Source organism: Pseudomonas japonica (assembly GCF_013522925.1).
GTDB lineage: Bacteria > Pseudomonadota > Gammaproteobacteria > Pseudomonadales > Pseudomonadaceae > Aquipseudomonas > Aquipseudomonas japonica_A.
Genome location: NZ_JAAMQU010000013.1, coordinates 57,121 through 112,136 on the forward strand (window position 1 = coordinate 57,121; position 55,016 = coordinate 112,136).

Genomic DNA, 55,016 nt, shown 5'->3' on the forward strand with positions numbered 1-55,016 from the left:
GATTGCCACGGTGCTTCGCCGTACCTGCCATTGCCCTGCGTTTCTGCGCAACCTGACCGACGAGGCACTGATGCATATCATCCAAGCCACACTGGACCACCTGGACCTGATCGCCCCGTTGTTCGTGAAATATCGGGAGTTTTACGGGGAGCTGTCGTTCCCAGAGGCTTCCCGAACGTTTCTGGAGAAGCGACTGCGGCGCAAGGAGTCGGTGATTTTCCTCGCATTCCCAGACGCTGACAGTCAACGTTTGCTGGGCTTTTGCCAGCTTTATCCCAGCTTTTCCTCGCTTGCGTTGAAGCGCGTGTGGATACTCAACGACATCTACGTGGCAGAAGATGCGCGACGTATGTTGGTGGCGGATAACCTCATGCGCACGGCCAGGAAGCTGGCCCGCGACAGCAATTCGGTCCGTATGCGCGTGTCCAGCAGTGTGAACAATGAAGTGGCGCACCGGGTGTACGAATCCATCGGGTTTGTCGAAGACCACGAGTTCAAGAACTATGTGTTGCCGATCACCGACTGAACATCGGTGGTAATCGCCCGTATAATGGCCGCTTTTGCCCTGCCGGGCCGCACACAGGTGGCGTATATGGACTTCAACCCGCTGGACCTCATTCTTCACCTGGACGTGTACCTGAACCAGCTGGTGACCCAGTACGGAAGCTGGATCTACCTTATTCTGTTCGCCGTGATTTTCTGCGAAACCGGGCTGGTAGTGCTGCCGTTCCTGCCGGGCGACTCGTTGCTGTTCATTGCGGGTGCCGTAGCGGCCGGTGGCGGCATGGACCCTGTAATGCTCGCCGGGCTATTGATGGCGGCGGCGATCCTGGGTGACAGCACCAACTATGTGGTAGGCCGTACGATTGGCGAAAGGCTGTTCGCCAATCCGCATTCTCGTGTATTCCGCCGGGATTACCTGCTGCGCACTCAAGCGTTCTACGACCGCCACGGCGGCAAAACCGTCACCCTGGCGCGCTTCCTGCCCATCATCCGCACCTTCGCCCCGTTCGTGGCAGGCGTGGCTCATATGCCCTACCTGCGCTTCGTGGCCTTCAGCGTGGCCGGTACCGTGGCCTGGGTGGGCGGGCTGATCACCTTGGGTTACTTCTTCGGCAACGTTCCGTTCATCAAGCAGAACCTCACCCTGATGGTGCTGTTCATTGTGGGGCTGTCGTTGCTGCCGATGATCATCGGCTTGGTGCGTGCCCGCACAGGCGGCGCGGCGAAGGCTGCCAGCCGCTGATGTGGAGCTGGCAGGCCTGGAAACGCCAACGCACCTTGCATCGGTATGCGATCAGCGAGGCTCAGTGGGCCGCTGTACGCGAGGCCCTGCCAATACTCGATGGCATCAGCCCGGAAGACGACCACACGCTGCGCGAGCGTAGCCTGCTGTTCCTCGCCGACAAAACCCTGACCACCCTCCCCGGCCTTGAGCTGACCGACCACGACTGCCTGCTGCTTGCCGCCCAGGCGCAGCTGCCGCTGCTTGGGCTGGACGAGCTGGGCTGGTACAACGGCTTTCACGAAATCGTGCTGTACCCGGACGACTTTCGCAGCCCACAGCGCCATCGCGACGCCAGCGGGATCGAACATGAATGGGACGCCGAGCACAGTGGCGAGGCGTGGCAGCAAGGCCCGGTCATTCTTGCCTGGCCCGGCGTGAGCTCCAGCGGTGGGTGGGACGGCTACAACCTGGTGATTCACGAGCTGGCACACAAGCTGGACATGCTCAACGGCGACGCCAACGGCCTGCCTCCACTGCACCGGGGCATGCAGGTGAAGGACTGGGCCGAGGCCATGCAGCACGCTTTCGATGACCTCAATGCCCAGCTGGATGCGGACGACAACGCCGAAACCGCCATTGACCCGTACGCAGCGGAAAACCCGGCGGAATTCTTTGCCGTTGCCAGCGAATATTTCTTCAGCGCGCCCGACCTGCTGGTAGCCGCTTACCCTGAGGTTTACCAGCAACTCCAGGCGTTCTACCGGCAAGATCCCCTGCATCGCCTGCACGCGTCGCAAGCATTGCCGACCGCTGCCGAACCGCTTGCCTGAGGGCCGTGCAACCGACCGCTCGCATGGCGGTCCTACCGTGGCGCCGTATTCGCGATATGCCTATAATCCCGCCACTTTTGCCAAAAACTGGCCTCAACGATCCGACTGTTAACGGGAGCACTATTGATGAGCTACAGCAAGATCCCAGCCGGCAAGGACCTGCCGAACGACATTCATGTCGTTATCGAGATCCCGGCCAACCATGCGCCGATCAAATACGAAGTGGACAAGGACAGCGACGCGCTCTTCGTTGACCGCTTTGTCGCTACCCCGATGTTCTACCCGGCCAACTACGGCTACATCCCCAACACCCTGGCGGACGATGGTGATCCCCTGGACGTGCTGGTAGTGACCCCGTACCCGGTTGTGCCTGGCTCGGTCATTCGTGCCCGCCCGGTTGGCGTGCTGATGATGGACGACGAAGGTGGCGGCGATGCCAAGGTCCTGGCCGTGCCTCACGACAAGCTGAGCGCGCTGTACAAGGACGTGAAGGAATACACCGATCTGCCGCCGCTGCTGCTGCAACAGATCCAGCACTTCTTCGAGAACTACAAGGCTCTGGAGCCTGGCAAGTGGGTAAAACTCAAGGAGTGGGGCAACGCTGACGCTGCCCGCGCCGAAATCACCAAATCCGTAGCTGCTTACAAAGAGTAAGTACGTGGTTGAGTGAAACGAAGCCCTGGCCTTGCGCCGGGGCTTTTTCATTCGGGGTGTCCGAATCCGCCGCCCTGTTGGGCGGGTCGCCGCCAAGGCGTGCTGCTACAGTGTTCGACGTGTTCTTGTGGCAGGCCATGGCCGCGGCAGCTTTTTTGCAACCGCTGGCCCGATTACCCCTACCCAACCCCCGCCTGCGCCGCTACCATGGCGCCACTTCGGTACCAGCCTTCGGGCCAATACCCGGCGAGCCAGCTACCCGCCAGCCCGCCTGCTATTGCTTGATGCAACAGCACCCTACCTTTTGCAGATAGGTACGGCCTACCAAAAATAGGCCAGACTTATCGACGAGAAGCCGGCCACAAGCCGGCTTTTTAATGTTCGCAATTCGGCCTCTGGAACGCTTCCTACAGCATTGGCGTTGCCCAGCCCCGGGGATTCACTTCACTAGCTTCAGCTCCCCATTAAGCAACCGCTCAGAACCTTCCCGCTCGCAGGCGCCTCCAACCCTCACGCCTTTGACCGGAGCCGTCTGCCATGCGCATCCACGCCGCCCCTCCTCCGCGCATTACTGCTGCGTTATTTATCCTGTTTGGTTTGTTGATGCTCGGGGCGGGGGGCTGGTTGGCGGCGCTGGGGGGCTCCTGGTATTACGCGCTTGCCGGAACCGGCCTCGCGGCCAGTGGCGGGCTGCTGTGGCGTGGCCGGCGGCTGGGTGTGCGGTTGTATGGCGCGCTATGGCTGCTTACGGTTATCTGGGCCTTCTGGGAGGTAGGGCTGGATGTCTGGGGGTTGCTCCCCAGGGTACTGGTACCGACCTTGTTGGGCTTATACCTGTTGCTGCCTTTCGTTCAGCGCGGGCTCGACCGCAGCGGGCCGGTGAGCAACCGTCGTTACGTTTGGGTACCGCTATGTGGCGTGGCGCTGGTGGCGGCGCTTGTGGCCTACAAACCTTCAGAGCCGGCCGCCAGAGGCTTGCCTGAGGTAATGGCGGGCTTCACCGGCACGAGCCAGGAGGGCCAGGACTGGCGCTACTACGGCGGCACGCCGACGGGGGATCGCTGGTCACCGCTGGGGCAGATCACCCCCGCCAATGTAGATAACTTGCAGCTGGCCTGGAGCTTCCGGACAGGCGACCTGCCCAGGCAAGGCGAGAACAGCCATGGGTATGAATTCAATTTCGAAGTCACGCCGCTCAAGGTGGGGGATAGCCTCTACCTCTGCACGCCGCATCGGGAAGTCATCGCGCTCGATGCCGTGACAGGGGCGCAGCGCTGGCGTTTCACGCCGCAGAACGACACCTCCAACAATGCCTACCTGGCCTGCCGCGGCGTTGCCTATTACCAGGCGCCGGCCGGCACCCCTTGCCCGCAACGGATCATTTCTACGACCGCGGATGCCCGGCTGTTCGCGCTGGATGCCACCACTGGTGCGCTGTGCGAAGGCTTTGGTGATCACGGCTTCGTGAACCTTCGAGCGCATCTCGGGGACGTCCCCAAGGGCTTCCACTTCATCACCTCGCCGCCGCTGGTGGCGAAGGGCAAATTGCTACTTGGCGGCTGGATCTACGACGGCCAGAAAACCAACGAACCGTCTGGCGCGGTGAGAGCGTTCGACCCTGTCACCGGCGAGCTGCTTTGGGCCTGGGATGTGGGCCGGCCGGACGAAGCGGTGCAGCACCCGTCGGCGGACGAACAGTTCACGCTCGGCACGCCCAACGCCTGGGGCGTATATACCGCAGACGTGGAACATGGGCTGGTGTACCTGCCCACGGGTAACGCCGTGCCGGATTACTATGGGGCCAAGCGGCGGCCTTTCGATGAGCGCTACTCCAGTTCCGTAGTGGCTGTGGACATCGATACCGGCGCACCGCGCTGGCACTTCCAGACGCTGCACCATGACTTGTGGGATATGGACGTGCCTATCGGCCCTTCCCTGCTGGACATTCCCGGTGCTGGAGGTGAACCCATTCCCGCGTTGGTGCAAACCACGAAACGTGGCGAGCTGTTTGTACTCAACCGCCTCACTGGCGAGCCGATCGTTCCGGTTGAGGAGCGCCCAGCGCCTCAGGGTGGACTACCGGATGATCCAACCGCACCCACACAACCCTACTCGGCAGGCTTGCCGAGCTTTGCGCCGCCCCCGGTGCATGAGCAGGATGCGTGGGGTATCACCCCAGTGGACCAACTGCTGTGCCGGCTGGACTTCAAGCGGCTGAACTACCAAGGCGCGTTCACGCCCTTCTCCCTAGAGCGTAAAACCCTGGTGTACCCGGCGTTCGACGGGGTGATCGACTGGCACGGCGCGAGTGTGGACCCACAGCGGCAGCGCCTGTACGCGAACCTGAGCTACATCCCGTTCACGGCCAAGGTAGTACCCCGCGAACAGGCGGAAGCCGATGGCACCGTTGACCCGTGGAACGGCGTGGGCCAACCGCCTCGCCCCAAAGAGTTCGCGGTGAACCCGCAATACGGCACACCTTATGTAGTCACTGTGGAACCCTGGCTGGGCGTATTGGGCGCGCCATGCAAAGCGCCGCCATGGGGGCAACTGGCTTCGATCGATCTGAAAACCCGCCAGTTGTTGTGGCGGCGCGACGTGGGCACTACCCGGGACATGGGCCTGTTCAAGACCCATTTCAACCTGCCGCTGTCCACGGGCATCTTCAACATCGGCGGCAACCTGAACACCGCCAGCGGCCTGGTGTTCATGGGTGCCACCGCCGATGACTACCTGCGGGCATTCGAAGCGGGCAGCGGCCGTGAGCTGTGGCGCCAGCGCCTGCCTGCGGGTGGCCAGGCCACGCCCATGACCTATCAAGGCGCCGATGGCCGGCAATACGTGGTGATTGCGGCCGGTGGGCACGGTGGGCTGGGTACGCGGGCCGGGGATTACATCATGGCCTACGCGCTGCCGAAGACATCGCAATGATGCCTTCGGCAGATGCTCAAGCCACAGGGCCGCCCTCGCTGGCCAGCTCCCGCTCGATTTGCTCGATGCTGGGCAGGCTGGCCTGCAGCTCGGCAGGCAACGCCCCTACCAGTTGATATTCAGCCACTCCCATGGGGCGGGCGCTGTCTCGCAGGGCGTATTCCGCCACCACCTTGTTCTTGCTCTTGCACAACAGCAAGCCGATGGTGGGGCCGTCCTGGGGATGCTTGAGCTGTGCGTCCACTGCGGTGAGGTAGAAGCTCAGCTGGCCAAGGTGCTCGGGCTTGAACTTGCCGGCCTTGAGCTCGATCACCACATAGCAGCGCAGCTTCAAATGGTAGAACAGCAGGTCGATGAAGAACTCGTCCCCGCCGACATCCAGCAATACCTGCTTGCCAACGAAGGCGAAACCCGCGCCCAGCTCCAGCAGAAAGTCAGTGACATGCCGAACGAGCGCGCTTTCGATATCGCGCTCCTGGGCCTCGACGGTCAAGCCGAGGAAGTCGAAACGGTATGGATCTTTCAGAGACTCCCGGGCCAGGTCGGATTGCGCCCTGGGCAGGTGGCTGTCGAAGTTACTTACGGCCTGGCCTGTGCGCTCCAGCAGGCGAGCCTCGATCTGCATCACCAGTACGTTGCGCGACCAGTTGTGTTCGATGGCCTTGGCGGCATACCAGCGTCGGGTTTCAGGGCCAGGGAGTTTGTCCAGCAACGCCAACTGGTGATACCACGGCAATTGTGCAAGCACCTCTTGCACAAACTCCGCGTCGGGCCAGGCTTCGGCAAACGCGCGCATGTATTTGAGGTTGCGGGGCGAAAACCCTTTCATGTCCGGGAACGCCGCACGCAGGTCGCGTGCCAGCCGGTCGATTACCTTGGTACCCCAGCCCTGCTCGGCCTGACGGCCAAGAATATCGCGGCCGATCTGCCAATAAAGCAGTACCAGCTCGCGATTTACCGCGAGGGTTGCCCGCTGCTGGGCGCCATGAATGCGGTTTTTGAGGTCGGCAAGCCAGGCGCTGTAGCCTTCAGGAGGCAGGCCGGGGCCAACAGAAGTGTCGCTCATGCCTTTGCTCGCGCAGGTAGAAGGTGCCTACCTTAAATCAACACCGAAACGAGCCCAAGAACCCGCGGGCTGACTATGTGAGCAGAGGTTACCAACAGGGCTTTCTACGAGAGAGGGAGCAAAAGCAGCGATGGGCCGGCGTCCTGCCGGCCCGGGGATTGCCTTCAATGCCATAACCCTGCCAGGTACTCATGACCGGCAGCGGTTAACGTAAGCCTGAACACGATGGCCCGATCCGGGTTGTACACGCGTTCACTGCGAAGAAAGCCCGCAAGCACCAAGGCTTGCAAGGTCTGCGTCAACTGCCCGCGATGGGTAGATTGACCGGAGGCTACGTCAGCAAGAAGGCAGCGATGGGTTTTCTTATAGTCAAGCATGGCAAACTTCCTTCTACAGTTTTCTTATTGTTAATGAGCACTGTAGCCCACCCTTGAGCGCTCTACCATGCGGGTCAGGCGAATAGTCCGGATCGGGCGGGACCGGCAAATCCGGAAACAGGAACCGAAGCCCCGGTTTCCGTGGCTTCGGGTAATTGTGACAGGCGTCACAGCGGGGGAAAAAATTTTCGCATGAGGGTTCAAAGCGCAATCAGCCCGCGAACTGACCGTTCGCGGGCCGTTTTGACCTGTAGCGGGGCTTACTTGTTCAGGAACGCCAGCAGGTCTTCGTTCAGCTGTTCCTGATGGGTGACGGCGAAACCATGGGGTGCGCCTTCGTACACTTTCAGTTCGGCGCCGGGCACCGCTTGGGCCGCCAGCTTGCCCGTGGTCTCGAAGGGCACGATCTGGTCCGCGTCGCCGTGGATCACCAGCGTGGGTACGTCGACCTTGGCCAGGTCCGCGCGGAAGTCAGTCCCGGAGAACGCGGTAACGCAATCCACGGTGCCTTTGAGCGAGGCCAGCAGCGCGATATTCAACGTTTGCGTGAGCACGCCTTCTGAGACGGTCTGGTTTTTGTTGGTGCCATAGAACGGCGCGGCGAAGTCGCTGATGAACTGCGCGCGGTCCTTCAGCAGGCCGGCCTTGATACCGTCGAACACGTCCTTGGGCACGCCCTCGGGGAAGCTCTCGGTCTTGCCGAAGATGGGCGTTACCGCGCCCAGCAGCACCAGCCCAGCCACTTTGGCCGTGCCGTGGCGGCCGATGTATCGGCTGATGTCGCCGCCGCCCATGGAGAACCCGACCAGCGTTACGCTCTCCAGGCCCAGGTGCTCGATCAGCTGGTGAATGTCTTCGGCGAAGGTGTCGTAGTCATAACCGGTCCACGGCTGGCTGGAGCGGCCGAACCCACGGCGGTCGAAGGCGATGGTGCGGTAGCCACGGGAAGCCAGGTAATGCATTTGCGAGTCCCACATGTCCGCGTCCAGCGGCCAACCGTGGCTGAACAGTACGGCCTTGCCCTGGCCCCAGTCCTTGAAGTAGATCTCGGTGCCATCAGCGGTGGTAAAGGTGCTCATACGTCTTGCCTCCAGTGCGTGGTTTACGGTTTAAACGGGAGCCAGCGCCGAATGTATGTCTACCGTGCCACTGAGCAGCCGGTGGATCGGGCAGGCATTGGCCACCTGCAGCAGACGCTGGCGCTGAGTATCGTCGAGGTCACCCTGCAGCGAGATCTGGCGTTCGATCCGAGTAAGGCCGGCGGCGGGGTCTTCGACTGTGATTTCCAGCGCAACGTGAATGCCTTCAAGTGGTAGCTGCTTTCGCCGGGCGTACAAGCCCAGCGTAATCGCCGTGCAGGCACCCAGAGAGGACAGCAGCAATTCATGAGGCCCTGGGCCTGCGTCTTCAGTGCCTTCCTGTGCGATGTCAGCAAGCCATTGGTGGGCGCCGTCCGACAGGGTTACCTGATAAGGCACGGAGGCGGAAGTGGCGGTGACCTTGGAGGACATGACGGGCTCCGGCAGAGGGAAAACTGCAATGGCGCTGACTATGGCCGACGCTGCCCTGAGACTTCTTGCACGGCTGTGCTCATTTGCCTGCTGATAAGCCTGCCGTCATCCCTGAGTATGATTGCCGCCGCGAAGTTCATGCACTACCGTTCACGGGATTGAACGAACTTCTCCCGAATGAATCGCATAACGCGGAAAACCCATGATCCAGCTCGGTAATGCGTCGATTTCGCTCGAGCGCCGCGAGGCTTTCCTCGATGGCCAGGCCCTGCGCCTGGGAGGCCGCGCCTTCGACATCCTTGCACTGCTGCTTCAGGCGCCTGGGCGGCTGGTGACCAAGGACGAACTGCTGGAGCAGGTGTGGCCCGGCATGGTGGTGGAAGAAAACAACGTTCAGGTGCACATCTGCACGCTGCGAAAGGTTCTGCAGGTAGGTACCCAGGTCATCGAAACGGTCCCTCGACGCGGTTATCGCTTGAACCTGTCGCAAGTACCGGTAACGACCCCGATCCCTGCAAAGGCCCCGGCTCTGACGGCCACGACCGATGACGATCATGGCCTGATCCCATTGGTACATATCGTCGACGATGATCCTTCCGTGTGTGCTGCCATTACACGCTTGCTCCGGTCCGAAGGGCTTGAAGCGGCGAGCTATACGGATGCCGCCGCTTTTTTGCGGCAAGGGGCTGGCGAGCGCCCAGGTTGCTTGCTGCTGGACGTGAACCTCACGCAAGGCACGGGCTTTGACGTGCAGGATGCGCTGCTGAAGCGCGGCGCCTGCCTGCCGATCATTTTCATGACCGGCTACGGCACCATCGCAATGTCAGTAAAAGCCATGAAAGCGGGCGCCGAAGAGTTTCTGACCAAACCTTTCAATGATGACCGCCTGCTCGATGTGGTACGTAGCGCCATTGAACAGGCCCGACAGGCATTGACGCGACGCCGCCGCCATTCCCAGGTCGCACAGAGGCTGACGTCGCTGACCTCACGCGAGCGGGAAGTGCTCGAATGGCTCATCAAGGGCCGGCAAAGCAAGCAGATCGCAGCGCTCCTCGGCACCCGGGAAGTGACGGTCAAGGTTCACAAAAAGCACGTAATGGCCAAAATGCGCGCTCGTACGTTGGTCGAGTTGGTGAACCTATGCACAATGCTCGGCATGGTGCCTGACGTCGCCGAGCTTGAGTTGATCTGAACGCTCGCGACGCACACACCGAGTGGCCCACGCCGCTGCCCCCTCTTGCCGCAAAGAGCCCTGCCCATGCATGTGGTGTGCGTCGTCGACGACGATTTTTCCGTGCGAAAAAGCCTCGCCAACCTGCTCAAGTCCGCAGGTTACCAGGCACTGTGTTACGACAGTGGCGAGGCTTTTCTCGCCTCGCCTTCCGTGGATACCGCGGCGTGCCTGGTACTTGACCTGTGCATGCCCGGGCTCTCCGGCCATCAGGTACAACAGGCGCTGCGCGCACGAGGCAACACGCTGCCGGTGGTATGCATCTCGGCCAATGGCAACGACGCCGATGCTCGCTCGCTCGCTGAAGGCGCCGTGTGCTTTCTCGCCAAGCCCTTCACCGGCGAGGCACTGTTGAACGCCATCGAAGCCGCCGTTCAGGGCCGGCCTTAAGCTTCAAGCTGTAAGCTACAAGCTACAAGCCCCGCACGGCTGGCTGCATCACCCGTCTTGCCGCTTGACGCTTAAAGCTTGCCGCTCATTTAAGGTTCTCTAAAGTACTTCCTTCCCCCCTCCCGCCACACTGGCTTCGTACCCCTAGCCAGGAGCCCCGGGCATGAATGCATTTACGCAGCCGTCGACCGTCACCCTTGACGCGGTGTCCTACCGCCTCATCGAGTCTCTCCGCGAAGCCTTGTGCACACCGGACGGCGGCGCGCCACATGCCGTGTACCAGAAGGGCTTGAAGCTGTGCGCACACTTGCTCGCCCAATACGCGGCACCTGCCGTCGAGGCTCCGGCCAAGGTTGCCCTGGCTCCGTGGCAAGAGCGCAAGGCAAAGGAGCTGATGACCCAGGGTATGGCCACGCCGCTGTCCATCGCCGAGGTAGCCCAGGCCTGTGCCCTCTCGCGCAGCCATTTTTCCCGGGCCTTCAAAAAGAATACCGGCGTGTCCCCACGGGATTGGCTGTTAGGCGCCCGGGTAGACCGCGCCAAGCAACTACTGGCCAGCAGCCCCCTGCCGATTGCCCAGATCGGTGAAGAGTGTGGTTTCGCCGATCAATCCCACTTCACCCGTACGTTCAGCCGCCTGGCGGGCTGTACCCCGCTGAACTGGCGTCAGGCCCAGGCCGGCTCGATATCTGCGGCGCCGCGCCAGCGCACCGGGAGTGTTACCCCTGGGGATAATACCTTCAGGGATACGGTCGGCCCCTGGTCCCTGCCGAAACAAAGCACACCGATGCAAGCCACCCGCTGAACGCTCACGGAACATGACCTTATCCTCCCCGGCGGCCTGCGCGTGCTCTGGCCCGGGGCCTGCCGCCAACCGTTCAACCGCTCTACAGGAACGCCCATGTCCGCAGAACTGATTCTCCTCAACGGCAGTTTCCATACCGTCGACCGCCAACAGCCAACCGCAAGCGCGGTCGCGATCAGCGGCGGCAAGTTCGTTGCCGTAGGCAGCGAAGCCGAAGTGCTGGCCCTACGTACCGATGCCACCCAGATCATCGACCTCAAGGGCCGCACGGCCATCCCAGGCCTGAACGACTCCCACCTGCACTTGATCCGGGGCGGCCTGAACTACAACCTGGAACTGCGCTGGGAAGGGGTGCCATCGGTGGCCGATGCCTTGCGCATGCTCAAGACCCAGGCAGACCGCACGCCGTCGCCTCAATGGGTTCGTGTGGTGGGCGGATGGAACGAGTTCCAGTTCGCCGAGAAGCGCATGCCCACGCTCGAAGAGCTGAACCAGGCCGCGCCAGACACCCCTGTGTTTGTGCTGCACCTCTACGACCGCGCGCTGCTCAACCGCGCCGCGCTGCGTGTGGTCGGGTATACCAAGGACACGCCAAACCCGCCCGGGGGTGAAATCGTTCGCGACAGCCGAGGTGAGCCCACTGGCATGCTGATCGCGCGGCCGAACGCGATGATCCTCTACGCCACCCTGGCCAAAGGGCCCAAGCTGCCGCTGGAGTACCAGGTGAACTCCACCCGCCAGTTCATGCGGGAGCTGAATCGGCTGGGGCTGACGAGCTGCATCGACGCGGGTGGTGGCTTCCAGAACTACCCGGACGATTACGAAGTTATCCAGACCCTCGCACGCGAGCAGCAGCTGACCGTACGTATCGCCTACAACCTGTTTACCCAAAAGCCCAAGGAAGAGCTGGCTGACTTCAAGCACTGGACCGGCAGCGTGAAGCTGCACCAGGGCGACGACTTCCTGCGCCACAACGGCGCCGGTGAAATGCTGGTGTTTTCCGCGGCCGATTTCGAGGACTTCCTCGAACCACGCCCGGACTTGCCGCAGAGCATGGAAGACGAACTGGAGCCGGTGGTGCGCCACCTGGTGGAGCACCGCTGGCCCTTCCGCCTTCACGCCACCTACAACGAATCCATTTCGCGCATGCTCGATGTTTTCGAGAAGGTGAACCGGGACATCCCATTCAATGGCTTGCCGTGGTTCTTCGATCACGCCGAAACCATTACCCCTCAGAACATCGAGCGCGTACGGGCGCTGGGCGGTGGCATCGCCATCCAGGACCGCATGGCGTTCCAGGGCGAGTACTTCGTGGAACGCTACGGTGCGTCTGCAGCCGAGGCCACGCCGCCGATCAAACGTATGCTCGCCGAGGGTGTACCGGTTGGCGCCGGGACCGATGCCACACGCGTTTCCAGCTATAACCCCTGGACATCTATGTACTGGATGGTCAGCGGCCGCACCGTTGGCGGGCTCGAGCTGTATCCCGAAGGGCTGCCACGGTCCACCGCGCTGGAGCTGTTTACCCACGGCAGCGCGTGGTTCTCGTCCGAACAAGGCAAGAAGGGCCAGATCAAGGTCGGGCAACTGGCCGACCTGGCGGTGCTCTCGGCGGACTTCTTCAGCGTGGACCCTGAAGCCATCAAGTGGATCGAGTCGGTGCTTACCGTGGTTGGCGGCAAGGTGGTGTATGCCGACGGTGACTTCCGCGAGTTGTCGCCGCCAACGATCCCGGTAGTGCCAGAGTGGTCCCCGGTCACGCTCGTACCGGGCCATTATCGCCCCGCATCGGCACCGATGGCGGCTGTTCACCAATGCCAGGGGGCTTGCGCCGTGCACGCTCATAGCCACGACCGCGCCAGGCTTTCCAATGTACCTGTCAGCCGCTTCCAGGAGTTCTGGGGGGCGTTCGGCTGCTCGTGTTTCGCGTTCTAGGGCGTGCCTTTGCGCCCCTTTTTAACTACTCCGAGGAGCAACACCATGACGACCCCCTACAAGCGCCTTAACAAGGATGATGCCGTAGTATTGCTGGTGGACCACCAGACCGGCCTTATCTCGCTCGTGCAAGACTTCTCCCCGAACGAGTTCAAGAACAACGTGCTGGCCCTGGCGGACCTGGCCAAGTTCTTCAACCTGCCGACCATCCTCACCACTAGCTTCGAACAGGGCCCCAACGGCCCCCTGGTACCGGAACTGAAAGCTGCCTTCCCGGATGCGCCCTACATCCCTCGCCCTGGCCAGATCAATGCCTGGGACAACGAAGATTTCGTCAAGGCGATCAAGGCCACCGGCCGCAAACAGTTGATCATCGCAGGCGTTGTAACCGACGTGTGCGTGGCCTTCCCGACGCTGTCGGCCATCGCCGAAGGCTTTGATGTGTTCGTGGTCACTGACGCCTCGGGCACCTTCAACGAAACCGTGCAGCAGGCGGCCTGGGCTCGCATGACCGCTGCCGGGGCACAGTTGATGAACTGGTTCTCGGTTGCCTGCGAGCTGCATCGCGACTGGCGCAACGATATCGAAGGGCTGGGCAACCTGCTTTCCGAGCGCCTGCCGAACTACCGTAACCTGATGAACAGCTACACCGTCCTCACCTCTCGCTGAGGGCCCGAGCGTCGCCGTCTGCGATGACGGCGGCGCCTGCTGCAGTTTTGCAGCACTGGCGTGAGAAATCGCTGCGCGAAACCCTGCGTTTCGAGGCCTAGGATGGAGCCATTACGGTCGCCTGGGCCGTTCCTCCGACAGGGTTCGAATATGCACGCCTCCTCCCCACACCCAGCCCCGGCTACGCCATGGCTGGCCATTTTCGCCGGCCTCTGCGCGAGCCTGGTCAGCATCGGCCTGGCGCGCTTCGCGTATACCCCACTGATTCCATCGCTGATCGAGGCGCACTGGTTCGCCGAAGCCCAAGTGGTGTACCTGGGCGCGGCCAACCTGGCGGGCTACCTGATCGGTGCGCTGGTGGGCCATCCGCTGGCGAGGCGCTGGTCCAACACTACCGTGCTGCGCTGGATGCTCATGGGCGTGACCTTGTCGTTCTTCGCCTGCGCCTGGCCGATTTCCACCCCATGGTTTTTTGCCTGGCGGCTGCTGTCCGGGATTGCCGGTGGCGCGATCATGGTGCTGGTAGCCGCTACCGTGCTGCCACATGTGCCGGCCGCACGCAGGGGGCTGGCCAGTGGTGCGATTTTCATGGGAGTAGGCGTAGGCATCGCCGCCTCCGGCACGCTGGTGCCTGCCTTGCTTCGATTCGGGTTGCAGGCGACCTGGCTGGGCCTGGGAGGGTTGGCATTGCTGCTGACTGCCTTAAGCTGGTTCGGCTGGCCAGCACCGCACCGCGAGGCGGCCGCCAGCCATATACGTATGCCCGGCAACCCGGCGCTGCGCCTGCTGTTCGGGCAATACGCACTGATGGCCGCAGGGCTGGTACCGGCCATGGTGTTTCTGGTGGATTACATCGCTCGGGGGCTGGGTGCCGGTACTCACGAAGCGGCGCTTGTGTGGGTGTTCTATGGCCTTGGGGCCATTGTTGGGCCGATGGTGTATGGCGCGCTCGCCGATCACATGGGCGCTCGCCCGGCGATCCGGCTGGTGCTGATTGCCCAGGCGGCCGCCGTAGCCGTGTTACCCTTGGCGCAGGCGTTCTGGCTATTGGCCATCGTGGCCGTCGTCATCGGCTCCTTCCCACCGGGCATCGTGCCGCTGGCGCTGGCTCGAGTGCACGAGCTGTGCCCCAACCATGCTCAGCAACAAGTGGCATGGAGCCGCGCGACGGTAAGCTTCGCCAGCTTCCAGGCGCTGTCGGGTATCACCTACTCGGCGATATTCAACGCAACGGGCGGCCAGTACCGCCTGCTGTTTGGCATCGCCAGTGCCGTATTGGTACTTGCCTGGCTGGCTCAGGAAGTGGCAACGCGCTGGCCGGTACGGGCCAGCGATGTGCCGCCAGGCACGGCCAGCCCCGTGCGTGGCCAGTGAGCGCTACTTGAGCAACGGCACCTTGGCGGCGGGCTGGTAAGGCCCATAGAGCACTGGTGCCCAATGGAACACCTTGCCCGCCCGGGTGATGTGGCCTGTACCCGGGAACGGCAAGTGCGCCGCGGCAACCCACACGTGCTCGTCGGCCAATTGGCCAAACACCGCATTGCGCGCCTTGATCGCCTCCGGGCCGCTCACGTCGAAACGAATCCCCGCCTCAGGGTGTTCGAACTGCACGGCCAGGCTATGCACCAGGTCTCCAATGAACACGATGGATTGCCCGCCCGAGGTAAACCGGTAGGTAGTACTGCCGGGTGTATGCCCTGCTTCGAGACGGGCCTGTACTTCGGGCACGGGGTTCGCAGGCGGAGTGAAGGTTTGCAAGCGGCCGGCGGCCTTGTAGGGCGCTACCGAGCGCTGCGCCACCTTGAAGTATTCCTGCGCAGCGGCAGGCGCCTTGGCCATCACCGCAGGGTTTAGCCAATAGTCAGCTTCGGCCTGCTCCACATGCACAGTCGCCTGCGGAAACACCGCAGCACCCTCTTTGTCCACCAGCCCGCACACATGGTCCAGGTGCAAGTGGGTCAGGAGAATGGTGTCTACCTGGGCAGGCTCATACCCGGCGGCCTTGAGGTTGCTCACCAGGCTACCCGCCGTTTCACCGATACATTGGCCGGCGCCGGTATCCACCAGTACCAGATGCGTGCCGGTGTTCACCAGAAACGCATTGAAGTGGGTGCGCATGCCCTGCCCGCCCATGCTCTGGCGAGCCAGCAGTTCACGGATGCGCGCCTTGTCCAGCCCCTGCAACAGGTCAGGGGACAAATCGTTATAGCCGTCGAACAGCGCGGTCACCTCGTAATCGCCCACTGCCAGCCGGAAATACCCTGGCACCTGAGTTTTTACCGGCGGTACCGGTTGGGCTTGAACCAACCCTGCAACGGCCAACGCCAGCAGGCCAATGGCCGGATAGGGGAAGGGATGCGCGCGCATTGAAATTGCCTCACTAAAGGTCACTATCGAAATAGTGATCAGCATCGCGGCTCGGCGAGCCTGCGGCTTGAACAGGTGTGCCTGCATGGAATGCCCGTGCCGGGATCTTCACGCCTATGTGGCGTTCGCACGGTGCACGCCGTAGGCTCACGGCTTGCCCACCACACAAGCCTTCACCATGCACAGCGGTTTCATCGGCGCTCTCACCTCATGAACTGGGACGACACTCGGGTGTTATTGGCGCTCAGCCGTCACGGCACGCTGCGGGCAGCGGCCCGGGCACTGAAGGTGGACCAGGCCACGATTGGTCGGCGCTTGGCCGCTCTCGAGCAGGCTTTGAACACCACGCTGTTCCTGCGCACCTCTCAGGGCTACGTATTGACCCCCTCTGGCGAAGTTGCCTTGGAAGCTGCACGCAGCATGGAGAACGCCGCCCTTGCACTGCAACGGCAGGTGGAAGGGCTGGATGAGCGGTTACAGGGCGTGATACGGGTAGCCTGTACCGAAACCATGGCCATGGACGTGTTGATCCCGGCCATGGCGCGCCTGGCAAGGCGGCATCCCGCGCTACGGGTACAGCTGGATGCTTCGACGCGGATCGTGAGCCTGAGCCGACGGGAAACGGATGTCGCCATCCGCAACGTCAAGCCTGACAACCCCGACCTCATCGCCAGGCGGCTGACCACCTGGCCGGTTGGCTTGTTTGCCTCGGCGGAGTATCTGGAGCGGGAGGGTGAGCCGGTGTCTGGTAGCCGTTTCGCCGGCCATCAACTGGTGATGTATCAGCCTTACCTGGAGCGAGCCGGTGGCGCCACCCTGGTAGGTGAGCCTATTGATCACGGCCAGCTTGTAGCCACCGTAAACTCCAGCCTGCTGGTACGTCGGTGTGTTGCGCTGGGTATGGGCCTTGGCGAGCTGCCCGCGATACCCGCGGAGCAGGCTGGCCTGGTACGTGTATGGCCCGACCGGAGCGCGGAGCCCGGCTACGACTTGTGGCTGGTGACCCATGCGGACCTGCGCCACAGCGCTCGGGTGCGCGCCGTTATCGATGAAGTGGCCGGCGCCTTTGCAGCGTGTGCGGCGCTGGCCTGAACTTCAGCATTCAGCCCTTGCTATGCGTGGGGGAGGACGGCCCGGGGTTCAGCGCGCGTGGCCCCATGATGCCCCAGATCACCAGGCCTACCACCGGCAGGATAAAGATCAGCACAGTCCAGCCCACCTTGGTGCCGGAAGCTTTGTCACTGCGCCATACGCTGACAATCGCCCAGATGTCGGCCAGCAGAATCACGAGGCCTATCAGCCCGGAAAGTAATGAGTCCATGGTTGTATCCCTCATTGCTGAAAGCGCGGGCGACCCCTGTCGTCCGTTACTACTGTCGGTACTCAAGACGGGCGATGGTTCCGAAACCAGGCGGCGACATCTGACGAGTGGCCTGCGTGTTCGCGGATGCGGAACGGTTTGCCCTCCGCGTGGCTCAAAGGGCAAACCCGAGGACGCCGGCGACCATGGACAACGACGACGACTTTGCCAACCGTACCTACCCCATTGTCGAGGACATGGGCAGGCAACGCCGCGCCTGGGCCATCGAGCATATCGGCTGGTACCTGCTGATGCTGGTTGTGCTGTTGACCTTGCTGGGGCTGTTCTCCAAGGGCCCGTTGTCCTCGATGGATGTTGCCAGTGCTGACGGTACGTTGCGGGTAGAGTACGAGCGCTTCAGCCGCAACGGCGCACAGGACAACATGGTGATCACGGCCAAGGGCCAACCCGGTCAATCACTTGAAGTAACGCTGGGCGCAAGGCTGCTGGAAGGGGTAAGCATCGAAGCGCTGTACCCTGAAAGCGGCCCGGCCCACAGCCGCGGCAGGGACCTGGTGGTTCCGCTGCGCACCGATGGAAACGGCACAGCCACGCTTTACCTCACCCTGCGCAGCGATGGCGCCTGGCTTTACCGTGCGGACATCGCCCTTTCCACCGGCGCCCATGTGGCGGTACCCAAGTTCATCTATCCCTGACCCCGGAGCTGCCATGGACGCTGCCTTGCGCGCAGGCGCGATGTATATCGCGCTGATCATCCTGTTCAAGATTGCCGGCCGCCGCTCGCTGGTCGATCTCACCACCTTCGATTTCGTGCTGCTGTTGATCATTGGCGAAGCCACTCAACAAGCGCTGCTGGGTGACGACTTCTCCTTCACCAATGCCGTGCTGGTGATCGCGACGCTTATCGCCATGGACGTAGGCTTTTCCCTGGCCAAACAGCGGTTCAACAGCCTGGCCAAACTATTGGACGACGGCGCCATGATCCTGGTCGAGAACGGGCGGCCGCTCGGCAAGCGGCTGGCGAAGGCGCGGCTTACCGAAGCCGACATCATGGAAACCGCGCGGTCGAACCAGGGCGTCGAGCGCATGGAGGACATCCGCTACGCCATCCTCGAACGCAACGGCAGCATTTCGATCATCAAGAACTGACGCGCTGCCTCGCCCCGGTTTGCCCACCTTGCCCCGCTCTGCTAACGTCGCGCGGTTGATCAAGACTGCCGAGAATGCCGCCATGGCCCGAAAGAAAACCGCTCTGGACTTCGAGCAATCGCTCACAGACCTTCAAACGCTGGTAGAGCGTCTGGAGAACGGCCAGCTGTCCCTGGAAGATTCGCTGACCGCCTTCGAGCAGGGGATTCGCCTGACCCGCGATTGCCAGGATGCCCTCGCAGCGGCAGAGGTAAAGGTGCAGCAGCTGCTTGAACGTGATGGCCAGCTTGTCGAAGCGCCGCTGGACGTGGACGAAACGGAATGATCGCGAGCTACCAAGCGCAATGCCAGGCACGCGTGGATGCGGCCCTGGAGCACCTGTTCCGCCCTCACCTGGCCGAAGCGGCGAGGCTGTACGAAGCCATGCGCTACAGCGTGATGAACGGCGGCAAGCGGGTGCGGCCATTGCTGGTGTATGCCGCTTGCGAAGCCCTGGGAGGCCAGGCGGCGAACGCCGACGGCGCCGCCTGCGCAGTGGAGCTTATCCACGCGTATTCACTGGTGCATGACGACCTGCCTGCCATGGATGACGATGACCTGCGCCGTGGCCAGCCCACGACGCACAAGGCCTTCGATGAAGCCTGCGCGATCCTGGCCGGTGATGGCCTGCAAGCGATGGCGTTCAGCGCATTGAGCGATGCCAGCGCAGACACGCTGAGCGACAGCACACGGCTGCACATGGTGCGCGCGCTCGCTGCCGGGGCGGGCCCGGCCGGTATGGTCGGTGGCCAGGCCATTGACCTCGGCTCGGTGGGGCTCAAGCTCGACCAGGCCGCGCTGGAGCAAATGCACCGGCACAAGACCGGCGCGTTGATCGAAGCCAGTGTGGTGCTCGGCGCGCTGGCCAGCGAACGGGCCGGCCCCGACGATCTCAAGGCGCTGAGGGTTTATGCCCGCGCCGTGGGGCTTGCCTTTCAGGTGCAGGACGACATTCTGGACGTGGAAAGCGACACCGCTACCCTCGGCAAGCGCCAGGGCGCCGACATCGCCCGGGACAAGCCGACCTACCCGGCGCTGCTGGGCATGGACGCGGCCAAAGCCTATGCACAGGAATTGTGTGACCAGGCACTTCACGCCTTGCGCCCCTTCAACGCCAGCGCCGAGCCGCTGCGCGAGCTGGCCCGCTATATCGTTGAACGCCGCAACTGACGCCTGGCTTGCCGCCGATATGCCATCAGCGGCAAGCCAGGCTCCTACAGCTCGGCGCCATAGGGTAAACTCTTGTCCTTTATGGCTTCCAAAACGATTTGCCTGATGCCTACGACGTTCCAAGAGATCCCCCGCGAGCGCCCGCTGACCCCGCTGCTGGACCGTGCCGACACGCCGGCCGGGCTGCGCCGGCTGGGCGAGGCCGAGCTGGAAAGCCTTGCCGATGAACTGCGCCTGGAACTGCTCTACAGCGTTGGGCAGACCGGGGGGCATTTCGGCGCCGGCCTGGGGGTGATCGAGCTTACGATCGCGCTCCACTATGTATTCGATACCCCCGAGGATCGCCTTGTGTGGGACGTGGGCCATCAGGCCTACCCACACAAGATCCTCACCGGGCGCCGCGAGCGGATGCACAGCCTGCGCCAGAAAGACGGCCTGGCCGCCTTCCCGCGCCGCAGCGAAAGCCCCTACGATACCTTCGGTGTAGGGCATTCCAGCACGTCCATCAGCGCGGCGCTCGGCATGGCCATCGCCGCCCGCCTGCAAGGCAGTGATCGCAAGGCAATCGCGGTAATCGGTGACGGCGCGCTGACCGCAGGCATGGCATTCGAGGCGCTCAACCACGCGCCGGAAGTAAACGCCGACATGCTGGTTATCCTCAACGACAACGACATGTCCATTTCGAGGAACGTGGGCGGGCTGTCCAACTACCTGGCCAAGATCCTTTCCAGCCGCACCTACGCAAGCATGCGCGAAGGTAGCAAAAAGGTGTTGTCGCGCCTGCCGGGCGCGTGGGAAATCGCCCGCCGCACCGAAGAGTACGCCAAGGGCATGCTGGTGCCCGGCACCCTGTTCGAAGAGCTGGGCTGGAACTATATCGGCCCCATCGACGGCCATGACCTGCCTACGCTGATTGCCACCTTGCGCAACATGCGTGACCTCAAGGGCCCGCAGTTCCTGCACGTGGTCACCAAAAAGGGCAAGGGCTTCGCGCCCGCCGAAGTCGACCCTATTGGCTACCATGCCATTACCAAGCTGGAACCCGCCGCGCCTGCAGCGGTGCCGGTGAAAAAGCCCAGCGGGCCGAAATACTCCAGCGTGTTTGGCCAGTGGTTGTGTGACATGGCCGCCGCGGACGAGCGCCTGGTGGGCATTACGCCTGCCATGAAGGAAGGCTCGGACCTGGTCGCCTTCAGCGAGCGTTTCCCGAACCGCTACTTCGATGTGGCCATTGCAGAACAGCATGCGGTCACCCTGGCTGCTGGCCTGGCGTGTGACGGTATCAAGCCGGTGGTTGCGATCTACTCCACCTTCCTGCAGCGCGGCTACGATCAGCTGATCCACGATGTGGCCGTGCAGGGTCTGGATGTGCTGTTCGCGATCGACCGCGCGGGCCTTGTGGGTGAGGATGGCCCGACGCACGCGGGCAGCTTCGATCTCTCCTACCTTCGCTGCGTGCCAGGGCTGGTGATCATGGCGCCCAGCGACGAGAACGAACTGCGCCTGCTGCTCAGCACCGGGTTCCACTATCCAGGGCCGGCGGCCGTGCGCTATCCCCGTGGCACCGGGCCCAACGCGCCCCTGGCCCCGGGCCTGGGTACCGTGGAAGTGGGCAAGGGCGTGATCCGCCGCCGAGGCGAAAGCGTGGCCATCCTGGTATTCGGCGTGCAACTGACCGAAGCGCTGGCCGTGGCCGAGCGGTTGAACGCCACCGTAGTGGACATGCGCTTCGTGAAGCCGCTGGATGAAAGCCTGGTGCGTGAGATGGCGAGCAACCATGGGTTGCTGGTCACGCTCGAAGAAAACGCCATCATGGGCGGCGCCGGGTCGGCCGTGGGCGAGTTCCTGGCCAGCGAAGGCACCGCCGTGCCGCTGTTGCACCTGGGCCTGCCGGATACCTATGTGGAACACGCCAAACCAGCGCAGATGCTTGCCGAATGCGGGTTGGACGAAGCAGGGATCGAAGCGGCGATCAGGGCGCGGCTGGCGTAGCCGCGCACCGTTCATGATACGGCTGTAAGCGGCGAGCGAAGGATTTGCGCTTCGCTCCCGCCCTTCAGCTGCCCATCATATGCCCAAGCTTGCCGGCCTTGGTTGCCAGGTAATACTTGTTGTGAGGGTTGTGCCCGGTGTGCAGTGGCACTCGCTCAGCCACGGCGATGCCCATTTCGGTCATGGCCTTCACCTTGCGCGGGTTGTTGGTCATCAGCCGCAGCGATTTCACACCCAAGTGTTCGAGCATCGGCTGGCAAATGGAGTAATCCCGCTGGTCGGCGGCAAAGCCTAGCCGCTCGTTGGCTTCCACGGTATCTGCGCCCTCATCCTGAAGCTCGTACGCGCGGATCTTGTTCAACAGGCCAATGCCTCGCCCTTCCTGGCGCAGATACAACAGCACGCCCCGCCCTTCGCGCGCGATCGCCTGGAGCGCAGCCTCCAGTTGCGAACCGCAGTCGCAGCGCTGGCTGAACAAGGCATCACCCGTGAGGCATTCGGAATGAACCCGCCCCAACACGGGTTGCCCGTCGGCAACATCGCCCAGGCTGAGGATTACATGTTCGCGCCCGGTCGCCTTCTCGAGAAAGCCGTGCATGGTGAAGGTGGCGAATGGCGTGGGCAGCTTGCAAGCGGCGACAAAAGCGACGGGCACCTTGTGCTCCTATCTGTGTTAAAGCCGAAAACGTGCGCTGTGGCCTGGCAATAAGCGCAGGCCGCGGCGCCGGAGATGTCACATTGTAACATCTGTGCTTTGCGCTGACTCAGCTCGAATTTTCGACCGTACCTATCGAGCGGTTCTATCAAGGCGCCTTCGAAGCGGGCTCATGATCGAACGGATAGGGCATTTTCCACCGCCTGTAGAGGGGCCGTAATTCCCCGCTGGCCACCAACTGATCCATGCGCTTGTCGAACACATCGCGCAGCTCCTGCCCACGCGCATTGTTGGCAAAGCCCAGGTACAGCGGCAGGTCGATCAGGTGCGTCAGCCGAAATGCGGAGAAGTCCGTAGCGTGCTCCCGGATATAGTCCATTTCCTGCTCGGCATCGATGTAGTAGTCGGCATGCCCACGCTTGAGCATTTCCAGGATACCGTCGCGTCGGCGCACTTCTTCATATTGCCTGGCGGCCGGCAGGTAACGCTGGAATTCGTATCCACGCACCCATGCCAGGCGATAGTCACCCAGGTTCGCCTGGGTAGGTACCGGAAGGCGCGCCAGGCTGAGCGCGTAGATATGGTCGGTATCGTAATGCCAACGCGGATAGAGCGAGGTTTGCTCATCCTTGTAGGAACCGACCCAGGCGTCGGCTTCGCCGCGCTGCACCAGCCCCACCGAGCGCAGATAGGGCTCTATCCGCCATACCAGCTTGTAACCGGCCGGCTCGAAAATGATCCGCATCAGGTCCCAGCCAAGCCCGGTACCGTCGGCGCCGGTATAGTCATTCCAGGCTTCGCTGACAATGGCGACGGTGCCCGGTTCGGGCTCGGCAGCCTGGGCAGTACTCAGCCAGCCAGCCAGCAAGCCACACAACAATGGCGATACCCACTTGAACATTGCCCCCTCCGTTTGGCGCAATTCATGTTTGCCGATGGTTCAGGTGAACAGCACCACCAGCCCTTGCATCGCCAGCCAGGCGAATACGCCCGCCAGTACATCGTCCAGCATGATCCCGATACCCCCGTGTACATGCCGGTCGATCCAGCGAATCGGCCAGGGCTTGAGGATGTCGAAGAAGCGGAATACCAGGAACCCCGCAAGCAGCCAGTACCAGCCTTCAGGTACCAGCCACAGGGTAATCCACATGCCCACCATTTCGTCCCACACGATACCTTCATGGTCGTGTACCCGAAGGTCATCGGCCACCTTGCCGCACAGCCAGAAGCCGAACAGCATGGTGACGCCCAGCATAAGCCAGTAACCCCAGTCGGGCAGCATCTGCCACAACGGAATGAACGGCACGGCCACGATCGAACCCCACGTGCCCGGGGCCTTCGGGAGTGTGCCTGAGCCAAACCCGAACGCGATGAAGTGCCACGGGTTACGCCACACCGATGGCGGTACGAACTCTGCGGGCACCTGGTTCGGATGGTCTGTCACGGTTGCTCCTGAAAATGTTGATAGCCGCGCTGCCTGGGCGTGATGTCCTGGCCCTGGTCATCCAGCACGTACACGCCTTGACCCTCTGCCACATGGCCAATCACCACAGGTTCATGGCCACGCTGGCGCAGCGGCGACAGGTGATGAGGCGCCAGGGTGAAGGCGAGCACATAATCGTCGCCTCCGCTCAAGGCGGCCTCCATCGCGGCCTGACCGCCCGCGAAACCTTGCAAGGCATCTGACAGCGGCACGCTCGATTGTTCGATATGCAATGCCACCCCTGAAGCGCGCGCGATATGCCCGCAGTCAGCCAGCAGGCCGTCAGAAATATCCAGGGCGGCGGAGGCCAGGCCGCGCAGCGCCAACCCCAGGCTGAATTGGGGGCGTGGCGCCCAGTAATGGTCGAGCAATGGCTCGCTGTGCTCGGGGCTGGCGGTGCGCTGGCCAAGTACCAGCGGCAGCGCCCCGGCGGCGTTACCCAGGTTGCCGCCTACGCACAGTAGGTCGCCCGGCCGGGCGCCAGCCCGGGTCAACGCCTGCCCTGCGGGCACCGTTCCGAACACCGTGACCGTGAGGCTAAGGGGCCCGCGGGTAGTGTCACCGCCCACCAGCCGCAACCCACAGGTAGCAGCCATGGCGTCCAGGCCATCGGCGAAATCGCGCAGCCATGCGGGGGACACTTCGGGCAGGGTAAGGGCCAGGGTAAAGCCGAGCGGCAATGCGCCCATGGCGGCAAGGTCGCTGGCGGCGACGGCCAGAGAGCGCTGCCCCAGCAGGCGAGGCGGCGCGGCATGCGGGAAGTGCACGCCTTCTACCAGCGTGTCGGTGGAGACCGCCATCTGCTCGCCCGGCGCAAGGGCAAGCAGGGCGCAATCGTCCCCGATACCCAACGCCACCCCGTCGCTGGCGCGCGCGCATACCGCCGCCGCGAAATAGCGACGGATCAGCTCGAACTCACCGAGCGCCACGGCCACTCAGCGCTTGTTTGCGTTGACTTCCGGCGCGCGCAGGCGCGGCGCCAGTTTATCCAGCACACCGTTCACGAACTTGTGCCCGTCGGTTGCGCCGTAGATTTTCGCCAGCTCGATGCCCTCGTTGATGACCACCTTGTAAGGCACATCCACCCGCTTGAGCAGCTCGAACGTGGACAGGCGCAACACGGACAACTCGACCGGGTCCAGCTCGTCGAGGGTCAGTTCCATGCAGGGCTTGAGCTGATCGTCGATCTCGGTCTTGTTCGCGGCTACGCCGTGTAACAGTTCGCGGAAGTAGGCACCGTCCACGTCGCTGAAGTCGTTGTCCACACGGAACTGCGCTTCGATCTCGTTGAGCGAGTGCTTCGCGATATGCCACTGGTAAAGGGCCTGGGTAGCCATTTTCCGAGCTTCACGCCGCTTGGCGCTCTTGCTCTTGGCGGTGGCTGGGTCCTTGGGCTCGCGAGGGTTGAAACGCTCGTTTTCGTCGTTGATCACTTGGCCTCCAACTGCGACAGCAGGCTGACCATCTCGAGCGCGCTCAGGGCGGCTTCGGCACCCTTGTTACCGGCCTTGGTACCGGAACGCTCGATGGCCTGTTCGATGGTGTCGACGGTCAGTACGCCGAAGGCGACTGGCACGCCAAACTCCATGGACACCTGGGACAGGCCCTTGGTGCATTCGCCTGCAACATATTCGAAGTGAGGGGTGCCGCCGCGGATGACCGCGCCCAGCGCGATGATTGCGTCGAACTCACTGCGCTGAGCGACTTTCTGGGCAACCAGCGGGATTTCGAACGCACCCGGCGCGCGAATCACGGTGATGTCGCTTTCGTTGATACCGTGGCGAACCAGGGCATCGACGGCGCCGCTGACCAGGCTTTCCACGACGAAGCTGTTGAAGCGGCCAACCACCAGCGCATAGCGCCCTTTGGGGGCAATGAAGGTACCTTCGATGGTCTTCAGGGTCATTCGGTGTTCTCGTATTTAAAGAGCCAGGCCGCACACGGCGGCCTGTAGGTAAGTTAAGTCGAAAAGCAGGCGCCGCGGCCTGTTTATTCGGAGGGCACGTATTCTACAACTTCCAGGTCGAATCCGGATATCGCGTTGAACTTCATCGGCGAACTCATGAGGCGCATCTTGCGCACGCCCAGGTCCCGGAGGATCTGCGAGCCCGCCCCTACGATGCTGTAGGTATTGGGCTTTTTCGGCGGCACGTGCTCGGCCACTTCGCGGATGTGCGCCAGCAACTGGTCGCCGTCCAGCGGGTGACCCAGCAGCAGCACCACACCGGCGCCCGCTTCGGCCACGTGTGTCATGGCGGCGCGAAGGCTCCAGCGGCCAGGCTGGCGCACCATCAACAGGTCGCGCAGCGGGTCCATGTTGTGCACCCTTACCAGGGTAGGCTCGTCGGGCTGAACCTTGCCCAGGGTAAGCGCCATGTGCACGTCGCCTTCGACCGAATCCCGGTAGGTCACCAGGTTGAACTGGCCCAGGTCGGTATCGAGCGGCTGCTCGGAAACGCGGGCCACGGTGCGCTCGTGGATCATGCGGTAGTGGATCAGGTCAGCGATGGTGCCGATCTTGATCCCATGTTCGGCGGCGAACGCTTCCAGTTCGGTACGGCGCGACATGGTGCCGTCGTCGTTCATCACTTCACAGATCACGCCGGCAGGCTCGAAGCCGGCCATGCGCGCCAGGTCGCAGGCGGCCTCGGTGTGCCCGGCGCGGGCCAAGGTACCGCCCGGCTGAGCCATCAGCGGGAAGATATGCCCGGGGCTGACGATGTCTTCGGCCACGGCCTCCTTCGCCGCTGCGGCCTGGACGGTACGCGCGCGATCCGCGGCGGAGATACCGGTGGTCACGCCTTCGGCCGCTTCGATGGACACCGTGAACTTGGTGCCGAAGCCTGAACCGTTGCGCGGCGCCATCAATGGCAGCTTCAACGCCTCGCAGCGTTCGCGGGTCATCGGCATGCAGATCAGGCCACGGGCGAAGCGCGCCATGAAGTTGATGTGCTCGGCCTGGCAGCATTCGGCGGCCATGATCAGGTCGCCTTCGTTCTCTCGGTCTTCGTCATCCATGAGGATGACCATCTTGCCCTGGCGGATGTCTTCAACCAGCTCTTCGATCGTGTTGAGCGCCACGCGGCACCCCCTTGCGTATTATTTGAGGTAGCCGTTGGCGGCCAGGAAGCTTTCGGTGATGCCGCCCTGCCCCGGGTTGGCGGCCTTGTCGCCGAGCAGCAGGCGCTCCAGGTAGCGGGCCAGGAGGTCGACTTCAAGGTTTACCCGCCGGCCGGGCTGGTAGCTGGCCATGATGGTTTCGGCAAGGGTGTGGGGCACGATGGTGAGTTCGAACTCCGCGCCGTTTACCGCGTTTACCGTGAGGCTGGTGCCGTCTACGGTAATCGAGCCCTTGTGAGCGATGTAGCGTGCCAGTTCAGCCGGCGCCCGCAGGGTGAACTGCACGGCGCGGGCATTCTCGCTGCGGGCTACCACTTCACCCACACCATCCACGTGGCCGCTGACCAGGTGGCCACCCAGGCGGCTGCTGGGCGTGAGTGCCTTTTCGAGGTTCACCGGGCTGCCGGTTTTCAGGTCGTTGAAAGCGGTGCAGTCCAGGGTTTCGCGGCTAACGTCCGCCCAAAACCCATCGCCCGGCAATTCCACGGCAGTGAGGCACACACCGTTCACCGCAATGCTGTCGCCAAGTTTCACGTCGGTGAGGTCCAGCTTCCCGGTGCTCACATACACACGCACGTCACCGCCCTTGGGCGTGAGCGCGCGGATACTGCCAATGGATTCGATGATGCCGGTGAACATGGAGGACCTCCGGAAAACGGGGAATTATACGGGGCGAGCAGGCGCTGGCACGGCAATGACCTGCCAGTCGTCGCCCACCGCACGCATTTGAACGATTTTCAGCGCTGGCGCCTCGGCCATTGTGGTCAGGGGCCAGTCCAGCAAGGGCCGAGCACTGGAGCCCATGAACAAACCAGCCACGAACAAGCGGTACTCATCCACCAGCCCTGCCTGGGCGAAGGCACCCGCCAGCCGCGGGCCAGCTTCTACAAGCACCTCGTTCGCGCCACGACGGGCGAGCTCGCGCAGCAGCCCCGGCAGATCGACCTGGCCGTTAGCACCTGGAAGCAACAACGTATCGGCAGCCACCGCCTCGTAGCCTTCCGGGCTGGAGGGCGACAGAGCGCATACCACCAGCGACGGGCCAGCAGTGAAGAAGGCAGCATTCGTGGGCACACGCAAACGGCCGTCAATGAGTACGCGCAACGGCGGCCGGCCGGCGGCCAGCGTGGCCATGGGTTCCGGCAGGCCTAGCTCGCCCGGGCGCACAGTGAGCCGCGCCGCATCGGTGAGTACCGTATCGGCCCCGCTGAGCACCACGCTGGAGCGGGCCCGCAACCGCTGCACCGCACGGCGAGCGTCGGGGCCGGTGATCCACTGGCTTTCGCCACTGGCCATGGCGGTACGGCCATCCAGGCTCATCGCCAGTTTTACCCGCACAAACGGCAAACCGTGCTCCATGCGCTTGATGAACCCTGGGTTGAGTGCCCGCGCCTGCGCTTCAAGCACACCCGCGCGCACCGCAATACCCGCTGCCGCCAGGCGGGCCAGGCCTTGGCCGGCCACCTGAGGGTTAGGGTCCTGCATGGCCGCGACCACGCGCCCTACCCCGGCGGCCAGCAAGGCGTCGGCACAGGGCGGGGTGCGCCCATGATGGCTGCAGGGCTCCAGCGTCACGTACGCCGTGGCGCCACGAGCAGCTTCGCCGGCCTGGCGCAAGGCATGAACCTCGGCATGGGGCTCGCCGACGCGCATGTGCCAACCTTCGCCGACGACCTGCTCGCCCTGGACGATGACACAGCCCACACGCGGGTTGGGATCGGTGGAGTACAGCCCCTGCTCGGCCAATTCCAGCGCGCGGGCCATGAAGCGGTGGTCGAGGGCGTCCTGCGCGGCGTTGCTCATTTGATGGCGGGTTCCCGTGCGAGGCGATCGAGCTCTTCGCGGAATTCGTCCAGTGCCTGAAAGCGCCGGTATACCGAGGCAAAGCGGATGTAGGCGACTTCGTCGAGCTTGCGCAGCTCGGCCATCACCAGCTCCCCGACTACCAAAGACTTGACCTCACGCTCGCCGGTGGCGCGCAGCTGGCCCTTGATATGGCCCAGCGCCGCCTCCAGCCGCTCGATGCTGACCGGGCGCTTTTCCAGCGCGCGCTGCATGCCGGCGCGCAGTTTCTCTTCATCGAAAGGCTGGCGGCTGCCGTCTTGCTTGATCAGCCGAGGCAGTACCAGCTCGGCGGTTTCGAAGGTGGTGAACCGTTCGCCACAGGCAAGGCATTCGCGACGGCGCCGCACTTGTTCGCCTTCGGCGACCAGGCGGGAATCGATGACTTTGGTGTCGTTGGCACCGCAGAAGGGACAGTGCATGGTGGCCGGCATGTTCTGAAATGGACACCAATGTTAGCGCATCGCCCGCCCAAGACACAGCCTTGGCCGCAAGACAGCGACAGGCCTTTGCGGTATACAGGCCATGCGCGATGATGCGATTGCCCCATGCCTACAGGAACAGGCTTCCCATGACAGTACGTTCACTTGCCTTGCTCTGCTGCCTCGGCCTGCTTGCCGCCTGCGCCGGCGAGCCGCCCAAGCCACAACCCGCGCCAGCACCCGTGGCCAAGGCCGCGGCGCCGGACATTCGCGATCCCGAACCCCTCGGCCCCTTGCCTGCCTACCAGCGTGAACTCAGCGGCAACCTCACCGCGATCCCCGGCGGCGCCGAAGTGGAGCTCGCATTGCTGGTAGTCGACGAACGCGGCCGCCCACAACAGTTGCTGGCCAATACCACGCTGGCCGGTACCGGCCGACCGTTGCCATTCCGCCTGCGCTTCAACCCCGACGCCTTTCCCCAGGACGCGCGCGTAGAGCTGCGCGGCCGGGCAAGCCAGTCCGGGCAGTTGATCCTGCACCTCACGCCCCGGCAGATCGGTGGGCCCACCACTCAGGCGCTCGGCACGCTGGAAATGACCAAGGCGCCCTGACCCATGCCGTTGGAACACCTGCATGCCGCGCTGGGCGAACTGCTGGGCGACGCGCGGTTGGCGCCGACGGCGTTGCCCGAAAGCAACTTGAGCCTATGGCTGCTGGACCCCGCCCACATGGCGCGCCCCTTCAGCAGCGACGAAACCCGGCGCATTCTCGAGGCGCCGCCGTACTGGAGTTTTTGCTGGGCCAGTGGCCTTGCGATGGCGCGCTTTCTGGCGGGGCAGCCGCAGTGGGTGCAAGGCAAGCGCGTGCTGGATTTCGGCGCCGGCTCGGGCGTTGTAGCGATTGCCGCAGCCCGCGCGGGCGCGGCTGAGGTGATGGCCTGCGACCTGGACCCGCTGGCGCTAAGCGCCTGTCGCGCCAACGCGGCGCTGAACAACGTCACGCTAAGTTACTGTGACGACTTCTTCGGCGCTCCCGGCGATTTCGACCTGGTGCTGGTGGCGGATGTTTTGTACGACCGGGAAAACCTGCCGCTGCTCGACGCCTTCTTCGAGCGCGCCGGCGAGGCGCTGGTGGCAGATTCGCGCGTGAGGGACTTCCAGCACCCGCGGTACACCCGACTGGCGCAACTCCAGGGCCTCACCCTGCCAGACCTGGCCGAACCGGACGAGTTTCGCCACGTGAGCCTGTACCATGGGCAGCGCCAGTGACTTTCGGCTCGGCAGCGCAGCCTTTATAGTGTTGCCAACCTTGTCTTCTTTCGAGATTCACCATGAGTCAGGACACCCCGTACATTTTCGACGCCACCGATGCCAATTTTCAGCAAGTGGTCATCGAGAACTCGTTCCACAAGCCGGTACTGGTGGACTTCTGGGCCGACTGGTGCGCGCCCTGCAAAGCGTTGATGCCGATCTTGCAGAAGATTACCGAGGGCTATCAGGGCGAGCTGCTACTGGCCAAGGTGAACTGCGACGTGGAGCAGCAAGTGGTCGCCATGTTCGGCGTACGCAGCCTGCCGACCATGGTGCTGTTCAAGGATGGCCAACCCGTGGATGGCTTCGTTGGCGCCCAACCGGAATCGGCCATTCGCGCCCTGCTCGCCCCGCATGTCGCAGAACCTGCGCCCGCCGCAGCGGACCCGTATGAACAGGCGCAAGCCTTGTTTGCCGAAGGCCGCTACGGTGAAGCGGAGGGGGTGCTGCAAGCGCTGCTCAGCGTGGACAACAGCAACGCCGGGGCGCTGATCCTTTACGCCCGTTGCCTGGCCGAACGCAACGCGTTGACCGAAGCCGAAACCGTGCTCAATGCCGTTACCGGTGACGAACACAAGGCTGCCCTCGCAGGTGCCAAGGCGCAGCTGACCTTCCTGCGCCAAGCTGGCGACCTGCCCGATGCCGCAGACCTGAAAACCCGCCTGGCGCAAAACCCCGGCGACGACGAAGCCGCCTATCAGTTGGCGGTGCGTCAACTGGCACGCCAGCAATACGACGCCGCACTCGATGGCCTGCTGAAGCTGTTCCAGCGCAACCGTGGCTACAACGAGGGCTTGCCCCACAAAACCCTGCTGCAGGTGTTCGACTTGCTGGGCAATGATCACCCACTGGTGACCACGTACCGTCGCAAGCTGTTCGCCGCGCTTTACTGACCTGCCCAGGTGTAGAGCGGTGCATCGCCGCCGCTCACCACGCGCACCTGATCACAGTGGCGCAAGCGCACCAACAAGCGCTTGCCCGCCGCCGGGCTGCCCGCCAGGCCTTCCAATTGATCGAACAATGCCGGCCCGCTGATCTGCCCGCTGGTGCGTACCAGCGCCAGGGCGTTTTGCCATAGCGCATCGTTAGGCGCTGGCTTTGAAGCAGACGCTGCCGCTGGGGCCGAGGGCTCAATGGCTGCGGTGATCGAGGAGTGCTCGACGCTCGCTCGCAGGCGGGCCCAGTCGCTGTCGTCCAATTCGATGTTGAGGTCTACCGGCCATTGGCCGATGGTGCCCGTGATTCTGATCATCCCTTCACCTCGTCAGGTAGGCCGTGACCTTATCATGGGCGCACCGGCCCGGTTGATTCAGCGGGCTTCAATCAGGACTGGTTGGCCGGAAAAATTCGTTATAACATAACGAAAAATTTCCCTGGACGTTGATGCCATGCGCCACGCACTGCTTGCCCTTTCGTTCTCGCTCCTGCCTTTTGCCGTGCTTGCTCAAGCGGCCGTAGAGCCTGCCCATGCACACGGCAGCCTGGGCGCTCACGAACATGGTACGGCCCGGCTTGATGTGGCCTTGGACGGTAAAACCCTCGCACTGGACCTGGACAGCCCCGGCATGAACCTGGTGGGCTTCGAGCATGCGCCTGGAAGCGATGCGGACCGCGCGGCTATCGCCCGGGCGCGCGAGCAACTGGCCGCCCCGCTGCAACTGTTCAGCCTGCCCGCCGCTGCCCACTGCAGCGTGACCCATCAGGAACTGATCAGCCCATTGTTCGGCAATGCTGCCGCCGAACCCGCCGAACCCGCCGGGCACGACGAACACGACGACGGCGATGAGCCCCATCATGAGCACAGCGATGTGGACGGCCATTTCCAGTTCACCTGTGAAAACCCCGGCGCGCTCGATGGGCTGGACCTGAGCACGTTCTTCGCAACCTTCCCGGCGACCCACAAGCTCATGGTGCAGGCCATCACACCCAATGGGCAGGCAGGGCTGGACGCCACGCCGGACAACAGCAAGCTGGCGTTCTGAACATGGCGGCGCCACTGATCGAACTGCAGGGCCTGGGCTTTGCCTGGCCAGGCCAGCCCGAGTTGCTCGACCTCCCTGCCCTGCACCTTGATGCTGGCGAAAGCCTGTTCCTGCGCGGGCCGAGCGGTAGCGGCAAAACCACGCTGCTTGGCCTGCTGGGCGGGGTACAGCTGCCCGGCCGCGGGCAGGTTCGGTTGTTGGGGCAAGACCTGGCGCAACTGCGCCAAGGGGCACGGGACCGGTTTCGGGTAGATCACACGGGTTACATCTTCCAGCAGTTCAACCTGCTGCCGTTTCTGTCGGTGAGGGACAACGTGCGGTTGCCGTGCCGGTTCTCTCCCTTGCGCCTGGCCCGGGCCCAACAGCGCCACGGAAGCCTGGACCAGGCTGCCGATACCCTGCTCGGCCATCTGGGCCTGCCCGCAGCGCTGTACGACCGCCGCGCCGATGCCTTGTCCATCGGCCAGCAGCAGCGGGTGGCCGCCGCCCGCGCCCTGATCGGCCAACCTGAACTGGTGATCGCGGACGAGCCCACTTCGGCTCTGGACAGTGACGCCCGCGAGGCATTTTTACGGTTGCTGTTCGAGGAATGCCAGGCCGCGGGTTCTGGGCTGCTGTTTGTGAGCCATGACCAAAGCCTGGCGCCCTTGTTCGACCGCGCCGAATCACTCCTTGACCTCAACCGCGCCGCGCGCCCTTCGGAGGCTTGATGCCCTTGTTACGCCTTGCGTTGGCCAGCCTCGCCAACCGCCGCTTCACTGCCGCGCTCACGGCCTTTGCCATTGCGGTTTCGGTATGCCTGCTGCTGGCCGTGGAGCGCGTGCGAACCGAGGCACGCGCCAGCTTCGCCAGCACTATCAGCGGCACCGACTTGGTCATCGGCGCCCGCTCGGGCTCGATCAACCTGCTGCTGTATTCGGTATTCAGGATTGGCAACGCCACCAACAACATCCGCTGGAGCAGTTACGAGCATTACGCCCAAGACCCCCGTGTGAAATGGGCCATTCCCATCTCGCTTGGGGATTCCCACCGCGGCTACCGCGTGATGGGCACGGACCACAATTACTTCGAGCATTACCACTACGGCCATGGCCAGGCGCTGCAGCTGGCGCAAGGCCGCCCCTTCGCAAGCGACCCCTTCGAAGTGGTGCTGGGCGCAGAAGTGGCGCAAGCACTGCACTACAAGCTGGGCGATCAACTGGTGCTGGCCCATGGAGTTGCCACCATCAGCCTGGTGAAGCACGACGACAAGCCTTTTACCGTGGTGGGGATTCTCAAGCGCACAGGCACACCTGTGGACCGCACGCTGCACATCAGCCTGGCGGGCATGGAAGCGATTCATGTGGACTGGCACAACGGCATGCCGGCCCGCGGCGCCGAGCGCGTCAGTGCCGACCAGGCACGGGCGATGGACCTCACGCCCAAGGCGATTACCGCCATGTTGGTGGGCCTGAATAACCGTGTGACCACCTTCGCCTTGCAGCGGGAAATCAACGAGTACCTGGACGAGCCGCTGTTGGCGATCCTGCCCGGCGTGGCCTTGCAGGAACTGTGGAGCTTGATGGGCACGGCGGAGCAGGCACTGTTCGTGGTCTCGCTGTTCGTGGTGCTTACCGGGTTGATCGGCATGCTGACCGCTATCCTCACCAGCCTCAACGAGCGGCGGCGGGAAATGGCGATCCTGCGCTCGGTCGGGGCTCGGCCCTGGCAGATTGCGCTGCTGTTGATTGCCGAAGCAGGCGCGCTCGCGTTGGCGGGCATCGTGGCCGGGGTGGCACTGTTGTATGTGGGCATCGCCAGCGCGCAAGGCTTCGTGCAAGCCAGTTACGGTTTGTATCTGCCCCTGGCGCTGCCCAGCGCTTATGAATGGTCCCTGCTGGGGCTGGTATTCGCAGCGGCAGTGTTGATCGGTGCGATTCCCGCCTGGCGCGCCTATCGGCAGTCCCTGGCCGACGGCCTTACTGTCCACCTGTAGTTTTTGATTGTTCAGGAGCGCTCATGCGCCTGTTGTTAGCCTTGATGCTGGCGGTTGCGAGTACCGCCCATGCCGAAGCCACCCGTGTACTTACGTGGGAAGCACTGGTGCCGCCCGATGCGCCGAAGATCGCCCCGGTAATGACACCGATGCACGACCTGTCGACCCTCGGCACCGGCCTGGCCGAAGCCGCCCCGGCCGCGCACCAGTTGGCGACCCATACGCCGGTGGTGAAGGCGCTGGACGGCCAGCATGTGCGGCTGCCCGGTTATATCGTGCCGCTGGAGGTGAACGAGGACGGCCGCACCACGGACTTTCTGCTGGTGCCGTATTACGGCGCCTGCATCCATGTGCCGCCGCCGCCCTCCAACCAGATCGTGCACGTGGTGTCCGAGCTGGGGGTGAAGGTGGAAGAGCTGTATCAGCCCTATTGGGTGGAAGGTGCAATGCAGGTAAAAACCACCAGCAGCGAGCTGGCCGAAGCGGGGTACCAGATGGAGGCGCAGAAGATTTTCGCCTACGAACTGCCGGACTGAACCGCCCGGTGCGGCACCCCGTCGCAGGGGCGTGGCGGGCGTTTATTGAGCTGGGTCAATGGTTGCTCCGCGGCGGGCGTTCAGGATTGAACGCATTCGTCTGCCAATGGAGCCTTCATGAAAACGTTTGTATTCGGTGCCGCTACCCTTGCCCTGGCACTGGCTGCCCCCGCCGCGTTCGCCCACCAGGCTGGGGACTTCATCCTCCGCGCCGGTGCCGCGAAAGTATCGCCCAACGAGGACAGCGGCGAGCTGAAGCTCGATGGCGCGCGAATCGGTGGCACCCGCGCCACACTGGATGGCGACACTCAGCTGGGCCTGGCCTTCGCCTATATGCTCACGGACCATATCGGCGTGGAGCTGTTGGCGGCCACGCCGTTCCAGCACCGTGTAGGCGTGAAAGGCATCAGCGCGGCCACCGGCATCGACGGGCTGGATGGCAAGCTGGGGGATATCCGCCAATTGCCGCCGACCCTCTCGCTGCAGTATTACCCGATGGCGCCCACCTCACGCTTCCAGCCCTATGCCGGTATCGGTGTGAACTACACGCTGTTCTTCGACGAAGACTTGAGCAGCGAACGAAAAGCCCAGGGCTTCAGCCACTTCAAGCTGCAGGATTCCATCGGCCTGGCCGGCCAGGTGGGCGTGGATTACATGCTGACCGACCATGTGATGTTCAACGCCGCCGTGTGGTACGCCGATATCAATACCAAGGCCAGCGTAGACGGCCCAACAGCCCTAGGGGTGGGCCGTACCAAGGTCAACGTGGACGTTGACCCTTGGGTGTACATGGTGGGGCTGGGCTACAAATTCTGATCGCCCAACAGGCGCCGCAGGCCGATTTCCAGTGGGGTAACGCTGCCCAGCTGGAAATGCGCCAGCAGCCGCGTGTTGTCCGCCCGGGAGTGCTTGATATCGCCAGCCCGCGGGGCGAGGTGGCTCACGGGAGGCAAACTGCCCAGCACTGAGCCAAGGGCTTCGAGCAGGCGGTTGAGCGACGTGGCCTGGTTCAGCCCCACATTGAACGGCCCGCTTTCCACGTATTCGCCTTCAAGGGCCTGCACCAACAGGCCAACCAAGTCTTCTACATAGAAGAAATCCCGAGTTTGCTCGCCATCGCCGAACAAGGTGATCGGCAAGCCGGCCCGTGCCCGTTCCGCGAAGATGCTGATCACGCCTGAATAAGGCGAGGAAGGGTCTTGCCGCGGGCCGTAGATATTGAAGAAGCGAAACACCACCGGCTCCAGCCCATGCTCGCGCCGGTAGAAGTCCAGGTAATGCTCGCTTGCCAGTTTGTCTGCGGCGTAGGGGGTGAGCGGCGCCTTGGGCACTGCTTCGCTGATGGCCTGGCCTTCACCGTTATTGCCGTACACCGCCGCGCTGGACGCGAAAAGCACCCGGCGCACGCCATTGGCGCGCAGGGCTTCGCACAGGTTGAGCGTGGCCATGAAGTTGCTTCGGTGGGTGCCGACCGGGTCCTCTACCGAGGCCTGGACCGACGCTACTGCGGCCAGATGCACGGCGGCGCTGCAACCCTTGGCGGCCTCGGCGAGCAAGGCGGGATCGGCCGCGTCACCAACGCACAGTTGCAGGCCGGGATGGTCCATGGGCAGGTTTTCGCGCTTGCCAGTGGACAGGTTATCGAGCACTCGCACGGCGTGCCCACGTGCAAGCAGTGCGTCTACCAGGTGCGAGCCGATGAAACCGGCACCGCCAGTGATCAGTATGGGGCGTTCAGCCATGGCGGTAATACCGGTCCAGCAAGGTGTGCAAACCGGCGCGCCAGGCGCGGGGCTTGATACCAAAGGTATGGAGGATTTTCTTGCAGGCCAGCACAGCATGCTGCGGCTCGTCCGCGGCGTCGGCCCGGGCGGCATGCGCTTGCGGGGTGGGTGCCTGAACGCTCAACTGCCGCATACCAGCGGCTTCCGCCAGAATGGCCTGGCCCAGCGCCACTGCAGTGGTAGCCTCGTTACCGGCGTAGTGATAGGTACCCCATAGCGGCGCGGCGCAATCGAGTTGCTTGAGCACCGACAGAATGACGCGGGCGGCGTCGTCCACCGGCGTCGGGTTACCGCGGCGGTCATCGGCCAGCAACACCTGCGAAGCGGTTTCGGCGCGGCTGAGGAAGCGGCCGAGCAAGCCGTCGGGGCTGTCATCGAGCAACCAGCCGAAGCGCAACAACACATGCTGGGGGCAAATGGCGCGTACGCTTTGCTCGATACGCCACAAGGCCTGCCCACGGGTACCCAGCGGCAAGGGCTCGTCTTTTTCGCTGTAGGCTGTGGCGCGCGAGCCGTCGAACACGCGGTAGCTCGACGGCTGCACCAGTACGATACCGTGGTGCTGGCAGAGTTCGGCCAGCCGCTCCACGGCCCGTTCCTGGCCAGCCAACCGGGCTTCGCTTACTTCGCCCGCCTGAAACCAGTCGAAATAATAGGCAAGGTTAACCAGTGCATCCGGGCGGGTGTCGTCGAGCAGTTGGGTCAGGCTCGGGGCGTCCCAGCCGGTGTCCGGTGGGCGCGGGGCAAGGAAGCCGATGTCTTCCTCCGCCCCTTGGCGAATCAGCGCTTGACCAAGGGCGCTACCGCCGCCCAACAGCATTAGGCGCATTCGCATAGAGTCAACAGGTCCAATCCGAAGGGTTCAGCATGGCCGGGGCCACGAAAAGACTGACCATTTTGCGGGTTTATCGCACGTTAGTCACCCTTGCGGCGCAAGTTTCCCCTTCCCTTCTTCACTCGAACAAGGGGTAGCGCTGCGCGGCAAGGCCCGACCATGCCCGATCCAGCTCTGGCAGCCCCCAGGCTTCCGCGGTTTCGATCCGCACGATACGGTCCTCGCCGGTGGTGAGGTCGAGGCTTTGCGGCGCCAGCAATTGCCGCCGTTTGCAGTCCAGCAGCAGTACCACACGGGGCGCCAGCAGGGCGCCGTCGTTCTGCTCCGCCACTACCGCCAGGCGATCACTGGCCAGCCGCACCAGGGCGCCCACCGGGTATATCCCAACAGTGCGCACAAAGGCCTGGAAAAGGTGGGTATCGAAGTGCCCCTTCCAGGAGGCCATCTCTTTGAGCGAATGCGCCGGCCCCCAGGGTTTTTTGTACGGCCGAGCGGAGGTTACCGCGTCGTACACGTCACAAATGGCCGCCATCCGCGCCATCGGGCTGATGGCCTCCCCTTGCAGCCCATGGGGGTAGCCGGTGCCGTCGTATTTCTCGTGGTGATGCAGGCAAACGTCGATCGCTGCCACGCTCAAAAAGCCACTACGGCGCAGAATGTCCAGCCCACCCAAGGGGTGTGCGCGAATGACCTGAAACTCGTCGTCCGTGAGGCGGCCGGGCTTGTTCAGAATGTCCAGCGGGATCGCCATCTTGCCAATGTCATGCAACAGGCCAGCGGTGCCAGCTTCGAGCACATCAGCATCGGCCTGGCCAAGCTGGCGGGCCAGGGCCACCATCAGGCCGCACACAGCCACCGAGTGCATGTAGGTGTATTCGTCCGCCGTCTTCAGGCGGGCGAGGCTGATCAACGCATGAGGGTGGCGCATGACCGACGCGGCAATTTCTTCGACCACCGCAACGGCAGCCTCATTACTGATGGCCTGGCCCAGGCGAGCGTCGTTGAACATGCTGGCCACTGCCCGCTTGGCCCGGGCACACACGGCGAGGGCCTGGTCCACTTCAGCCTGCAAGCCAATCGAGGGCGCAGGCGGCGGCTGCACGGCTGCCACGCGCGGTTCCACATCCAGGCCCTTGGACGTGTCGATGTACACTTCAGCAATACCGCTGGCCAGAATACGCTCAAGGTCCACAGGGTGTTGGACCTTGAAACCTACCTTCCACAGCGACTGGGTAATGCCACTGCCTACGGCCTCATGTAAAAACATGCCGACGGTCAGCTCGGTGACTGAAATTTTTCGAATCATAGCGGGCACCACGTGGTCTCTTCGCTGTATCGGCGACTCAAGGCGTTTTAATAGCATTTGCCGCCACGGTCCGACGAGCCGCAGGCCTTTGGGCGGGCCGCCCCGATACGCGACCTCCCGGCTGTGAAACAATCCCGGGCCAAGCGCCGTGGAGGCTTTGATTCCAGGGTTCACTTCACCGCCATGCACACCACAGTTGTGCCGAGGTTCATGATGTCCGCAATGCTGGGTGCTGAAATTCAGCACGCTGAACAGGCCAGGCTCGCCGCGCTTCGTGGCTTCGGTATTCTGGATACGCCGCGCGAAGCCGATTTCGACGACCTGGTGGCCCTCGCATCCCGCATTTGCGCCGCGCCTATTTCGGTAGTGAACCTGATCGAAGAGCACCGGCAGTGGTTCAAGGCCGAAGTGGGCCTTGGCATTCGCGAAACCCCGCTGGATGTTTCCATCTGCCGTCATGTGCTGCTGCAACCAGGCGTTACGGTAATCCGCGACCTGCGCGAAGACCCACGCATGCGTGAAAATCCACTGGTAACCGCCGAAGCCGGGCTGCGTTTTTACGCGGGCTGCCTGCTGGAAACCTCGGACGGGTATGGCATCGGTACCCTGTGCATCCTCGATACCGTTCCGCGCGAGCTCACGGACGACCAACGCTTTGCCTTGAAAACCTTGGCCAACCAGGTGATGACCCAGCTGGAGCTACGCCGCACGCTGCGGGTACAGGCAGACGTGCTGCGGCGTAACGAAACCTTGCTGGCCGAGGTGAACCACCGCACCAAGAACAACCTGCAATTGATCAGCAGCCTGATCCAGCTTCAACAGCGCCGCGCGACCCACGCGGAAACCCGTTCGGCGCTGCTGGACATGTCCGCGCGGATCGCCAGTATCGCCAGCGTGCATGAAAAGCTGTACCGCGCAGACGAAGCCGAGGCCGTAGATGCCGCCGCCTACATTGAAGGCGTGATCGACAGCGCCAGGGCGACGGCCCCTCAGGTGGCGTTCAACCTTCAGGCGCAACCCCTGCCGCTGTCGCTGGACAACGCCACGCCCTTGGCGCTGATCGCCAACGAGATGATCACCAATGCGTTGAAGTACGCGTACCCCGATGCACTTGCGGGGGTGGTGGATGTTTCACTGTTGGCCGCCGAAGGGGGTTTCTGCTTGCAGGTGCGCGATTACGGGCCAGGCCTGCCCCAGGGCCTCGACCCTCGCAAGGGGCGCTCGCTGGGCATGACCATCATGCGTTCGCTGAGCCGACAACTGAACGGTACGCTGCGTTTCGAGGCAGCGAACCCTGGTGTAGCGGCGTGCCTGGATTTTCCAGCGCCTGCCCCGGCGGCGAGCGTTTACCAATCGCCCGCACTACCGAACTGACCCTCAAGCCACGCCTTCAGGGCAAGCGTAGCGGCAGAGGCGAACTTGGCCGATGGCCGCACAAGGTAGATCCCGCCCCTGGCGCCCAGCTCCCACTCCGGTAACACCCTGACCAGCGCCTTGCTGGCCAGGCCCCGGCTGAACAGCCAGGCGCCCGCGCCAAGGATGCCCGTACCGGCCAATGCCGCGCTGAGCAGCGACTCGCTGTCGTTGGACACCAACGAGCCTTGCGGCCGCACTACACAGCGCTCGGTGCCTTTGAACAATTGCCAGTCGGGGTAGGCTGCAAGTCCGCTGAACGCCAGGCAGTTATGTTCCGCCAGCGCGGCCGGCGTGTGCGGCCAGCCGTGGCGCTCGATATAGGAAGGGGCTGCGCAGAGAATGCGACGGTGCTCGCCAACCCGGCGGGCCACCAGGCGGTTATCGTCCAGGTCGCCGATACGAATGGCCAGGTCAAAGCCTTCGCCGATCACATCCACAAAGCGCTCGCTGTAATCCACCGTGACCGTCACCCCGGGGTGCACGGCAAGAAAGGCTGGCAAACGAGGCGCCAGCCAAAGCCGCCCCATGGCCGCAGGCACGGCCAGGCGCAAATGGCCACCCACCTGCGCGGCGCCACTGGCGGCTTCCTGCTGCGCTTCGACCATCAGCTCGGTGGCCAGCCGCAAGCGTGCCACCAGCCGTGCGCCGGCATCGGTGAGGTGAACCTGGCGAGTGCTGCGTTCTACCAACCGAACGCCCAGCCGCGCCTCCATGGAGGCCACGCGCTTGGACACAATGGTTGCGTGCCGCTGCAAGTGCCGGCCGGCCGCCACGAACGAGCCCTGCGCCGCCACCGCGAGCAACGCGGCGATTTCATCCGTATGGCGGCTGTCGGGCGTGAGCACAGGCGGTTCCTTACCAAGGGGGCTGGCGGACTATACCCCAGCCCCACTCACGGGATCAGCAACAGCGTCCCCGACGTGCGCCCGCTTTCCAGATCGGCATGGGCTTGTGCTGCCTCATGCAGTGGGTAGGTGCGGCAGACGCGGGGCTGGATGATCCTCGCCTCCAAGGCCGCGAGCACGTCCTGGGCGCGGGCCTGATATTCGCCCGGGGTTGCCGTATGGGCCACGATGGAGGGCCGGGTGAGGAATAGCGAGCCCTTGGCGTTCAAGGTGCTGACTTCCACCGCCGCCGGCGCGCCGGAAGACGCCCCGAACGACACCATCAGGCCGCGTGGCTTGAGGCAATCCAGCGAGGCTGCAAAGGTGTCGCGGCCGATCGGGTCGTACACCACATCAGCCTTTTGGCCCTGAGTGAACGCCGCCACCTGCTCGGCGAGCGACGCGGCATTGAATACCAGCACCTCGTCGCAACCCAGCGCCTTGGCCTTGGCCACGCTCGCTTCGCGCGAAACCACCCCGATCACCGTCGCGCCCAGATGCTTGGCCCATGAGGCCATGATTGCCCCAAGGCCACCGGCCACGCCGTACAGCACCATGACGGTACCGGGCCCAACGGGATACGTGCTTTTGAGCAGGTACTGCGCGGTAATGCCCTTGAACAGCACGGCGGCGGCGTCTTCACAGCTGACCGAAGCCGGTAGCGGAACCAGCTTTTCTGCCGGCAGTACCCGGCAGCTGGCGTAGGCGCCCAACGGGCCGGTGGCATAAGCCACTCGATCACCTACCTTGGCCGAGGTAACGCCCTCGCCCACCGCGGCGACCACGCCCGCGCCCTCCAGCCCCAGGCCCGAAGGCAGGGGTACCGGCACGGCGCCGTTGCGCTGGGTGACGTCCAGGTAATTGATACCGATGGCCTGTTGGTCGATCAGCACCTGGCCCGGGCCCGGTGTGGGGCGGTCCTGCTCGTGGGCTTCGAGTACTTCAGGCCCGCCCGGAGCGGAGAACATAATGACGCTGACCATGAGTCGGCTCCTGTTAAGTGAGACCGACAGCATGATTGCTACGCACCAAGCACACTATTCCCTCCAAGTGCAGTTCATTGCTGCATGAAATGCACGGGTTCACCGGTGCCGCTAGATGAGCTCCTTACAGCGGTACCACAACATCCCCAGCGCCAACAGTGGCGAGCGCAGCCGTTTACCCCCAGGGAACGTCCGGTGCGGCACGCGCCCGAACAGGTCGACCGCGCGGCTCTCCTGCTCGGCGATGGCCTGGGCAATGATCCGCGCGGCAAAGTGCGTCACGTTAAGGCCGTGCCCCGAATAGCCCTGCGCGTAATAAACGTTCGGCGCGCTGGGCAACCGGCCGATCTGCGGGAAGCGGTTGGCGCTGATGCCGATCATGCCGCCCCAGTCGAATTCGATGCCCACACCCTTGAGCTGCGGGAATACCCGTTCCATTTTCGGCCGCATGTAATCGGCGATGTTCGCCGGATCGCGCCCCGAGTAATGGCACGCCCCGCCAAACAGAAGCCGATGATCCGCGGTAAGCCGGTAGTAATCGAGCGCAACACGCTGGTCGCACAGCGCCATGTTCTGCGGGATCAACGCCCTTGCACGCTCCTCACCCAAAGGCTCGGTCGCGATCACGTAGCTACCGGCCGGCAGCAGCTTGCCTTCGAGGGCCGGCTCAAGGTTTTCAAGAAATGCGTCACAGCCCAGTACCAAGTGGCTGGCCGTAACCTGGCCGTGGTCGGTGAACACCTGAACCTTCGGGCCTTTTTCGATACGGCGCACGAAGCTGCCTTCGTAGATGCGCACACCCTGCTTCTCGGCCAGCGCCGCCTCGGCCTGAATCAGCTTGAGCGGGTGCAAGTGGCCCGAGCCCATGTCGATCAGCCCGCCTTCGTAAACGTCGGAGGCCACCACTTCATGCAGGTTGCGCTTTTCCACCAGCCGCAGGGCATGTGGATAACCCTGCGCCTGAAGGTCATTCAGTTCCTCTTGCAGCCCCTGCCAATGGCGCGCGGTGTTCGCAAGGTCGCAATAGCCCCAGCGCAAGTCGCAGTCCAGGCCATTGCGCTCCACGCGCTGGCGCACGATGTCCACCGACACCGCGCCAGCATCGTGCAGGAAGCGTATGCCGTCCTGGCCGAGCAAATCGGAGAAGCGGCTCACATCGTGGCCCAGGCCGCGAATCAGTTGCCCGCCGTTGCGGCCACTGGCGCCCCAGCCGATTCGCTGAGCCTCCAGCAGCACTACAGACAAGCCACGCTCGGCAAGCTCCAGCGCGGTGTTCACGCCGGTAAAGCCGCCGCCGATTACGCAGACATCGGCGGTAACGTGGTTTTGCAAAGCCGCGCGCGGCGCTGCTGGCGGCACGGAGGCCGCGTAGTAAGAGCCGGTGTGCGGCAATGCGGTAGACATGAGCAATTCCTTCAACGGCCCGTGCGTTTAACGTCGATCCACTCACGGGTCATCAAGCGCATGACGTCCTTGGGGAGTTCTTTCGAGATATACAACTTGGCCATCACTTCAGGCGGCGGGTAAATGCCCGGGTTGCCGGTAATCTCTTCGCCCATCAGGGGATTTGAGGCCAGGTTGGGGTTGGCATAGCCCACAGTTTCGCTGATGTTGGCGATCACTTTCGGGTCTAGCACGTAGTTGATGAACGCCATGGCCTGGTCCGGGTGCTCGGCGTCCTTGGGCACGGCCAGCATGTCGAACCACACGTTGCCGCCTTCCTTGGGCACGGCGTAGGCCACGTTCACCCCGTTGTTCGCTTCCTTGGCGCGGTTCGCGGCCTGGATCACGTCGCCGGAATAACCGAACGCTACGCAGATGTCGCCGGTGGCCAGGTCGCTCACGTATTTGGACGAGTGGAAGTAGGTCACATAAGGTGCAACGGTCTTGAGCTTCTCCGCCGCGCGTTTGTAATCGGCGGGCGATTCGCTGCGCGGGTCCAGGCCCATGTAATTGAGCATGGCCGGGAACAGCTCATCCGGAGAGTCCATGAAGGACACGCCACACTGCTTCAGCTTCTTGATGTTCTCGGGCTCGAACAGCACGGCCCAGGAGTCGATCTTGTCGACGCCCAGTACCTTCTTCACCTTGTCCACGTTGTAGCCGATGCCGTTGGTGCCCCACAGGTAAGGCACGGCGTACTGGTTGCCCGGGTCGTTGGCTTCCAGTTGCTTCATCAACTGCGGGTCGAGGTTTTTCCAGTTGGGCAGTTTGCTGCGGTCCAGCTTCTGGAAGGCACCGGCCTTGATCTGCCGCCCCAGGAAGTGGTTGGACGGCACCACCACGTCATAGCCGGTGTGCCCGGTCACCAACTTGCCCTCGAGGGTTTCGTTGGAGTCGAACACGTCGTAGGTCGGCTTGATGCCGGTGGCTTTTTCGAAGTCTTCGAGGGTGGTCGGGCCAATGTAGTCCGTCCAGTTGTAAATCTTCACGGTGCCGCCCTCGGCATGGGCCTGGGCAATGGCGCCGATCAATACCGCCGGCAAACAAAACGCAGCAACAACTGACTTCATGGTGCCTCCAACAAGGGTAGGAAGGTGGGCCCGGTCAAACACTCATCATCAGGAACTCACGCTCCCACGAACTGATGACCCGCTTGTAGTTTTCGTGCTCCGCGCGCTTTACCGCGGCGTAGCCCTGAACGAATTTAGCCCCTAATACGCGGCTTAGCGCGGCGCTGCCTTCCATGCGCTCCAGGGCGTCTTCGATGGTCAGCGGCAGGCGCAGGTTGCGGCGCTCATAGCCTCGGCCCTGCACGGGCGCGCTCGGCTCGCAGCCTTCCATCATGCCCAGGTAGCCACACAGCAAGCTGGCTGCAATCGCCAGGTAGGGGTTGGCATCGGCGCCCGGCAAACGGTTTTCCACCCGGCGCGCTTGCGGCGTAGAGCCCGGCACGCGCAGGCCCACGGTGCGGTTTTCCTCACCCCACTCCACGTTCACTGGGGCAGACGTATCCGGCAGGAAGCGGCGGAACGAGTTGGCGTTCGGCGCGAACAGCGGCAGCACTTCGGGGATGTAGCGCTGCAGGCCACCGATGTGGTGAAGGAACAGGGCGCTGGCCTCGCCTTCAGCGGTGCTGAACACGCTTTCACCGGTGTTGATGTCTACCACGCTCTGGTGGATGTGCATGGCGCTGCCTGGCTCGTCGGTGATCGGCTTGGCCATGAAGGTAGCGGCGACGTTGTGCTTGAGCGCGGCCTCACGCATGGTGCGCTTGAACACGGTGATCTGGTCCGCAAGGTCGAGGGCATCGCCGTGACGGAAGTTGATTTCCATCTGCGCTGGGCCGTCTTCGTGGATCAGCGTGTCCAGGTCCAGGCCCTGGGCTTCGCACCAGTCGTAGACATCTTCGAACAACGGGTCGAACTCGTTGGCCGCCTCGATCGAGAAGGATTGCCGCCCGCTTTCCGGCCGGCCGGAACGGCCCAAGGGCACTTGCAGCGGCAAGTCCGGGTCATCGCAACGCTGTGTAAGGTAGAACTCCATCTCCGGGGCCACCACTGGGCGCCAGCCTTGCTCGGCGTAAAGCGCCAATACCTTTTTCAACACGTTGCGCGGCGACAGCTCAATGGGGTTGCCATAACGGTCGAAGGTGTCGTGGATCACCATCGCAGTCGGCTCGATGGCCCAAGGCAGCACATACGCGGCTTGGGGATCGGGACGGCAGGTCATGTCGATGTCGGCGGGGTCCAGCAGGCTGTAATAGATGTCGTCGTCGACATAGTCGCCGGTCACCGTTTGCAGCAGCACGCTTTCAGGCAAGCGCATGCCGTGCTCATCGAGAAACTTGTTGGTGGGCAGGATCTTGCCGCGGGCAATGCCGGTCAGGTCGCTGACCACGCATTCCACTTCGGTGATGCCGTAAGTTCTTAACCACTCGGTGAGGGGGGCTTTGACGCTGCTGTTCATGTGGCCTCTGCCATCTTCTAGGCGATTGTGCGGGTGCGCCGGCGCGCTGCCGGTTCGCTGAGGCCATGCTGGGGGATGGGCGCGCGAGCGGTCTATCCACTTTCGCCGTTTGTGTTCGCCCTTTTTTGGTGCGGTGGGTAACACCTTGTCGCGGGCAAGCCCGGCTGCTACGGTGACGGCCTCCCCTTCAATACAAAATGTGTCTCCATGTCGGTCAAGGTCGTAGATACCGTTGCCGCGGACCAACAAGGCGCCTCCAACACCGGCTGGCACCTGCACTACGCGCAGATGTCGGCGGGGCAGTTCAAGGGCCGCCTGATCGAAGCCGAACTCGGCGGCGTTCAGGTATACGAAGAGCACATGAACACCCGCATCGAGCAGTACTACAAGGCACCCGGCGATGCCTTGGTGTTCAGCTTCGACATGGCCGATGCCGCGCTATACCTGCTCGATGCCAGCACCCAGAACTTGTGGATTACGCCAGAGAATTACCGGGAAATCGCGGTGGTAGTGCCCACGGGCCAACTACGGGCGCTGAACCTGCATCGCACCTTCGAAGACCTGCTGCTCACCCCGCTCAAATCCAGCCATGGCGCCGTGTTCATGGGTTGGCTCAGCGCCATGCTCGGGCGTATCGCCGCCACCGCCGACGAAAACGCCGAGACCAGCGCGCTCCTCGCCGAGCAGTTGGCGGACGACTGCCTGTTCGTACTGGAACAATCCGCCCAGGCGCAGCAGTCCTCGACCATCCACCGGGTGCGAAAGCACAGGCGCATCGTGCAGCAGGTGTTCGACCGTGTAAGCGCTTACCCCACCGAACAGTTCAGCGCGGTGGAATTGGCCGAAATCGCCGGCGCCTCTTTCCAGCAACTACGTCTGGCCTTCGCCGAATGCGTAGGCATGCCGCCTACGGTGTGGTTGCGGATGCGCAGGCTCAACCTGGCGCGCCAAGCGCTGTTGGCAGCGGGGCCGGGGGATACCACCGTGGCCGAGGTTGCGATGAGCTATTCGTTCTGGCACTTGGGTAGGTTTGCGCAGGCGTATCGAGAGTTGTTTCTGGAGTGCCCGGGGGAGACGTTGGGGCGGGTTAGGTGAGGGGGGTTGGAGACTAGGCCGCTTGGTGAGGTTTTTATTTCAGGGTTGTTCCCTGGCGCGGGAGGCGCAGGGCTTCGATAGAAAGCGGTGTGGGCGGTGCTGCCGCTGCGGTCGCACTACCTGGCCAGCGCTCAAGGAGCGGGAAGATCATACCCGCCCCTTTCAATACTCTTATAGACCGAAGGCCCAGTCACGCTTACGTCCAGGCAAGTGAGAGTAAGATTAAATTTATCACTCGTTATAAATACACGAACTCCTCCATCGCCCATCTCAAAATTTATCTTTGCTACTATATTAGCCGCCAAACCGGATATCGAAAGCTCAGTGACGCCAAAGCAATATATTCCCATTCTGCACCGATTGAAATCCTTTCCCCATTTCTCCGGGGCATTGTCTGGCAACAGATCTACAAGATCGAACCCCACATTTACCGTCGGCCCCTCTCTATCTACATGAACGTCAAATATATCTATCTTACCAACTTCTGGTGGACTAGAAAAATGCGCCGCAAAAGCTCATTGCATGGAATATCCGTCCAGTTCATTTTCTTTCCTAATAACTGTAATGGTCCTCTTAAACACTTACCTATTATTCCAACACAGACTGACCTTAATCAATCCCCAGGCTTACTCCAATAACTTAAATTCTCGAGAAAACTTTCCATATCGTCCACGCCACCCTCTCCCAGCTCGCTATCGAATTTTTCGCAAATCAGTTTGCGCACTTGGGACAAGCGGTCTGCAACAGAGTTCTTATCTAGAAAATTAGTTGTTTTTTTTCATAGGCGCTCCTGTCGAGCACCTCATTTGTATCGCCATGATAGTAATATCTAGCGATGTTACACAACGAAATAAGAATGTACTCAACCTGTGAAATAATTTCTAAAGCCTGCTCCCCGGTAAACTGAATAACTTTATTTTCCTTTAACATTCTATTTCCTTTCACTATTTTAAGATTCAGCAAATCGACGCCTCCTCGCACTGTCAATTCTTTAGTGTGATAACGTGGATTTGTTTTCCACTCCAATCTATTCGCGGCACATCCGTTGCTACGTGGTCTCTACCCCTTCCTTTTTTCATATCACACTTAACTTCAGCCCCCAACTGACTGAGAGACTTATTCTTAGCGGGCGCTACATATACACTCGATCATTATGCCGATTTTAACTGTTAATTAAGATTTTTTTCATTTCAATCGCGGCATATTTCTTGGGCCGCACTCTCAAAAATCTTCAGCTCCGTCCAAGTAAACCACACAACGGTGGAACATTAGACTCTCGAATACCAACTCAATGCTCCAAGAGCCGTTAGATTGACTCAATAGATAGCCATCAGCACACTCAGCTATAGAGAAATCGGCGTAAGCAGCCTTCTGGATATTGATCACAGTCAGACTTTTCACCGTTACACCAATCGCTTTTATTACAATAGTATTGTAGTCCTCACCCCACTCCCCCCACTTAGGGATATTAATAGCAGGTTTTTTCCTGACATGAATACCAAGCTCTGTACTTCCAAATGAATCTACTGAGACTTGCGCAACAACTATCTTCTCAGAAATCCCATCGGGGAAAATCCGGTCGAGAAACTCTTTGTGGTGCACAACATCCAATAAGTTCATTTATGTCTCCACGGAAAGTTGTAGTGTCCATGCGTACCAGAAACATCCCCGGTTTTTGTGTTATTCCAGGGACGAACATTGAAATGTGGTTCCGCACCATGTGAAGGCGTGGCCTTGCTATGGCCGAGGCTATGTTCCTGAATAATTACCTTCTCACCTTTTCGATTGACATAATGATACTGGCGCGTCTCTATAGGCAACCCATATTTACCCAGGATTGGTTTCCCATAGCCATCCTCTAAATAAGGCTTACTTATACTCGGACTCTGGCCATTAGGTATCCCCGCATCCCTTTTCGCTTGTCTAAACGCATCCCGGCGGCTTACACCTTCATAACTCGTCTTCTTGTTCGGCCCACACGCTGACCACCCCCAAGGATCCACCCACCCCACCGGGCTCGGCACGTACTGGTAGAGGTTGTCCCCGCCCAGCAGCCCGATCGGGTCCTGGGTGGTGAAGCGGCCGACCTCGGGGTCGTAGTACCGGAAGGTATTGTAGTGCAGCCCGGTTTCGGCATCGAAGTACTGGCCCTGGAAGCGCAGGTGCTGTTCCACCGTGTTCACGGTGAGCGCGTCGATCTCGCCCCAGCAGCGGTAGCGGGCCTGCCAGACGATCTCGCCGTCGGCGTTGGTCAGTTCCAGCGGGGTGCCGATGACGTCGGTGTGGAAGTAGTACACCTGCTGAGCTTCGCCTTCGACCTGATCGACCCGGGCCAGGGGCGCGTAGCTGTCGGGCTCGTAGAGGTAGAGCCGGCTGGCCGTCGGGGTGTCTTCGCGCAGCAGGCGCAGGCCTTGCCAGAGGAAGCGGGTGGATGCGGTGTGGCCGCCGCGCTCGCTGTGCTTGGCCACGCGCCGGCCGAGGCTGTCGTACTGGTAGCGGCCGGTGCTGTGGTGTTGGCCGTTGCGCCAGGTGTCGGCGCGGACCAGGCGGTTCTCGCAGTCGTAGGTGAAGTGCTGCAGCTGGGTGTGCCCGCTGCGCTTTTCGATCAGGTTGCCCCAGGGGTCGTAGCGGTAGGTCTGGTCGCGCCAGTGGGCCAGGCGGTTGTCATTGACCTGGGCGAACACCGGGGCGGTGTAGTCCAGGCGGTTGGCGGCGGCGTCGTAGCGGAAGGCTTCGCTGTCCAGCGGGTGCCCGGTTTCGCGGCCCAGCAGCTGGCCGCGGGCATCGTGGAGGTAGCGGGTTTCGCCGCGCAGGTTATCGAGCACGCGGGTGAGCTCGCCGGCGCGGTCGTAGGTGTAGCGGCGGTGGATCGGGTTGTAGGGGTGGTCGACCAGCAGGCTGAGGCTGGCATCGCCCAGCACGCCGGCGAGCTTGTCGGCGGGCAGGGTCGAGGCGAACTGCCAGGCGCGACGGCCCAGGGCGTCATGGCCAAAGCAGCTGGTGAGGCGGCCCTGGGTGCGGTAGACCTCGCGGTGCAATGTGTCCCTCTGAACGTCGCTGATCACCTGGCCGTCGAGGTTGAGCTGGTGCAGGTGGCCGCTGCCGTAATACAGGTGGTTGAGCTGCTGGCCGCCGGGCAGGCCGAGGGTGGTGAGGTTATGCAGCGCGTCGTAGTCGTAGCTGAGGGTGCCCTGGGGGCTGGATTCGCGGGTCAACCGGCCGAGCGGGTCGTAGGCAAAACCGAGGGTTTCTTCGCTCACGCCCCGCCGCTTGCCGCAGGCGGTGGGCGTGCGGGCGATGGCCACCACCCGGTCGGCGCTGTCGTAGGTGTAGGCCAGGCGGGCGTCATCGGTGACCCTGGCCTGCAGCCGGCCAAGGGTGTCGCGTTCGAAGGTGGTACTGCGTTCGGGGCGCTCGCCCTGCTCGCCGTGGCCGATTTCCGTCAGCTCGGCCAGTTGGCCACCTAGGGTGTAGCGAAAGCGCCGGGTGAGCCGGTCGATGCGCTGCTCTTCGATCAGCCGGTCGCTGGCGTCGTAACAGAAGCGGTAGGCGGCGTTGTTTTCGTTGATCAGTGCGCTCAGGCGCTGGGCCGCGTCGTAGGTGTATTCGGTGCGCTGGCCGCTGGGGGCCTGGCGGCCAATGGGCAGGCCGCGGGCGTTGCGCTGCAGGCGGGTGAGCTGGCCCTTGCCGTTGGCGTGGCTCAGCAGCTGGCCATGGACGTTGTAGGTAAAGGTTTCGTGGCTGCCATCGGGGTGGTGGAGGCGCAGCACGTCGCCCGTGGCGTTGCGCTCGAAGGTGGTGGTGTGCCCCTGCGCATCAGTGATGGCTGTGAGCTGGTCGCGTTCGTTGTAGCCGTAGACGGTGGCGTGGCCGGAGCAGTCCTGGTAGCGCACTACCTGAGCGCAGGCGTTCCACCACAGGTGGGTGCGCTGGTGGTGGGCATTGATGATGGTGTGCGGCAGGCCGTCAGGGCTGTTGAGGTATTCGGTGGCCTGGCCCAGGGGGTCGATCTCGCCGATCAGATGGCCCTGGTTGTCGTAGTCGGCCACCCGGCAGGTGCCGTCGGGGTAATCGACCTGGCGCACCCGGGTGCTGAGAAAGTGGTAGCGGTAGCGGGTGCTGCGCCCGAGCGGGTCGGTTTCCTCGGTCAGCCGGCCGTGCTCGTCGTAGGCCAGGGTGAGGCGGTTGCCGTCGGGCAGGGTCAGGCCGGTGAGGTTGCCGTAGGGGTCCAGGTCGATGGCGTAGCGCTCGCCGTCAAGGTCGGTGCTGGCCACTACGCGGTGACCGGCGTCGTAGTGCACTTGGGCCTGTCGGCCGAGCACGTCGGTGACGGTGGTGGTGCGCGCGGCCAGGTCGTAATGGAAGTGGAAGCGTTCGCCGTCGCTGGTCCAGTGCTCCACCACCCGTGGCTGGCCGCCGAGCACCGCGTAGCGGTAGTGGCAGCTCAAGCCCAGGCCATTGTCGTGGCGGATCATCCGGCCGTCGTCGCCATAGCCGAAGCGGCGCACCAGGTCGCCATTGCGGTTGACCACGTCGAGCAGGTGCCCGGCGGCGTCGTAGCGGTACTGCACCAGGGTTTCCACGGCGCGGTCGCCGTCGATGCGCCTGACCTCGGTGAGCCGGCCCAGGGGGTGGTCGTAGTGCAGGTGCACGCGCTGCCCGCCGGTGGCGGTGAGGTCGGTCAGGCGTCCGTCGGCGTGGCGGGTGAAGTGCAGGTAATGGCCCTGGGCGTTCTCGATGCGCTGCAACGGCACGGGGACGTCGTCATCGGGCACCTCGCCGAAATGGAAGAACACATCGTCCAGGGTCTGCAGCAGGTAGCGCCCGCCCGCGGTGCGTACCAGGTACAGCTGTTCGTGGGGGTTGAAGATGCGCTGGTTGGGCTCGAGGGTGACAAAGGGCACGCTGCGGCCCTGGCTGTCGCTCAGGTAGAGAAACGACCCGCAGCGGCTCAGGCTCTGTTCCCAGGGCAGCACCCAGCCACGGCCCAGCGCGCCAACGGCGGCAATGTCGCTGGCATAGAAACGCGACCACTCGATCGGCATCAGCCCGGGCAGTACGAAGTCGGTTTCCTCGGGCAGCAGCTTGCGCCCGGTGGTGGTGTCCACCGGGTGGCCGAACTGGCCGCCCAGTACCCTGGAGGCCAGCGGCGCCAGGCCAAAGCGCACCAGCGCATCGCCGGCCAACACTCCGGCCAGAAAGCGCCCGGCACAGGGCAGCGCGGCCTTGATGCCCTGTTGCAGCCCCCGCTTGAAGACGCTGCGCACCACGCTGGCGCCGCCGGCGATGCCCATCAGGATGTCCGTGGAGTAGCGCAGCCAGGCAGGCACTTCGTCAGTGATCGGCAGGTAGGTGCGGGTGCCGCCACCGATGAAGGTGTTCGACGAGCCGCCGGCGATGCGCGCACCGCAGCTGAGCCGGTCGCCCTTGCGCGCCGCGGCCTGGCCGTTGATGAGCACCGTGGGCGAGCCTTCGGCCACCTGCACGGTGGGCGGATGCTGGTCGCACAGGGCGATGCTGTGTTCGACATGGGCTGCGGGCCGGCCATTGATGAATATGTCCGGTGAGCCTGATTCGATGACCCCCGCCGCCGAGCTGCACAGGCTGCCCAGCGACTCCCCCGCCGCCGCCAGGCTGGACCCGGCCACGCCGGCGGCCATGGCGATCAGAAAGCCGCCCAGGCCGCCGGTGGCGAAGGTGAAGGCCACGGCAGTGACCAGCGCAACGCCGGCCACCGCGCCAAGGACCAGCCCGGCCAGGGCGCCGGTATGTTCGATGCCGTCGTAGAGGCGGGCTGCTGCGAGCATCCGGCTACTCCTGCTCGCCAGCGCCAGTCGGATCGTTTTGATCCAGACCGCGTGGGGTGAAGCTGGCCAGCAGCTGGTCCCACTCGCAACGCTGCTGTGCAGTGAAATCTGTCTGGGAAGTGCAGGCGAACACCAGTACCCGGCCGCAGCCGGTGAAGAACGCTGCCTGGCGCTGGTGAATCGGGCGCTTGCTATTCAGGTAATAGGCATCGATCTGCAGCCCGGCGACAGGTGCAGCAACTCCAAGAAGCACCTCGCGCTGTTCGAGCACGGTGTAGCCGGGCAGCTTGGCGGCGAGTTGTTTGAGCTGACGCTTCAGGTAATCGGCCAGGTCCTCGCCCTGCAGGTGGGTGTCTCGGGACAAAGTAATGCTCAGTGGGCCAGGCACGCTGGCGCCGAGCACGAACATGTTGACGGTACGGTCTTGAAAACCTTCAGGCAGCCAGAAGCTTCCTTCCTGGCAGTGATAGTCCATGTTAAAGGCTGTTCTTTTGAACGAATGAAAAGGCGTCAGCAGGCCGCCAGGCCTGCAAGCAAATGCTCGAAATCCAGCGGCCAGCTTTCCAGCGACGGGTTTTGAGGGTTGAAGACGCAGTGGATGCCCAACCATTGCCGTTCCTGCCGACCGGCCAGAGGGACAAGCGCGCCCAGCAGACGGCCGTGCCGCTCTAGCTCGCCATCAGAGAAATGGAAATCCAAGGTAAGGGCCTTGTTACCCGCCAAGCTGCCCAGGCCTTCGCGAATCACACGCAAGCCCAGGTAGCGCTGGCGCAAACCCGTCAACGCCGCAGCGAAAACTTCGTCCAGGGACTGCTGCTTCGGCACGGCCTGGCGCTGTATGTAAACCTTGCCAGGCTCGTTGCCGACCAATACGGTGGCGTCAATTTCGCTGACCACGGCGCCGACGGGAAAGGCGAACCTGAAAGCTCCAAAAGTGAAAATGCTCGGGGCATCGCTAAGGGCGACTGCGTTCGGCTTGCTCACCCTTGGTGCCATGGGTTCCGGTGACACGGCTGGCTGCGGACGTGAATCCGTAGCGAAAGGGGCTGGCTGGGACAGACGGTCGTAGATACTGGTACGGATCATGGAAAGTTAATCGCTCACCCGAACCAGCTCGTCGGTGTAGATCTCCTCACCTCTCCGCCCAACCACGATTGCCCTTCGCGGGCCGTGAATAGCCGGGCAAGAAGTGGCGAGCGACGACCGGAAAGGATCGTCTACTTCATAGAAGCCGCCCAGCCGGGCCAGCCTGGGGAATGCTCGCATACCAATGTCGCTGGGGAAGGGTGCGTAACCGGAGCCAAGCATGCCGGGCTTACGGTCACCGCCGTAGGGGTTGGCTGCGGTGCACACAAATCTCCGGTCAACCATGGCGGCATACCTCGGAGCGAGCGGCGAAAATGATGTGACGAGCCCGGCTCATGCTGATCTCCCTGAAACTTGAAGGACTGAACTGCCCTACCCGTTTCGTATGGGGTCGCGGGCAAGCGGCACCAGGCGTCCTGCCCCTTGGCTTGAAGGGACAAACGATACCGTCACTTGGAAGGGAGTCAATTCTGGATCCGGCGAGAAAGCTGTAGTAATCGCGCGGGCATGTGCACGTTAAAGCAGGCAGCCGGGCCCGCCTACGGAAAAGCCCGTAATTGCTGGCAAGCGCCCTACTCTGATCGTATTTGCCTTATGCACTATCTTGAAATAATTATTTACGATTAGGTAAAAAGCGTTACAACTTCGAACAATGTTGGATATATCCACAAACTAAGCATCGAATCTTCCTCGTTTCCTACAGAGCTACTTTTGCTTACAAATTTTCTACCTGGCTTTTTGGACCTGCCAGTCTTGCTGCAGAGCCCTTAGTTTGCGGATTTCAGCAAAGCGAGTTGAGCGTTATTGAACGAAGATGGCAAAAAGACAGGGGTTGCAATCAGTCGCTTCACAGGGAAATATGCGCCTCCTTGCGAGAGGCATAAGATAGTGGATGCCAAGAGTATCTGGACTTGAACGGAA

General features: G+C 62.9%; 57 protein-coding genes and 1 pseudogene. 27 read left to right on the plus strand and 31 right to left on the minus strand.

The window, feature by feature from the left end; translation table 11 throughout:
- The first annotated feature begins 70 nt into the window (after window positions 1–70).
- The 5 genes from G7016_RS19865 (at window position 71) to G7016_RS19885 (ending at window position 5,643) form a co-directional block, all read left to right on the plus strand.
- Window positions 71–526, plus strand: a complete 456-nt coding sequence (locus G7016_RS19865) for a GNAT family N-acetyltransferase (RefSeq protein WP_181117447.1) — start codon at window positions 71–73, stop codon at window positions 524–526.
- A gap of 66 nt (window positions 527–592) precedes the next feature.
- Window positions 593–1,246, plus strand: coding sequence for a DedA family protein (locus G7016_RS19870; protein ID WP_181117448.1), 654 nt, complete (start codon window positions 593–595; stop codon window positions 1,244–1,246).
- Window positions 1,246–2,058, plus strand: a complete 813-nt coding sequence (locus tag G7016_RS19875; protein ID WP_181117449.1) for a M90 family metallopeptidase — start codon at window positions 1,246–1,248, stop codon at window positions 2,056–2,058. The genes G7016_RS19870 and G7016_RS19875 overlap by 1 nt, the downstream gene beginning before the upstream one ends.
- Before the next feature lie 126 nt (window positions 2,059–2,184).
- Window positions 2,185–2,712 carry an inorganic diphosphatase gene (gene ppa / locus G7016_RS19880; RefSeq protein WP_181117450.1) on the plus strand — a complete coding sequence of 176 codons (528 nt, stop codon included), beginning with the start codon at window positions 2,185–2,187 and terminating at the stop codon, window positions 2,710–2,712.
- A gap of 537 nt (window positions 2,713–3,249) precedes the next feature.
- Complete coding sequence (locus G7016_RS19885) at window positions 3,250–5,643, plus strand: membrane-bound PQQ-dependent dehydrogenase, glucose/quinate/shikimate family (protein WP_181117451.1); 2,394 nt, start codon at window positions 3,250–3,252, stop codon at window positions 5,641–5,643.
- Window positions 5,644–5,659: 16 nt separating this feature from the next.
- On the opposite strand, the gene G7016_RS19890 is transcribed toward G7016_RS19885, so the two are convergent.
- The 4 genes from G7016_RS19890 to G7016_RS19905 all read right to left on the minus strand — a co-directional run bounded on the left by G7016_RS19890 (window position 5,660) and on the right by G7016_RS19905 (window position 8,597).
- Window positions 5,660–6,709 (minus strand): PDDEXK nuclease domain-containing protein, encoded by a 1,050-nt coding sequence (locus G7016_RS19890; protein ID WP_181117452.1) that lies wholly within the window; start codon window positions 6,707–6,709, stop codon window positions 5,660–5,662.
- A gap of 164 nt (window positions 6,710–6,873) precedes the next feature.
- Window positions 6,874–7,086, minus strand: coding sequence for a hypothetical protein (locus G7016_RS19895; RefSeq protein WP_181117453.1), 213 nt, complete (start codon window positions 7,084–7,086; stop codon window positions 6,874–6,876).
- Between the two features lie 260 nt (window positions 7,087–7,346).
- On the minus strand, window positions 7,347–8,165 hold the full coding sequence (locus G7016_RS19900) for an alpha/beta fold hydrolase (protein ID WP_181117454.1): 819 nt from the start codon (window positions 8,163–8,165) through the stop codon (window positions 7,347–7,349).
- Window positions 8,166–8,195: 30 nt separating this feature from the next.
- Window positions 8,196–8,597, minus strand: coding sequence for an OsmC family protein (locus tag G7016_RS19905; RefSeq protein ID WP_181117455.1), 402 nt, complete (start codon window positions 8,595–8,597; stop codon window positions 8,196–8,198).
- Between the two features lie 202 nt (window positions 8,598–8,799).
- Between G7016_RS19905 and G7016_RS19910 the strand changes: the two genes are divergently transcribed.
- The 6 genes from G7016_RS19910 (at window position 8,800) to G7016_RS19935 (ending at window position 15,001) form a co-directional block, all read left to right on the plus strand.
- Window positions 8,800–9,789 carry a response regulator gene (locus tag G7016_RS19910; protein ID WP_181117456.1) on the plus strand — a complete coding sequence of 330 codons (990 nt, stop codon included), beginning with the start codon at window positions 8,800–8,802 and terminating at the stop codon, window positions 9,787–9,789.
- Window positions 9,790–9,855: 66 nt separating this feature from the next.
- Window positions 9,856–10,218 carry a response regulator transcription factor gene (locus G7016_RS19915; RefSeq protein ID WP_181117457.1) on the plus strand — a complete coding sequence of 121 codons (363 nt, stop codon included), beginning with the start codon at window positions 9,856–9,858 and terminating at the stop codon, window positions 10,216–10,218.
- A gap of 163 nt (window positions 10,219–10,381) precedes the next feature.
- Window positions 10,382–11,023 carry an AraC family transcriptional regulator gene (locus G7016_RS19920; protein ID WP_181117458.1) on the plus strand — a complete coding sequence of 214 codons (642 nt, stop codon included), beginning with the start codon at window positions 10,382–10,384 and terminating at the stop codon, window positions 11,021–11,023.
- Window positions 11,024–11,119: 96 nt separating this feature from the next.
- Complete coding sequence (locus tag G7016_RS19925; RefSeq protein ID WP_181117459.1) at window positions 11,120–12,958, plus strand: amidohydrolase; 1,839 nt, start codon at window positions 11,120–11,122, stop codon at window positions 12,956–12,958.
- 45 nt (window positions 12,959–13,003) lie between these two features.
- The gene (ycaC, locus tag G7016_RS19930) at window positions 13,004–13,627 is read left to right on the plus strand and encodes an isochorismate family cysteine hydrolase YcaC (RefSeq protein WP_181117460.1); all 624 of its coding nucleotides are present in this window, start codon (window positions 13,004–13,006) and stop codon (window positions 13,625–13,627) included.
- Window positions 13,628–13,777: 150 nt separating this feature from the next.
- The gene (locus G7016_RS19935) at window positions 13,778–15,001 is read left to right on the plus strand and encodes a YbfB/YjiJ family MFS transporter (protein ID WP_181117461.1); all 1,224 of its coding nucleotides are present in this window, start codon (window positions 13,778–13,780) and stop codon (window positions 14,999–15,001) included.
- 3 nt (window positions 15,002–15,004) lie between these two features.
- Here G7016_RS19935 and G7016_RS19940 read toward each other — a convergent pair whose 3' ends face one another.
- A complete protein-coding gene (locus G7016_RS19940) occupies window positions 15,005–15,994 on the minus strand; it encodes an MBL fold metallo-hydrolase (RefSeq protein WP_181117462.1) in 990 nt (329 codons plus the stop codon).
- Window positions 15,995–16,204: 210 nt separating this feature from the next.
- Between G7016_RS19940 and G7016_RS19945 the strand changes: the two genes are divergently transcribed.
- The gene (locus G7016_RS19945; protein ID WP_181117463.1) at window positions 16,205–17,086 is read left to right on the plus strand and encodes a LysR family transcriptional regulator; all 882 of its coding nucleotides are present in this window, start codon (window positions 16,205–16,207) and stop codon (window positions 17,084–17,086) included.
- 10 nt (window positions 17,087–17,096) lie between these two features.
- Here the strand turns inward: G7016_RS19945 and G7016_RS19950 are convergent, their stop codons facing one another.
- On the minus strand, window positions 17,097–17,315 hold the full coding sequence (locus G7016_RS19950) for a PLD nuclease N-terminal domain-containing protein (RefSeq protein WP_181117464.1): 219 nt from the start codon (window positions 17,313–17,315) through the stop codon (window positions 17,097–17,099).
- A gap of 185 nt (window positions 17,316–17,500) precedes the next feature.
- Between G7016_RS19950 and G7016_RS19955 the strand changes: the two genes are divergently transcribed.
- The 5 genes from G7016_RS19955 (at window position 17,501) to dxs (ending at window position 21,665) form a co-directional block, all read left to right on the plus strand.
- Entirely contained in the window at window positions 17,501–18,010 is a 510-nt protein-coding gene (locus G7016_RS19955) for a hypothetical protein (protein WP_258195258.1), read from the plus strand.
- A 13-nt stretch (window positions 18,011–18,023) separates the two neighbouring features.
- Window positions 18,024–18,464, plus strand: a complete 441-nt coding sequence (locus G7016_RS19960) for a DUF421 domain-containing protein (protein ID WP_181117465.1) — start codon at window positions 18,024–18,026, stop codon at window positions 18,462–18,464.
- A gap of 82 nt (window positions 18,465–18,546) precedes the next feature.
- The gene (locus G7016_RS19965) at window positions 18,547–18,789 is read left to right on the plus strand and encodes an exodeoxyribonuclease VII small subunit (protein WP_181117558.1); all 243 of its coding nucleotides are present in this window, start codon (window positions 18,547–18,549) and stop codon (window positions 18,787–18,789) included.
- Window positions 18,786–19,673: a (2E,6E)-farnesyl diphosphate synthase gene (ispA, locus tag G7016_RS19970; RefSeq protein ID WP_181117466.1), complete on the plus strand. Its 888-nt coding sequence runs from the start codon at window positions 18,786–18,788 to the stop codon at window positions 19,671–19,673. The genes G7016_RS19965 and ispA overlap by 4 nt, the downstream gene beginning before the upstream one ends.
- 105 nt (window positions 19,674–19,778) lie before the next feature.
- A complete protein-coding gene (gene dxs, locus G7016_RS19975; protein WP_181117467.1) occupies window positions 19,779–21,665 on the plus strand; it encodes a 1-deoxy-D-xylulose-5-phosphate synthase in 1,887 nt (628 codons plus the stop codon).
- Between the two features lie 64 nt (window positions 21,666–21,729).
- Here the strand turns inward: dxs and ribA are convergent, their stop codons facing one another.
- The 10 genes from ribA to nrdR all read right to left on the minus strand — a co-directional run bounded on the left by ribA (window position 21,730) and on the right by nrdR (window position 29,187).
- A complete protein-coding gene (gene ribA / locus G7016_RS19980; RefSeq protein WP_181117468.1) occupies window positions 21,730–22,320 on the minus strand; it encodes a GTP cyclohydrolase II in 591 nt (196 codons plus the stop codon).
- 148 nt (window positions 22,321–22,468) lie between these two features.
- Window positions 22,469–23,221, minus strand: coding sequence for a substrate-binding periplasmic protein (locus G7016_RS19985; RefSeq protein WP_181117469.1), 753 nt, complete (start codon window positions 23,219–23,221; stop codon window positions 22,469–22,471).
- Window positions 23,222–23,260: 39 nt separating this feature from the next.
- On the minus strand, window positions 23,261–23,764 hold the full coding sequence (locus tag G7016_RS19990) for a phosphatidylglycerophosphatase A family protein (protein WP_181117470.1): 504 nt from the start codon (window positions 23,762–23,764) through the stop codon (window positions 23,261–23,263).
- A complete protein-coding gene (gene thiL, locus G7016_RS19995) occupies window positions 23,761–24,732 on the minus strand; it encodes a thiamine-phosphate kinase (protein WP_181117559.1) in 972 nt (323 codons plus the stop codon). Before thiL ends, G7016_RS19990 begins: the two co-directional genes overlap by 4 nt.
- A gap of 6 nt (window positions 24,733–24,738) precedes the next feature.
- Window positions 24,739–25,236, minus strand: coding sequence for a transcription antitermination factor NusB (nusB, locus tag G7016_RS20000; protein ID WP_181117471.1), 498 nt, complete (start codon window positions 25,234–25,236; stop codon window positions 24,739–24,741).
- Entirely contained in the window at window positions 25,233–25,709 is a 477-nt protein-coding gene (gene ribH, locus G7016_RS20005) for a 6,7-dimethyl-8-ribityllumazine synthase (RefSeq protein WP_181117472.1), read from the minus strand. Before ribH ends, nusB begins: the two co-directional genes overlap by 4 nt.
- 83 nt (window positions 25,710–25,792) lie before the next feature.
- Window positions 25,793–26,884: a bifunctional 3,4-dihydroxy-2-butanone-4-phosphate synthase/GTP cyclohydrolase II gene (gene ribBA, locus G7016_RS20010; protein WP_181117473.1), complete on the minus strand. Its 1,092-nt coding sequence runs from the start codon at window positions 26,882–26,884 to the stop codon at window positions 25,793–25,795.
- An 18-nt stretch (window positions 26,885–26,902) separates the two neighbouring features.
- A complete protein-coding gene (locus tag G7016_RS20015; RefSeq protein WP_181117474.1) occupies window positions 26,903–27,562 on the minus strand; it encodes a riboflavin synthase in 660 nt (219 codons plus the stop codon).
- A gap of 24 nt (window positions 27,563–27,586) precedes the next feature.
- Window positions 27,587–28,726 (minus strand): bifunctional diaminohydroxyphosphoribosylaminopyrimidine deaminase/5-amino-6-(5-phosphoribosylamino)uracil reductase RibD, encoded by a 1,140-nt coding sequence (gene ribD / locus G7016_RS20020; RefSeq protein ID WP_181117475.1) that lies wholly within the window; start codon window positions 28,724–28,726, stop codon window positions 27,587–27,589.
- On the minus strand, window positions 28,723–29,187 hold the full coding sequence (nrdR, locus tag G7016_RS20025) for a transcriptional regulator NrdR (RefSeq protein ID WP_181117476.1): 465 nt from the start codon (window positions 29,185–29,187) through the stop codon (window positions 28,723–28,725). The genes ribD and nrdR overlap by 4 nt, the downstream gene beginning before the upstream one ends.
- A gap of 149 nt (window positions 29,188–29,336) precedes the next feature.
- Between nrdR and G7016_RS20030 the strand changes: the two genes are divergently transcribed.
- From G7016_RS20030 to trxA, 3 genes are all read left to right on the plus strand, one after another.
- Window positions 29,337–29,798 carry a YbaY family lipoprotein gene (locus tag G7016_RS20030; RefSeq protein WP_181117477.1) on the plus strand — a complete coding sequence of 154 codons (462 nt, stop codon included), beginning with the start codon at window positions 29,337–29,339 and terminating at the stop codon, window positions 29,796–29,798.
- Between the two features lie 3 nt (window positions 29,799–29,801).
- Complete coding sequence (locus G7016_RS20035; protein ID WP_181117478.1) at window positions 29,802–30,455, plus strand: class I SAM-dependent methyltransferase; 654 nt, start codon at window positions 29,802–29,804, stop codon at window positions 30,453–30,455.
- Window positions 30,456–30,517: 62 nt separating this feature from the next.
- A complete protein-coding gene (gene trxA, locus G7016_RS20040) occupies window positions 30,518–31,390 on the plus strand; it encodes a thioredoxin (RefSeq protein WP_181117479.1) in 873 nt (290 codons plus the stop codon).
- Here trxA and G7016_RS20045 read toward each other — a convergent pair.
- Window positions 31,384–31,749: a hypothetical protein gene (locus tag G7016_RS20045; RefSeq protein ID WP_181117480.1), complete on the minus strand. Its 366-nt coding sequence runs from the start codon at window positions 31,747–31,749 to the stop codon at window positions 31,384–31,386. The two genes, trxA and G7016_RS20045, sit on opposite strands and share 7 nt — an antisense overlap.
- 136 nt (window positions 31,750–31,885) lie before the next feature.
- On the opposite strand from G7016_RS20045, the gene G7016_RS20050 reads away from it, so the two are divergent.
- The 5 genes from G7016_RS20050 to G7016_RS20070 all read left to right on the plus strand — a co-directional run bounded on the left by G7016_RS20050 (window position 31,886) and on the right by G7016_RS20070 (window position 35,806).
- Window positions 31,886–32,479, plus strand: a complete 594-nt coding sequence (locus tag G7016_RS20050; RefSeq protein ID WP_181117481.1) for a DUF2796 domain-containing protein — start codon at window positions 31,886–31,888, stop codon at window positions 32,477–32,479.
- A 2-nt stretch (window positions 32,480–32,481) separates the two neighbouring features.
- The gene (locus G7016_RS20055) at window positions 32,482–33,189 is read left to right on the plus strand and encodes an ATP-binding cassette domain-containing protein (RefSeq protein WP_181117482.1); all 708 of its coding nucleotides are present in this window, start codon (window positions 32,482–32,484) and stop codon (window positions 33,187–33,189) included.
- Entirely contained in the window at window positions 33,189–34,454 is a 1,266-nt protein-coding gene (locus tag G7016_RS20060; protein ID WP_181117483.1) for an ABC transporter permease, read from the plus strand. The genes G7016_RS20055 and G7016_RS20060 overlap by 1 nt, the downstream gene beginning before the upstream one ends.
- Window positions 34,455–34,477: 23 nt before the next feature.
- Window positions 34,478–34,990 carry a DUF3299 domain-containing protein gene (locus G7016_RS20065; protein WP_181117484.1) on the plus strand — a complete coding sequence of 171 codons (513 nt, stop codon included), beginning with the start codon at window positions 34,478–34,480 and terminating at the stop codon, window positions 34,988–34,990.
- 117 nt (window positions 34,991–35,107) lie between these two features.
- Complete coding sequence (locus G7016_RS20070) at window positions 35,108–35,806, plus strand: OmpW/AlkL family protein (protein WP_181117485.1); 699 nt, start codon at window positions 35,108–35,110, stop codon at window positions 35,804–35,806.
- Here the strand turns inward: G7016_RS20070 and G7016_RS20075 are convergent.
- The 3 genes from G7016_RS20075 to G7016_RS20085 all read right to left on the minus strand — a co-directional run bounded on the left by G7016_RS20075 (window position 35,794) and on the right by G7016_RS20085 (window position 38,915).
- Window positions 35,794–36,732, minus strand: a complete 939-nt coding sequence (locus G7016_RS20075; protein ID WP_181117486.1) for an NAD-dependent epimerase/dehydratase family protein — start codon at window positions 36,730–36,732, stop codon at window positions 35,794–35,796. The two genes, G7016_RS20070 and G7016_RS20075, sit on opposite strands and share 13 nt — an antisense overlap.
- Window positions 36,725–37,609 (minus strand): sugar nucleotide-binding protein, encoded by an 885-nt coding sequence (locus G7016_RS20080; RefSeq protein ID WP_181117487.1) that lies wholly within the window; start codon window positions 37,607–37,609, stop codon window positions 36,725–36,727. Before G7016_RS20080 ends, G7016_RS20075 begins: the two co-directional genes overlap by 8 nt.
- Window positions 37,610–37,727: 118 nt before the next feature.
- The gene (locus G7016_RS20085) at window positions 37,728–38,915 is read right to left on the minus strand and encodes an HD-GYP domain-containing protein (protein WP_181117488.1); all 1,188 of its coding nucleotides are present in this window, start codon (window positions 38,913–38,915) and stop codon (window positions 37,728–37,730) included.
- Between the two features lie 222 nt (window positions 38,916–39,137).
- Here G7016_RS20085 and G7016_RS20090 point away from each other — a divergent pair, with 222 nt between their 5' ends.
- Entirely contained in the window at window positions 39,138–40,289 is a 1,152-nt protein-coding gene (locus G7016_RS20090; RefSeq protein ID WP_181117489.1) for a sensor histidine kinase, read from the plus strand.
- Here the strand turns inward: G7016_RS20090 and G7016_RS20095 are convergent.
- The 5 genes from G7016_RS20095 to G7016_RS20115 form a co-directional block, all read right to left on the minus strand.
- Window positions 40,262–41,176, minus strand: a complete 915-nt coding sequence (locus tag G7016_RS20095; RefSeq protein ID WP_181117490.1) for a LysR family transcriptional regulator — start codon at window positions 41,174–41,176, stop codon at window positions 40,262–40,264. The genes G7016_RS20090 and G7016_RS20095 overlap by 28 nt on opposite strands.
- Window positions 41,177–41,223: 47 nt before the next feature.
- Window positions 41,224–42,198, minus strand: coding sequence for a quinone oxidoreductase family protein (locus G7016_RS20100; protein ID WP_181117491.1), 975 nt, complete (start codon window positions 42,196–42,198; stop codon window positions 41,224–41,226).
- Between the two features lie 111 nt (window positions 42,199–42,309).
- Window positions 42,310–43,602, minus strand: a complete 1,293-nt coding sequence (locus tag G7016_RS20105) for an NAD(P)/FAD-dependent oxidoreductase (RefSeq protein WP_181117492.1) — start codon at window positions 43,600–43,602, stop codon at window positions 42,310–42,312.
- An 11-nt stretch (window positions 43,603–43,613) separates the two neighbouring features.
- Entirely contained in the window at window positions 43,614–44,711 is a 1,098-nt protein-coding gene (locus tag G7016_RS20110) for a polyamine ABC transporter substrate-binding protein (RefSeq protein WP_181117493.1), read from the minus strand.
- 34 nt (window positions 44,712–44,745) lie between these two features.
- On the minus strand, window positions 44,746–46,107 hold the full coding sequence (locus G7016_RS20115; RefSeq protein WP_181117494.1) for a glutamine synthetase family protein: 1,362 nt from the start codon (window positions 46,105–46,107) through the stop codon (window positions 44,746–44,748).
- A 207-nt stretch (window positions 46,108–46,314) separates the two neighbouring features.
- Between G7016_RS20115 and G7016_RS20120 the strand changes: the two genes are divergently transcribed.
- On the plus strand, window positions 46,315–47,202 hold the full coding sequence (locus G7016_RS20120) for a helix-turn-helix domain-containing protein (RefSeq protein WP_181117495.1): 888 nt from the start codon (window positions 46,315–46,317) through the stop codon (window positions 47,200–47,202).
- 131 nt (window positions 47,203–47,333) lie between these two features.
- On the opposite strand, the pseudogene G7016_RS25645 reads toward G7016_RS20120, so the two are convergent.
- The 6 genes and pseudogenes from G7016_RS25645 to G7016_RS20150 all read right to left on the minus strand — a co-directional run.
- Window positions 47,334–47,693 (minus strand): annotated as a pseudogene (locus tag G7016_RS25645) (immunity 50 family protein); the annotation flags it as partial.
- A 730-nt stretch (window positions 47,694–48,423) separates the two neighbouring features.
- The gene (locus G7016_RS20130) at window positions 48,424–48,822 is read right to left on the minus strand and encodes a hypothetical protein (RefSeq protein WP_181117496.1); all 399 of its coding nucleotides are present in this window, start codon (window positions 48,820–48,822) and stop codon (window positions 48,424–48,426) included.
- Window positions 48,819–53,009 carry an RHS repeat-associated core domain-containing protein gene (locus tag G7016_RS20135; RefSeq protein ID WP_181117497.1) on the minus strand — a complete coding sequence of 1,397 codons (4,191 nt, stop codon included), beginning with the start codon at window positions 53,007–53,009 and terminating at the stop codon, window positions 48,819–48,821. Before G7016_RS20135 ends, G7016_RS20130 begins: the two co-directional genes overlap by 4 nt.
- Before the next feature lie 4 nt (window positions 53,010–53,013).
- On the minus strand, window positions 53,014–53,484 hold the full coding sequence (locus G7016_RS20140; protein WP_181117498.1) for a DcrB-related protein: 471 nt from the start codon (window positions 53,482–53,484) through the stop codon (window positions 53,014–53,016).
- A gap of 35 nt (window positions 53,485–53,519) precedes the next feature.
- Complete coding sequence (locus G7016_RS20145) at window positions 53,520–53,906, minus strand: hypothetical protein (protein WP_181117499.1); 387 nt, start codon at window positions 53,904–53,906, stop codon at window positions 53,520–53,522.
- A 195-nt stretch (window positions 53,907–54,101) separates the two neighbouring features.
- Window positions 54,102–54,380 carry a hypothetical protein gene (locus tag G7016_RS20150; protein WP_181117500.1) on the minus strand — a complete coding sequence of 93 codons (279 nt, stop codon included), beginning with the start codon at window positions 54,378–54,380 and terminating at the stop codon, window positions 54,102–54,104.
- Window positions 54,381–55,016: the final 636 nt, after the last annotated feature.

Bases quoted from the DNA above. Each gene is read 5' to 3' on its own strand.
- G7016_RS19865 (WP_181117447.1), top strand. From the start codon at position 71: ATGCATATCATCCAAGCCACACTGGACCACCTGGACCTGATCGCCCCG.
- G7016_RS19870 (WP_181117448.1), top strand. From the start codon at position 593: ATGGACTTCAACCCGCTGGACCTCATTCTTCACCTGGACGTGTACCTG.
- G7016_RS19875 (WP_181117449.1), top strand. From the start codon at position 1,246: ATGTGGAGCTGGCAGGCCTGGAAACGCCAACGCACCTTGCATCGGTAT.
- ppa (WP_181117450.1), top strand. From the start codon at position 2,185: ATGAGCTACAGCAAGATCCCAGCCGGCAAGGACCTGCCGAACGACATT.
- G7016_RS19885 (WP_181117451.1), top strand. From the start codon at position 3,250: ATGCGCATCCACGCCGCCCCTCCTCCGCGCATTACTGCTGCGTTATTT.
- G7016_RS19890 (WP_181117452.1), bottom strand. From the start codon at position 6,709: ATGAGCGACACTTCTGTTGGCCCCGGCCTGCCTCCTGAAGGCTACAGC.
- G7016_RS19895 (WP_181117453.1), bottom strand. From the start codon at position 7,086: ATGCTTGACTATAAGAAAACCCATCGCTGCCTTCTTGCTGACGTAGCC.
- G7016_RS19900 (WP_181117454.1), bottom strand. From the start codon at position 8,165: ATGAGCACCTTTACCACCGCTGATGGCACCGAGATCTACTTCAAGGAC.
- G7016_RS19905 (WP_181117455.1), bottom strand. From the start codon at position 8,597: ATGTCCTCCAAGGTCACCGCCACTTCCGCCTCCGTGCCTTATCAGGTA.
- G7016_RS19910 (WP_181117456.1), top strand. From the start codon at position 8,800: ATGATCCAGCTCGGTAATGCGTCGATTTCGCTCGAGCGCCGCGAGGCT.
- G7016_RS19915 (WP_181117457.1), top strand. From the start codon at position 9,856: ATGCATGTGGTGTGCGTCGTCGACGACGATTTTTCCGTGCGAAAAAGC.
- G7016_RS19920 (WP_181117458.1), top strand. From the start codon at position 10,382: ATGAATGCATTTACGCAGCCGTCGACCGTCACCCTTGACGCGGTGTCC.
- G7016_RS19925 (WP_181117459.1), top strand. From the start codon at position 11,120: ATGTCCGCAGAACTGATTCTCCTCAACGGCAGTTTCCATACCGTCGAC.
- ycaC (WP_181117460.1), top strand. From the start codon at position 13,004: ATGACGACCCCCTACAAGCGCCTTAACAAGGATGATGCCGTAGTATTG.
- G7016_RS19935 (WP_181117461.1), top strand. From the start codon at position 13,778: ATGCACGCCTCCTCCCCACACCCAGCCCCGGCTACGCCATGGCTGGCC.
- G7016_RS19940 (WP_181117462.1), bottom strand. From the start codon at position 15,994: ATGCGCGCGCATCCCTTCCCCTATCCGGCCATTGGCCTGCTGGCGTTG.
- G7016_RS19945 (WP_181117463.1), top strand. From the start codon at position 16,205: ATGAACTGGGACGACACTCGGGTGTTATTGGCGCTCAGCCGTCACGGC.
- G7016_RS19950 (WP_181117464.1), bottom strand. From the start codon at position 17,315: ATGGACTCATTACTTTCCGGGCTGATAGGCCTCGTGATTCTGCTGGCC.
- G7016_RS19955 (WP_258195258.1), top strand. From the start codon at position 17,501: ATGGACAACGACGACGACTTTGCCAACCGTACCTACCCCATTGTCGAG.
- G7016_RS19960 (WP_181117465.1), top strand. From the start codon at position 18,024: ATGGACGCTGCCTTGCGCGCAGGCGCGATGTATATCGCGCTGATCATC.
- G7016_RS19965 (WP_181117558.1), top strand. From the start codon at position 18,547: ATGGCCCGAAAGAAAACCGCTCTGGACTTCGAGCAATCGCTCACAGAC.
- ispA (WP_181117466.1), top strand. From the start codon at position 18,786: ATGATCGCGAGCTACCAAGCGCAATGCCAGGCACGCGTGGATGCGGCC.
- dxs (WP_181117467.1), top strand. From the start codon at position 19,779: ATGCCTACGACGTTCCAAGAGATCCCCCGCGAGCGCCCGCTGACCCCG.
- G7016_RS19985 (WP_181117469.1), bottom strand. From the start codon at position 23,221: ATGTTCAAGTGGGTATCGCCATTGTTGTGTGGCTTGCTGGCTGGCTGG.
- ribH (WP_181117472.1), bottom strand. From the start codon at position 25,709: ATGACCCTGAAGACCATCGAAGGTACCTTCATTGCCCCCAAAGGGCGC.
- G7016_RS20015 (WP_181117474.1), bottom strand. From the start codon at position 27,562: ATGTTCACCGGCATCATCGAATCCATTGGCAGTATCCGCGCGCTCACG.
- ribD (WP_181117475.1), bottom strand. From the start codon at position 28,726: ATGAGCAACGCCGCGCAGGACGCCCTCGACCACCGCTTCATGGCCCGC.
- nrdR (WP_181117476.1), bottom strand. From the start codon at position 29,187: ATGCACTGTCCCTTCTGCGGTGCCAACGACACCAAAGTCATCGATTCC.
- G7016_RS20030 (WP_181117477.1), top strand. From the start codon at position 29,337: ATGACAGTACGTTCACTTGCCTTGCTCTGCTGCCTCGGCCTGCTTGCC.
- G7016_RS20035 (WP_181117478.1), top strand. From the start codon at position 29,802: ATGCCGTTGGAACACCTGCATGCCGCGCTGGGCGAACTGCTGGGCGAC.
- trxA (WP_181117479.1), top strand. From the start codon at position 30,518: ATGAGTCAGGACACCCCGTACATTTTCGACGCCACCGATGCCAATTTT.
- G7016_RS20045 (WP_181117480.1), bottom strand. From the start codon at position 31,749: ATGATCAGAATCACGGGCACCATCGGCCAATGGCCGGTAGACCTCAAC.
- G7016_RS20050 (WP_181117481.1), top strand. From the start codon at position 31,886: ATGCGCCACGCACTGCTTGCCCTTTCGTTCTCGCTCCTGCCTTTTGCC.
- G7016_RS20055 (WP_181117482.1), top strand. From the start codon at position 32,482: ATGGCGGCGCCACTGATCGAACTGCAGGGCCTGGGCTTTGCCTGGCCA.
- G7016_RS20060 (WP_181117483.1), top strand. From the start codon at position 33,189: ATGCCCTTGTTACGCCTTGCGTTGGCCAGCCTCGCCAACCGCCGCTTC.
- G7016_RS20065 (WP_181117484.1), top strand. From the start codon at position 34,478: ATGCGCCTGTTGTTAGCCTTGATGCTGGCGGTTGCGAGTACCGCCCAT.
- G7016_RS20070 (WP_181117485.1), top strand. From the start codon at position 35,108: ATGAAAACGTTTGTATTCGGTGCCGCTACCCTTGCCCTGGCACTGGCT.
- G7016_RS20075 (WP_181117486.1), bottom strand. From the start codon at position 36,732: ATGGCTGAACGCCCCATACTGATCACTGGCGGTGCCGGTTTCATCGGC.
- G7016_RS20080 (WP_181117487.1), bottom strand. From the start codon at position 37,609: ATGCGAATGCGCCTAATGCTGTTGGGCGGCGGTAGCGCCCTTGGTCAA.
- G7016_RS20085 (WP_181117488.1), bottom strand. From the start codon at position 38,915: ATGATTCGAAAAATTTCAGTCACCGAGCTGACCGTCGGCATGTTTTTA.
- G7016_RS20090 (WP_181117489.1), top strand. From the start codon at position 39,138: ATGCTGGGTGCTGAAATTCAGCACGCTGAACAGGCCAGGCTCGCCGCG.
- G7016_RS20100 (WP_181117491.1), bottom strand. From the start codon at position 42,198: ATGGTCAGCGTCATTATGTTCTCCGCTCCGGGCGGGCCTGAAGTACTC.
- G7016_RS20105 (WP_181117492.1), bottom strand. From the start codon at position 43,602: ATGTCTACCGCATTGCCGCACACCGGCTCTTACTACGCGGCCTCCGTG.
- G7016_RS20110 (WP_181117493.1), bottom strand. From the start codon at position 44,711: ATGAAGTCAGTTGTTGCTGCGTTTTGTTTGCCGGCGGTATTGATCGGC.
- G7016_RS20115 (WP_181117494.1), bottom strand. From the start codon at position 46,107: ATGAACAGCAGCGTCAAAGCCCCCCTCACCGAGTGGTTAAGAACTTAC.
- G7016_RS20120 (WP_181117495.1), top strand. From the start codon at position 46,315: ATGTCGGTCAAGGTCGTAGATACCGTTGCCGCGGACCAACAAGGCGCC.
- G7016_RS20130 (WP_181117496.1), bottom strand. From the start codon at position 48,822: ATGAACTTATTGGATGTTGTGCACCACAAAGAGTTTCTCGACCGGATT.
- G7016_RS20135 (WP_181117497.1), bottom strand. From the start codon at position 53,009: ATGCTCGCAGCAGCCCGCCTCTACGACGGCATCGAACATACCGGCGCC.
- G7016_RS20140 (WP_181117498.1), bottom strand. From the start codon at position 53,484: ATGGACTATCACTGCCAGGAAGGAAGCTTCTGGCTGCCTGAAGGTTTT.
- G7016_RS20150 (WP_181117500.1), bottom strand. From the start codon at position 54,380: ATGGTTGACCGGAGATTTGTGTGCACCGCAGCCAACCCCTACGGCGGT.